This is a genomic window from Amycolatopsis sp. NPDC045836 (assembly GCF_056431745.1).
Genome location: NZ_JBWKKF010000016.1, coordinates 162,182 through 209,160 on the forward strand (window position 1 = coordinate 162,182; position 46,979 = coordinate 209,160).

The window sequence follows — 46,979 nt, forward strand, 5'->3', positions numbered from 1 at the left end:
AAGGCATCTACGACATGGTCGGCAACAACACGCCGGTCTTCTTCGTCAAGGACCCGATGAAGTTCCAGCACTTCATCCGCTCGCAGAAACGGCGGGCCGACAACAACCTGCGCGACCACGACATGCAGTGGGACTTCTGGACGCTGTCCCCCGAGTCGGCGCACCAGGTCACCTGGCTGATGGGCGACCGCGGCATCCCGCGCACCTGGCGCCACATGAACGGCTACAGCTCGCACACCTACCTGTGGGTCAACGCCGCCGGGGAACGCTTCTGGGTCAAGTACCACTTCAAGACCGACCAGGGCATCGAGAACTTCACCCAGCACGAGGCCGACCAGATGGCCGCGGCGGACACCGACTACCACACCCGCGACCTGTTCGAGGCCATCGAGCGCGGCGACCACCCGAGCTGGACGCTGCACGTGCAGGTGATGCCGTTCGACGAGGCGAAGGACTACCGGTTCAACCCGTTCGACCTGACCAAGGTGTGGCCGCACGGCGACTACCCGCTGCTCGAGGTCGGCCGGATGACCCTGGACCGCAACCCGACCGACCACCACACCGAGATCGAGCAGGCCGCGTTCGAGCCGAACAACCTGGTGCCCGGCATCGGGCCCAGCCCGGACCGCATGCTGCTGGGCAGGCTGTTCGCCTACGCCGACGCGCACCGCTACCGGATCGGCGCGAACTACAAGCAGCTGCCGGTCAACGCCCCCACGTCGCCGGTGCACAGCTACAGCAAGGACGGCGCCATGCGGTACACCAAGGTCGCCGACCCGGTGTACGCGCCGAACTCCAAGGGCGGTCCGCGGGCGGACCTGGCGCGCTACGGCACCCCGGCGGGGTGGGCCGCCGAAGGCGAAATGGTCCGCGCGGCCTACGCCGACCACGCCGAGGACGACGACTGGGGGCAGGCAGGCACCCTGGTCCGCGAAGTCCTCGACGACGCCGCACGGCAACGCCTGGTCGACAACATCGTCGGGCACCTGCTCAACGGGGTGTCGGAACCGGTGCTGCGGCGGGCCTTCGACTACTGGCGCAACGTGGACAAGGACCTCGGGGACCGCGTCGAATCGGGGGTCCGGGCCAAGCAGGACCAGACGGACCCCAAGGCGGACGAACAGGCCAACCCGGCGAGGGAGAGCATGCAGCGCAAGGCATGAGACTCGGCTGGTTGCCTGCGCCGGTCACGGCGTCGGCAACCAGCCGGTGGTGGGGCCGCGGCCCTCGGTGCTCGTGCCAATGAGCCGGACCGCAAGGCGGGCCCGAGCCAGCTGCCCGGCGAGGAAACAGGCAGCGAGGCGCAAGGTGACTCGGCGAAGCAGAGCAGGTAGCGCAAGGCTCAGCCACTCGGCGAGGAGAGCACGCAGCGCTGACGCAGGTGCTGCGAGGCAACCCGCCAAGGCGGAGTGAGGCGCAAGGCCCAGCCGGGTGCGGATTGCGGGTAGGCGGCGCTGGTCGCTGAAGCAGATGACGCGAGGCTCAGCCCACCCGGAACTCCAGCAGGCAGCGCTGGTCGCTGACATCGGTCACCGCGTCAAGCACCAAGCCATGCGCCGAACCCAAGGCGCGGAACTCGTCGACGTGGCGTTCCCGGCTGCCGAAGATGGCCAGCATGGCGAGGTCGAACTCGGTTTCCGCGCGTCGGTCGCCGACCGGTTCGACGACCAGGACGCGGCCGCCCGGCGCGACGGCCTCGGCGCACCGGGCCAGGATCCGGTGCGCCTGGTCGTCGGGCCAGTCGTGCAGGATGTCGCACAGCAGGTAGGCCTGGGCCCCGGCGGGGAGCGGGTCGAAGAAGCTGCCCGCGGTCACCGTGACCCGGTCGCCGAGCCGGTGCGTGCGGAAGGTCCGCTCGGCCTCGGCGGCGGTGGGTTCCAGGTCGAGCAAGTGACCGCGCACCCCCGGGTGGGCGGCCAGGATCGCCGCCAGCAGGGTGCCGCGCCCACCGCCGACGTCGACGACGGTGGCGAACCGGCCCCAGTCCCACGCGGCGATCTGCGGCACCTGGTCGCGGAACCGGTCGGTCATCTGCTGGTCGAAGGTCTCCCGCAGGTGCGGGTGCGCGGCGAGGTCGCCCCAGAAGTCGCGGCCGTAGCGACGCGGGTAGGCCGCCTGGCCGGTGGTGATGCTGTGCAGCAGTTCGGCGAACGCCAGTTCGGCCCGGCCTCCCGCGGCGTCCAGGTGCAGCAGGTTGGTCAGCCCGTTGCCCGCGTCGGTGCACAACGCCGTGCCGTGGGCCGTGGTGCGGTAGCCGTCCGGGCCGAGGTCGAGCACGCCCAGGGTGACCAGGTGGCGCAGCAGCAGTTCCAGCGCGACCGGAGCCACGTTCAGCTCGGTGGCGAGCCGGGCGGCGGTGACGCCGCCGCCACGCAGCCGGTCCGGCAGGCCGAGCGTGACCGCGACCCGCAGCGCCATCGGCGTGGCGAGCCCGGCCAGCTGCCGGAAGTCACCGGCCGTCATCGCCGCGTGGCCAGGGAACGGGCACGCGGCGGCAGCTGCAGTTCCCGCAGCTGGGCGGCCTGCCCGCCGCGGAAGCCGCGGTAGAACCGGAGCGCGCCGGCCCGCCTGCCGCCGCGGGAGAGCGCCACCACGTACTGCCCGGCGACGCGCTCGTCCAGCGGCCGCTGCGCGGTGAGCAGGGACAGTTCCGGCAGCACCTCGGTGTGCCTGCCGTGCCGCAGCTTCAGGTCGACCGGGCCGGCCTGGGCGGCGGCGCGCCGGAGGTCCACGCCGAGCCGTTCGGCGTGCAGTGCGTACCCGCCGTCGCACCGGGTGATCCGCACCTCCGGCACGGGGGCGAGCACCTTGCGCAGACGGCAGACGTAGGCGTGCAGGGCGGCGTCGTCCGCCCACACCCGGTCGATCAGCGGCCCGGCGGGCACCGGGCGGTTGACCTCGACCAGCAGCACGCTGCGCTGCCGCAGGTGGCCCACGGGCACCCGCCGGTCGCCGAGCCGCAGCTCGACCTGCCCGAACGTGCCGAACCCGACGTCCATCGCCCACCCCCTGTCCCGGTCGTACCCGGCCAGCGTAGGGCGGCGCCCGGCTGCGCGCGGGCGGAATCGCAAGATCGGGTTCAAGGTTCGCTCAGGATCCGGTGGTTGCGCAGCGCCGGGCGAGGTGAACGGGGAGGTCGCGGTCGTGGCAGCGGGATTCGCGGTGAACGCGGACGAAGTGGACCAAGCTGGAGACGGTGGCCGCCGGCGGGGCGCAGGCGATGACGGCCTACCGGCAGCGCGACCGCGAAGCCGCGGACGCGCTGCACCGCGGCTTCACCGACCTGCCGCAGGACCGACCGGAGGGTTCCGCCGAACCGCGGTGACCGCATCACCAGGACTACCTCGAGGGTGCCCAAGGACGGCGGCAACGTGCTGGGCTTCCTGATCACCTACGTCATCGGCGAGGTGAAGCAGAAGGCCGTCGACAAGATCTCGCCCTGGCTCGGCGCGGCGAACCCGCTCGCCGACCTCACCCCGGCGCTGGCGGGTGAGCTCTGGGACAGCGTGTTCGCCAGCGTGCACCCGAAGAAGGAGGAGAGCGGCGAAGGCGGTGACCTGGCGGGCACCGACTGGAGCGAGATCACCGGGCGCTACCTCCAGGGCCAGGCCGACGGGCTCGAACCGGCGCGGCAGAAGATCGAAGCGCTGACCGCGAGCCTGCAGGCCGCGCGGGAGCAACTGCGGAAGGTGCCGATCCCGGTCGGAGGCACGTGAGTCAGCCGTGGGGGCGCCGGGCGCGCAGGGCGGGCCGCCAGGCGGGCAGCCGGTCCGGCCGCAGCCGCTTGCGGGCCACCCCGATCCACAGCAGCACCGCCACCGCCAGGCTCGGCGCCACCATCAGGTAGACCGGCCAGGCCCGGAACCCCGAAAGCCACAGCATCACCGCGACGACGACCGACACCAGCGTCCAGGTCGCGGCGTTGGTGACGCCGTTGCGCCGGCACCGCCTCAGCCAACCTCGTCTGCCCCGCACCACGAACTCCCAGCACTCCTGCGGACACCATCCATGTCCCCGGCCGGAGGAATACCCCGATCCGGCGGTGGCCAACCCCGGTCCGTTCCGTTCAAGACGCCACCCGCGCCGATGGGTCAGGCTGGGCGCCATGACTGCTGATCTCTCGCGTGCCGCGACCTTCCTCGCCGGGCACGGCAGGCTGCTCGACCGGCGCCGGTTCGAACTGCTGCTGGGGCGGACCGGCCCGGACGCCGTACTGGCTGTGCTGGCTGCGGTGGACGCCTACCGCAACGCCGACGGCGGGTACGGCTGGGGCCTCGAACCCGATCTGCGGGCGCCGGAAAGCCAGCCCGGCGGAGCCCTGCACGCCTTCGAGGTGTTCGAGGACATCGCCCCGGCGACCACCCCGCGCGCGGCCGAGCTGTGCGACTGGCTGGCCTCGGTCACCCTGCCGGACGGTGGCCTGCCGTTCGCCCTGCCGGTGGCCGACCCCGGTGCCTGCGCCCCGTTCTGGGTCACCGCGGACCCCGCGACCTCGACCCTGCAGAGCACCGCGTTCACCGCCGGTGCGGCGATGCGCGTGGCCGCGCACGACCCCGCGGTGGCCGCGCACCCCTGGCTGGACCGCGCCGCCCGGTACTGCTTCGACGCGATCGCCGCGCTGGACGCGCAACCGCACGCGATCGCGTTGTCGTTCGCCGTCCGCTTCCTCGACGCCGCCCACGAACGGTATCCGGAGGCGCGGCAGCTGCTCACCCGGCTGGGCCGGTTCGTGCCGGAAACCGGGCTGGTGCCGGTCGAAGGCGGCAGCGAGGGCGAAACGATGCGCGCGCTCAACTTCGCCCCGGTGCCCGGGAGCCCGGCCAGTGCGCTGCTGCGGCCCGGGGTGATCGAGGCCGAACTGGACGCACTGGCCGGGCAGCAGCAGGACGACGGCGGCTGGACCGTCGACTTCGCCAGCTTCTCGCCGATCGCGGCCCTGGAATGGCGGGGTTACGTGACCGTGGGCGCGTTGCTCACCCTGAACCGCGCGGGACGGCTGTGAGGCTCAGAAGGTTCTCGAGGCTCAGGTACCGGCGCAGCGGGCCTGCCCCGGGCAACTGCGCACCAGCTTCACCACCGGCGGTTCGGTGAGCTTGGCCGGGGCGTGCGTCGCCCCGCCGGGCCACTGCACGGAAATGGCGATCGAGGAGGAATTGTTGGTGTAGTCGGTTTCGCGCAGGGTGCGGTCGGCGTTGACGGTGTTGACCACGTCGTAGGTCCCCGACGCGAGCCCGGTGATGTCGAGCCACTGGAAGTCCACGGAGTGCCGGTACTCGTCACCCCGGCCGACGGAGATGCCCTCGGTGACCTCGAGCGCCCCGGGATCGTCCATTCCGCACATGTTCCCGGACAGCTTCCTGGCCAGCTCACCCGCCGGGGAGTTCTCGCGGTCGCCGACCGCACGCGAGAGGTCCGCGGCGTCCGCGGTGGTGTAGCGGTCTCCCAGGCAGAAACCGTTCTTGCGATCGGTCACCAGCGTGCCGCCGCCGGGTGCGCGCACCGCCGAGTGCGCGAACCCCATCAGGTGCCAGTGCCGGTGCGACATCGAGGGTTCGTAGTAGGTCCAGGTGGCGGTCTCCTGCTGCGCGGTGTCGAAGGACTGGGGGATCGCCGCGCTGCGCCCGTCCTGGAAAGCCTGCCGGACCGCCATTTTCGGCTGGTCGCGGCTGGGACGGCGGCCGTAGAGCAGCAGCGGGCCGTCGCCCACGTTGTCCACCGTGGTGGTGAAGCGCAACCGCACCGCGCGCACCGTCCCGGCGCTGAGGCACCAGCTGCCGGGAGCTGCGGCGTCGGCCACCATGCACACGTCCCAGTCGCGGCACAGGGCGGGATCACCGCCGTAGCCGCCGGGGCAGCCGACCGGCGCCTGCCGCAGGTCCGGCAGCAGTTCCGAAGCCGGCGCGGTCGCCATCGCGCTCGGCATGGCCACCACCGCGGCCGCCACCACCAGCGCGGTCGCCGCCCAGCGCCACCGGGTCGCGTTCATCGTGCCTGATTCCCTTCGCGCGAGGTGACCGGAATCGACCGTAGCCCGACATTCACCGGGACCGTCCTTTCTGCATCGGGAAGCACTCGAATGTGCGACCAGCTATCCGCGGGCATCGGTCATTTCGTTACCGCGACCACCGGAGTTCACTCGATCGGGAATTGAGGTTCACGCGTTTCCTCACGTCAGCGCGGGTGCGCCGGAAAAGGCATTCCTCCAATGGGTTCGCCGGTTTCCGCTGCCTACACTTCTGCGGGCAGAACAGCTGAGGAGTGGAATGCTCGGATACCTGGTACTCACGGCGTCCACGGGGATGTACGCACTGGGCGTGGTCGCGCAGGGACTGGCCGCGCGCCGCGCCGGCGACCGGGCGGTCTCGGACCTCGGTTTCCTCACCCGCCTGCTCGCCGACCGGTTGTACCTGCTGGGTTTCGCCGGGCAGGCCGGTGGTTTCGTGCTCGCCTACTTCGCCCGCGCCACCCTGCCGCTCTACCTGGTGCAGGCCGGTTCCTCGGCGGCGGTCGGGGTCGCGGCCGTGTTCGGCGCGGTGGTGCTGGGCTGGCGCGTGCGCCCGGCGGAGGTCACCGCGCTGGCGGTGATGGCCTGCGGCCTGCTGCTGCTCGCCGGTTCCTCGGAAACCTCGCCCGCGAACGAGATCCCCACCGGGCTGGCCCTGTCGCTGCTCGCCGTGCTCGCGGGCGGTGCGGCCGCGGTGGTGGTGCTGGCCAGGTCGGGGGCGGCGCTGCTGCTCGCCGTCCTGGCCGGGGTCGCCTTCGCGCTGGTCGCGGTGACCAGCCGGGCGCTGGCCGGGCTGCCGCTGGCCGAGGTGCCGCTGCACCCGCTGGCGTGGCTGATGGTGCTCGCCGCGGTGGTCGGCCAGGCCGCGCTGGCCTTCGCGCTGCGCACCGGCTCGGTCACCTCGGCGGTGGCCTCGATGGACGCCACCACCGTCGTGCTCGCTTCGGTGACCGGCATCGCCGCGCTCGGCGACCGGGTCGCGGCGGGCAGGCAGTGGTGGGTGGTGGCCGGGCTGACCCTGGTGGTGGCCGGGGTGCTGCTGCTGGGCGCGGTGCGCGAAGCCCGGGCGGAGGTCGCGGCCGGTGCGTGAACTCGCCAGCGTCTCACTCGACCTGGACAACCTGTGGGCGTACCTGAAGACCCACGGCGACCCCGGCTGGGCGGACCGGCCGAGCTACCTGGCCACCGCCGTGCCGCGCCTGCTGGCGCTGTTCGGCGAGCAACGTCTGAGCACCACGGTTTTTGTGGTGGGCGCGGACGCCGAGCGCGAGGACGGTGCCGCCGCGGTGGCCGCCATCGCCGCCGCCGGGCACGAGGTGGCCAACCACTCCTTCTCCCACGAACCCTGGCTGCACCGGTACGACCGCGCTCGGCTGGAAGCGGAACTGGTGCGCACCGAGGACGCCATCGCCGAAGCCGGCGCCCCGCGGCCCCGTGGTTTCCGCGGTCCCGGGTACAGCCTCACGCGGGACCTGGTGGAACTGCTCGACGAACGCGGTTACACCTACGACGCGAGCACCCTGCCGACGTGGATCGGCCCGCTCGCCCGCGCCTACCACAACCGCGGGGTCACCGAGACCGACGCGGGCCAGGAGCAGTTGTTCGGCGGTTTCGGCCAGGTCCGGGCGCCGGTGGGGGCCTACCGCTGGCGCGTCGGCGGGCACGCGAGGCTGGTGGAACTGCCGGTCACCACGATGCCGCTGCTGCGCCTGCCGTTCCACGGCACGTACCTGCTGCGCCTGCACGAGGCGTCACCCCGGCTGGCCAGGCGGTACTTCACCACCGCGCTGCGGCTGTGCCGCCTGCGCGGGGTCACCCCGTCGCTGCTGCTGCACCCGACGGACGTGCTCGACCGCGCCGAAGCGCCGGGGCTGGAGTTCTTCCCCGGCATGGCGTTGCCCGGCACGCGCAAGGTCGAGCTGCTGCACTGGCTGCTCGCCGAACTGCGGCGGCACTTCGACCTGGCCGGGGTGGGCGCGCACGTGGCGCGGTTGCAGGAGGCCGGGGTCCCGCGCGTCCGTGACGCCGGGCTGCTGGCGGCGGGCGGGTGATGCGGACCGGCGCGGGCGCCGGGCTGCTGCGCGCCCTGGCCTGCCTGACGGTGGCCTCCGCCCCGGTGGAGGGTTACCTGATCGCCCTGCACCCGCACCTGGCGAAGCTGCCCGTGGTGCTGCTCGCGCTGACCTGGGCGGTGGTGCGGGCCCGGCGGCGGCAGCTCCCGGTGCCGCACCCGGTGCACCTGGTCCTGCTGGTGCTCGCCGCGGCGGTGCTGGCGACCGCGGCCGTGCACGTGACCGAGCCGTTCGCGCTGGCCTACACCGTGCGCTGGCTGCCGTTCCTGCTGACCACGGTCATCCTGCTCGACGTGGCGGCCCGCGAGGTGCCGATCCGGGCGCTGTTCGCCGCGGCCGTGGCCGGGGCGGTGGTGGCCGGGGCCGGGGCGCTGTACAGCCTGGTCGTCGAAGGCCGTTCGCGGGCCAGCGGGCCGCTGACCGATCCGAACGACCTCGCCTACGTGCTGGTGGCCGCCGTGCCGCTGCTGGCGGCGCTGACGGCGGACCGGTGGCGCGGCCGGGTCGTCACCGGGCTCGCGGCCGTGGTGCTGGTCGCCGGTGCCGCCGCCACCTTCTCGCGGGGCGGCGGGCTGGCGCTGCTCGCCGCGGGCGCCTGGCTGGTGGCCCGCCGCGCCGTGCCGGTGCGGGTGGTGGCCGGGGTGGGCGTCTTCGTGGCCGGGCTGGGCCTGGCCGCGGTCGCGTTCGCCGGACCCGAGCTGGCCAGGGCGAGCAGCGAGAAGGCGTTCATCGCCCAGTCCAATGTGGACACCAGGGAGCTGCGCTGGCAGGTGGCCGCGCGGATGCTGGCCGAGCACCCGGTCACCGGGGTCGGGCCGGGTGGTTTCCGCAGCGAGTACACGCCTGCCTCCCGGCTGGCCGAGGTCGCCGAGCAGACGCCGGTGGCGCACAACATGTACCTCGAGGTCGGCGCGGAACTCGGGGTGCCGGGCCTGCTCGCCTTCTTCGGCGTGCTCGCGGTGGCCTGGTTCGCCGGTGAACGGGCGCTGCGCGGTGGCGCCGACCGCCGGCTCGTGGTGTCGCTGCAGGCGAGCCTGCTCGCCGTGCTGGTGGCCTCGCTCTTCCTGTCCCAGCAGTACTACCTGCCGCTGTGGTTCCTGGTCGCGCTGGCGTGCGCGGCCGAGGTGGCCACCCGCCGAGGAGAAACGGATGACGACGATGCGCGTGCTGCACGTGATCAGTGAAATGGGTACCGGGGGAGCCGAAGCGCTCGTCGGGGAGATGGTGCACCGCGGACCCGGCTTCGGCTGGGTGTCCGGGGTGGCCAGCGGCGGCGGGCACCGCGCCGAGGCGCTGGGGGCGCAGGGCGTGCCGCTGTTCACCGTGCCGGTGGCGCGGCGCACGGCGGCCGGGGTGCTCCGGGCGGCCGGGTCGGCCCGCGCCGCCGTCCGGGCGTTCCGGCCGGACGTGGTGATCGCGCACAACGTCTCGGCGAGCGTCTCGGCGAAGTGGGCGGTGCTGGGGCGCGGGGTGCCGGTGCTGACCGTGTTCCACGGGGTGGCCGAAGCCGACTACCCGGCCGCGGCCCGCGTGCTGCGGCACACCTCGGACGTGGTGGTGGCGGTGGCCTCGGTGATCGCCGGGCGGCTGCGTGCGGCCGGGCTGGCCAGACCGGAGGTGATCCGCAACGCCGTCACCCTGCCGTCCGAAGTGGACTCCCGGGCGGCCGTGCGGGCGTCGCTCGACCTGCCTGCCGACGCCCCCGTGGCGCTCTGCCTGGCCCGGCTCGAACCGCAGAAGCGGCACGACGTGCTGCTGGACGCCTGGGCCAAGGTCGACGGGGACGCGATCCTGCTCATCGCCGGGGACGGCAGCCTGCGCGAGGAACTGATCGAGCGCGGTGCCGAACTCGGCCTGTCGGAGCGCATCCGGTTCCTCGGCGACCGCACCGACGGCCCCGCCCTGCTCGCCGCGGCCGACGTCACCGTGCTGACCAGCGACTGGGAGGGGCTGCCGATCGCGGTGCTCGAATCGCTGGCCGCCGAACGGCCGGTGGTGGCCACCGACGTAGACGGCGTGCGCGAGGTGCTCGGCCGGGGCGGCGGTGTGCTGGTCCCGCCGGACGACCCCGGCGCGACCGCGGACGCCCTGCGTGAGCTGCTGGCCGACCCGCTGGCCCGGCAGTCCGCCGCCGCCGCGGGACTGGCCACCATCCGCCGGGAGTACCACCCCGACGGGCTGATGAGCGCCTACGACGACCTGCTGCGCACGCACCTGCTGGGAGCCCGCAAGTGATCCCCGGCCGCGAAGCCCTGCGGGTGGTCGCCGTCGGCGTCGGGGTGGCGTTGCTGGCCGGGACCGCCGTGCTGCTCGGCACCGGGTTCCGGGGCACCGCCTACGAAGGCCGGGTCGCGTTGCTGTCCGGGCCCAGCACCGCGGACGTGCCCGCCGGTGGCGCCCAGTACGGCGAGGTGGTCTCGCTCTCCCTGCCCGCGCTGGCGCAGTTCGCCCGCAGCCCGTCGGTGCTGCGGGACGCCGCGGCGAAGGTGCCCGGCGCCCCCGCCCCGGACGAACTGGCCCAGCACGTGTCGGTCGAACTGGTGCCGGCCTCCGGCCTGGCCCGGCTGACCGTGCGGGCCCCGGACGAGGCCGTGGCGGCCGGGCTGACCACGGCCGTGGCGGCGGCGATGATCGACGCCGAGTTGCTGGCCCCGGTCGGCCGCCTGCGCCTGCTGGACACCCAGCCCGAGGTCGCGCTCGTGCGGCCCGACTGGCCGGTGGCGATCGGCCTGGCGCTGGCGGCGGCCGCGGCGGCCGGGCTGGCGGCGGCGCTGGCGTGGCGCCTGCTGCACCGGCGCGCCGGGGCGCCCGCCGTCCGCGACGCGCTGGCGGCCGCGGGCATCCAGCGTCCGGTGCCGGTGCTCCGCGACGACGACCCGTCGCTCACCGACCGCCTCGCCGTGCTCGCCGAAGCCGCCGAACGCCCGGTCCGGGTGCTCGCCGTGCACCCCGACCTGACCATCCGCGCCAAGGAACTGCACGGCGAACTGGACGCCGGGCGGACCACGGCGGGGGCCGCGGTGATCGCGCTGGTCCCCGGCGGGCGCCGGCGGCAGCCGGAACTGACCGCCGCGGCGGGTGTGCTGCCCGGGGATTCGGTGCTGGTCGCCGTGGTGCTGGCATGAGGACCCGCCACCGCGTGCTCACCGTGCTGGCTGTGGCCGCCGGGGTGCTCGGTGCCTGGCGCGCGCTGCGCCCGGCGCAGGAGGTCCCGCTGCCGACGCCGGAGAACCGCGCCGAGGAACGCCTGCAGGACTTCCGCGACGCGCTGTACTTCCCGATCCGGGAGTTCCTCGACGGCGGCAATCCGTACCACCCGGCCGAGATGTTCGCGCAGTGGCCGGTCCGCCAGGACTTCAACCTGTACCAGCCGTACCACCTGGTGGCGCACCTGCCGTTCGCGCTGCCCGGGTACCGGGCGGGCGCGGTGGCCTTCGCCGTGGTGTCGCTGCTGTTGCTGCTCCTGCTCGCCTACCTGACCGCCGTGCGCCTGCGCCCGTACCCGCCGCTGGCCGTGGGCACCGCCGTGGTGGCGGCGCTGCTGGTGAGCAGCCAGGTCGGCAAGGCCCAGCTCTACGTCGGGCAGGTCAACCCGCTGGTCGCCGCCGGGGCGGCGGGCGCGCTCCTGCTGCGTGAGCGCAGTCCGCGCTGGGCGGCGGTGGCGCTCGCGTTCGCCTGGCTCAAACCGCAGTTCGGCTTTCCGCTGGCGGTGCTGCTGTGCTGCCGCGGCTCCCGGAAGGCAGCCGGGTACGGCACGCTCGCCGCGGCCGTGGCCAGCCTGCCCGTGCTGGTGGTGCTGGTGGTCAACGCGGGCGGGATCGGGCCGTTCGCCGGGACCATCCTGGCGAACCTGGAGCACGCGCGCGGCACCACCTACGGTGCGGTGGATTCCCTGACCTCCCAGCGCATCGACCTCCCGGCGGTGCTCTTCCGCAGCACCGGCTGGCTGCTGCCCGGCGCGGAGGTGCTGGCACTGGTGGGCGTGCTCGCCGTCAGCGCGGTGCTGGTGCGGCGGCTGGACCGGCTGGGGGACCCGGACGCCGCCGCGGCCGCCGATCTGCTCGTCTGCCTGGCGGTGGTGGTCTGCGTGGTGCACCAGCCGGGCGACGTGCTGATCGCGGTGCCCGCGCTGGCGGCGGCCGCGGTGGTGTGGTGGCGACGGCGGCGTGAAGCGGGCTGGGCCGCGCTCGGCCTCGCGGTGGCGGCGGCCCTGGTGCCGTTCGCCCACCTCCACGCGGTCGACGTGGTGCTCACCTCGGTGCTCGGGGAACGCGCGGCGGTCACCGCGGACGGGCTCGCCGTGGGCTGCGCCTGGGTCGCGCTGGCGGTGTTCGGCACGCGGGTGACCCGGCGTGCCCGCGTCCCCGAGCCGGGTGCGGTCGCCGCGTGAGCGACCGGCTGGCCGCCGCGGCGGTGCGCGGGTCGCTGTGGCTCGGGCTGGTGAACCTGCTGAGCAAGTCCAGCCAGGTCCTGGTCACCCTGGTGCTGGCGGCCTTCCTCAGCGAGGGCGAACTGGGCGTGGTGACCCTGGTGGTGGCCGTGGTCAACATCGGCCAGGTGGTCCAGTCCATGGGCGTCTACGACCTGATCAGCCGGACCGGGCGCGAACCCCGGCGCATGGCGGGCACCGTGCTGACGCTGAGCGTGGGCGTGGCCGCCGGGCTCGCCGTCGTGGTGCTGCTGGTGGCGGAACCGGCCGCCACCGCGCTCGGGGCACCCGCCGCCGCGCCGCTGCTCGCGCTCGCCGGGCTGAGCCTGCCGTTCTCGGCGGCCGGTGGAGTCCAGATGGGACTGATGCACCGCGACCTGGACTTCCGGCGGCGGCTGCTGCCGGACGCCGGGGCCGCGGTGCTCGGCGCGGGCGTGACCATCGCGCTGGCCGCGCTCGGCGACGGACCCCGCGCGCTGGTGCTCGGCCTGCTCTGCACCGCGATCGCGCAGCCGGTGCTGGGCCTGCTGGCGGGCGGCTGGATCCGCCCGCGCTGGGAACCGGCGGCGGTGACCGAGGCGGTGCGCTGGATCGCCGTGGTCGGCCCGGCGGCGATCGTGGCGATCCTGCTGGTCAACGTGGACTACCTGCTGGTCGGGCACCTGCTCGGCGCGGACGCGGTCGGGTTGTACTCACTGGCCTACCGGATCGCCTGGGTGCCCTACATCACCGTGGCCATCGTGCTCGGCGCGGTCGCCTTCCCGGTCTACAGCAGGCTGATCCGCACCGGCCACCGCGGTGAACTGCCCACCGCCGTCTCCCGGTTCACCCGCGCGGCACTGGTGCTCACCGGCGGGCTGTACCTGCTCATCGGCGTGCTCGGCGACCGGGTGGTGCTGCTGGGGCAGCGGTGGGCCCCGGCGGCCGGGGTGCTGGTGGCGCTGTGCGCCTACGGGGTGGCGATCAGCCTGCTGCACGGCTGGTACGAGGCGATCAGGGCGGCCGGGCGGGCGCGGCTGTACCTGGCGCTGCAGGCCGGGCACCTGGTCGTGCTGGTGCTGATGCTGCTGCTGTGGACCCGCCACGGCGTGCTCGCCACCGCCGTCACCCAGGCCGCCACGGCGTGGCTGCTGGTGCCCGTCACCTGGACGCTGCTGCGGCGGCTGGGCCTGGTGAACCCGTTGCCGGAACTGGTGGCGCTGCTCGCCCGCGTGGCCGGTGCCGGGCTGGCCGCCGGCGGCGGGGTCTGGCTGCTGGACCGGCTGGGCTGGTTCGGCCCGCCGTCCTCGCTCGCCGGTTCCGCCACCGCGGCCGCGGTGCTGCTGCTCGGTTACACCGGCGCCACGCTGATCGCCCAGCGCGGTGCCGTTCGCGAACTCGCCGGCCTGCGCCGGCGCCCTCGGAAGATCCCTGGAGAACAACGGTGAAAATCACGCACGTGACCCAGCCGGTGGACGCCGGCGTGGCCGGGGTCGTCCTCGACCTGGTCACCGACCAGCGCGACCGCGGCTGGCGGGTCGACCTGGTCTGCCCGCCCGCCGGTCCGCTGGTGGACCAGGCCGCGGCCCGCGGTGTCCAGGTGCACGCCTGGCCGTCGACCCGCGCACCCGGGCCGGGGCTGGCCGCGGAGGCGCTGCGGCTGCGCCGGATCCTCACCCGGCTCGGGCCGGACGTGGTGCACCTGCACAGTTCGAAGGCCGGTCTCGCGGGCAGGCTGGCGCTGCGCGGCACCACGCCGACGATCTTCCAGCCGCACATGTGGTCGTTCCAGAGCGCCGACGGCCTCCTGCACCGGGCGTGCCGCCGCTGGGAAGCCCTGGCTTCGCGGTGGACGCACCAGCTGGTGTGCGTCAGCGAGGACGAGCTCGCGGCCGGGCGGGCGGCCGGGGTCCGCGCGCCCGCCGAGGTGGTGTGCAACGGGGTGGACACCGAGCGGCTGCACCCGGCGGGCCGGACCGCGGCCCGCCGCCGGCTCGGCCTGCCGCCCGGTGCGCCGACCGCGGTGTGCGTGGGCAGGCTGGCGCCGCTCAAGGGGCAGGACCAGCTGCTCGCGGCGTGGCCGTCGGTGCTGGCCCAGGTGCCGGGCGCCCGGCTCGTGCTGGTCGGCGCGGGACCGATGGGCGAGGTGTGGCGGGCCAGCCACCCGGTGGCGCGGGACGCGTCGGTGGTGTGGTGGGGCCACGGCGACCACGCGGCCGACTTCTACGCCGCCGCCGATGTGGTGGTGCTGCCGTCCCGTGCCGAGGGCATGGCGCTGGTGCCGCTGGAGGCCATGGCCTGCGGCCGCCCGGTCGTCGCGTTCGACGTCGGCGGGGTGCGGGAGAGCGTGGGGGACACCGGCCAGGTCGTCGAGCCGGAGGACATCGCCGGGCTGGCCGAGGGGATCGTCGCCCGGCTGGCCGATCCCGCCGCCGCCGCGGACGAGGGCAACCGGGCCAGGGAACGGGCGGTGGACCTGTTCGACCACCGGCGCATGAACGGGCAGCTGGCGACGCTGGCGGAGAAGCTGGCCGGAACGGTGGCGGCCCGGTGAACCGCCGTCCGCGCATCGCCTACCTGCTGACCCAGGACCGGGGCGGCCCGGTCGACCTCACCGTGCGGCTGGCCGCCGCGCTGATCGACTCCGGGAGCGCCGACGTGCGGGTCTTCGGCCCGCGCCCGGCGCGGTCGGCGCACCTGCTGGACGGGCACTTCGCGGAGATCTCCGTGGCGCGCAAGGGGGACCTGGCGGCGGGCGGCCGGGCACGCGCGGCGCTGCGGGCCTGGCGGCCCGACGTGGTGCACGCCCAGGACCGGCGCGCCGGCCTGGTCAGCGCGGGGCTGCGGCGCACGGCGGTCGTGCAGACCTACCACGGTGTCCCGGACGACGTCTCCGACGCGTGGTTCCGGGGCCTGCCTTCGGCGAGCGCGCCCTCGCGCTACACCAGAACGGTGCTCGCGGCGGACGCCGTGGTCGCCAGGGCGGTCCGGCACACGCTGGTGCCCGCGGCGGACATGGGCGAGTTCCTCCGCACCCGGCTGCGGGTGCCGCGGCGGCGGTTGCTGCGGATCGACAACTGCGTGGAGCCGCTGCCGAGCCGTCCGCCGTCCGGGCCGGTGCGGCACCTGTTGTTCGCCGGGGTGCTGGTGGACCGCAAGGGGGTGCTGGACCTGCTGCGGGCGCTGGAGGAGCCGGGCACCATGCCGCCGGACGCCCGCCTCACCATCGTCGGCGACGGCCCGCAACGCCCCGAGGTGGAACACGCGGCGGCGCGGCTGGGCGGCCGGGTGCACCTGACCGGGTTCCGCACCGATGTCCCCGCCTGGCTCACCCGCGCCGACGCACTGGTGCTGCCGTCCACCATGGAGCAGCAACCACTGGTGGTGGCCGAGGCGATGATGGCGGGCAAGCCGGTGCTGGCCACCGACACCGGTGGCGTGGCGGACATGCTGACCGTGCCCGGCGCGGCGCGCTACCTGGCCGCCCCGGGTGACGTCCCCGGCTTGGCGGCGCAGCTGCGCGCCCTGTTCGCCGACCCGGACCCGGGGCGGACGGGGGAGCTGCTGGCACGGGCTGCGCGGGCGCGGTTCGATCCGGCGGTTTGCGCGGAGAAGCACCTGGCGCTGTACCACTCCCTGCTGGACACCTGACCGAGCGGTGGCGCCACCCGGCACGGTGATGCTCCCCTGCCGAACCTGACCGGAGGCAGCGCTCGATGGCGCCGACTTGGTTGCAGAGCGCTTGGCCGAACGGGTGGTGGTGTGCTCGGATCACGGGCGGCAGCGGGAGAGGAGTGCCGGGCTCGGCCAACCGGGCGGTGGCGTGCTGTTCGAGATGGAAGGCGGCAGTGGAGGTGCCGATTGGCCGGGAGAGCGCGGGGCTCGGCTAGCCCGGAGGTGGCGGGGCGCTGCTCGTAACCGAAGGCAGCAGTGGAGGTGCCGAACTCGCCGGGGAAGGTGCCGGACCAGAAGACGGCGCCGGGCTCGAGGGAGCTGGGCTCGACGGGGCCGGGCTCGAAGAGGGTGGCGCCGCCGCGCGCAGGAGGACCACGCCATCCGCGGCGGGCAGGTCCAGTTGGCTGACCGGGACACCGTCGAGCCGGGCCATGCCGGCCGGAGGGGTCAGAGCCACCGTTTTCGAAGTGGGGTTGACCGCGACCCAGCCGTTGGTGAACTCCCGCGCCCACACCCCGCTCGACAGGCGCGTGGCCGCGTCGACGGCCTCCCCGAGCGGGGTGTCGTGCAGCTTCGAGTATTCCGGCTGGTGGTAGTCCTTGGTGTTCGCCGGCATCCAGCAGCTCTTCGGCCCGGCCAGCATGGCGGCGCTCGCGTAACCCGCGCGTTCCTCCCGCGCCTCGGTGACCCTGGTGACCAGCAGCAGCCACGACTCGCCCAGTGCCGCCTGCGCTCGCAGTTCCTGCCACTCGTTGCCCTGGAACGTCAGCAGCTCCCCGGAACCGCCGTCGTCGCGGAAACCGAAGTTCTCTTCCATGGCCCCGCCGAACCGCGAGTGCGCGGTCCACCGGCCCGGGATGAGGTGCGTCTCGGACACGTTCGGCACCAGCGTCTTCCCGGCCTTCGCCAGCGCTTCCCCCGCCACCGACATCAGCGCGTCGAGGCCCTCGCGGAGCAGTTCGTCGGTGGCCTTCGCGTCCGCGGTGCCCTTCAGCACGGCGGAGGAGTAGTGGCTGAGGGAGTTGAAGTCGTTGTCCGCCAGCACCCCGTCCCAGCCTTCGCGAACCACCTCGGCGCTCACCGCGGCCGCCCACGCCTTCTGGTACTCGGGGTTCCAGACGGTCATCTGCCAGTGCCGGGGATAACCGCGCCACTCGATCCGCCTGCCCGCGGTGTCCAGGGCGAACCACTCCGGGTGTTCGCGTTCGGCGGCGTAGAAGCCGATGCCGGAGGGCAGGTAGGCGGCGTCCTTGCCGTCCTCGACCGCACCGCGGTAGTCGCGGGTGCTGGACAGGTCCTTGTAGACCAGCACCGTCAGCTGCGGGTTGAGCCCCTTGAGCCGCCGCATCGCCGCGGTTTCCGTGGCGTTGAGCACCACCACCTTGTACCGCTTCGCCGCGGTCACCAGTTCCGCGTCGGTCGGCCGGTCACCGATGGCGTACCACCACGCGCAGGGGGGCACGGCCTTGGGCGGCGCCGCCCGGCGCGGCAGGTCACCGGTCCCCGGCAGCGGATCCGGTGCCGGGGCGGGCACCGCGGCGGGGAACGGCGTCGGGGTCTCGAACACGTCGTGGCCGGCCCAGCCGAACAGCAGGCCGAGGGCCAGGAGTGCCACGGCTCGCCACAGCGTGCCCCGCTTGGACCGGCCTGCGTTCACTGCTTCCTCCGCCTGAACAGTTCACCCACCGTCAGCAGCACGATCTTGAGATCCAGCCACAACGACCAGTTCGCGATGTAGTAGTTGTCGTACCGGGCGCGGTCGGCGATCGAGGTGTCCCCGCGCAGGCCCTGCGCCTGCGCGAACCCGGTCAACCCGGCCGGAACCCGGTGCCGTGCCCAGTAGAGGTCGTGGATCGCGGAGAACTCCCGCACGAAACCCGGCCGTTCCGGGCGCGGCCCCACGATGGACATGTCCCCGCGGAGGATGTTCCACAGCTGGGGCAGCTCGTCCAACGAGGTGCGCCGGAGGAACCCGCCCACCGGGCCCACCCGGCTGTCGCCGGCCACCGACCACCGCGTCTGCGAGTCATCCTCACCACCCGGCCGGACGGTGCGCAACTTGAACAGCACGAACGTGCGGCCCCCCAGGCCGACGCGGGTCTGGCGGAAGAACGCCGGGCGCCCGCTCTCGGCCAGCACCAGCACCGCGCAGGCGGCGATCACCGGTGCCAGCACCACCAGCGCCGCCCCGGCCAGCACGATGTCGGTCAGCCGCTTGAGCCACCAGCTCGGCTGCACGGTGGGCGCGGTGCTCAGCCGCATCAGCGGGTAGGTGCGCAGCCGCTCGACGTCCCGGCCGTCCTGGTACAGCTCGAACATCCGGGGCACCACCAGGGTGGTGCAGCCCTGCTGGTGCGCGGCGATGGCCACGTCGACGATGGGCGGGTCCTGCGCGTGGGAGAAGGCGATCACCACGGTGCCCACCCGCAGCCGGTTGATCAGCTCGGGCAGGTCGCCGTCGAGCAGTTCGACCGGCAGGCGGTCGCGGTCGATGCCCGGCTCGGCGTCCACGATGCCGACCGGTTTCAGGCCGAACTCGGGGTGTTCCAGCATGGTCCGGACCAAATCGGCACCCACCTTCCCGGCCCCGACCACCAGCGTGCGGTCGCACCGGCCGAAGCGGCGGCGGCCCCAGCGGCCCACGGCGAGCACGCACAACCGCGCCGGTTCGCCGATGACGGCGAACAGCAGCACCAGCCACTGCGCGGCGACTAGCCCGCCACCGCCGTGCCCGGTGCCCAGCGCGAGCACCGTGACCAGGCCGAGGGTGACGGCCGTGGCGGCGGCGGACCGCGGCACGTCGTGCAGCCAGGACAACCACAGCCGCTTGCGGTACAGCCCGCCGCAGGCGCGGATGCCCAGCAGCGCCAGCGCGGTGACCGCACCCCAGCGCGGGCCCGGCGCGACCACGCCGAGGGCCACCAGCACCGCGGCCACGTCGGTGACCAGCAGCAGCACGGCGACCGCGTTGACGCGCTCGGCCAGTCTCTGCCACCACGGCAGCTCACGGGGCGGGCGCGGGGCGGTCACCAGCAACGGTGGCCGCACCGGGCTGAGCCGGGTCACCGCGGATCACCCCCGGGCGAGTTCCCGGTGGCGGCGGGGTGCCGCGGTTCCACAGGTGCCACCGCTTCGAAGCGGTGCCGGGCGAACGGCATTCCGGCGGGTCCTTTCCGTGGTGATGCGAAAACATGCGGATCGCCGAGTTCGAAAATTATTCCCGGTGACGGCGAAGCAGGGTACGGGTTGCACATTCTGCCGGAAAAGCAAAGGTCCTGTGGACGGTAATTCACCCGTTCTGATGTATGCGATTTTTCGGAATTGCAGGTGATCGGGCACCCGGGGTCCACTTTCCAGTGGTGGCGATCAAGTGGTGCCGCCGGACGACCGAAAAAACGCCTACGTAGGCGGTCGTCCGGCCGACGAGGAACCGAGGAGTGAGGACCAGCGTGCGCATCCGTTCGAAAACTGTGCCGGCACCGGGCGGAATGGCGGGTGCGGCGGTCGGCGGCACCGCGCACGTGGTTTTGCCGGCGTACAACGAAGCCGCTTCCCTGCCCGCGCTGCTGGACCGGCTGGCCGGGGTGGCGGAGGACGAAGAACTGGTCGCCTGGGTGGTCGACGACGGCTCCGCCGACACCACCGCGGCGGTGGCGGAGGCCGGGGTGCCCGGCCTCGACGTGCGGCTGGTGCGCCACCCGGTCAACCTCGGCCTCGGCCAGGCCGTCCACTCCGGACTGCGCGCGGTGCTGGAGGTCGCGCGGCCGGACGATTTCGTGGTGGTGATGGACGCCGACGACACCCACGACCCGGCGCTGGTCCCGGTGCTGCGCTCGGCCCTGTCCGCCGGCGCCGACCTCGCCATCTGCTCGCGGTTCACCGGCGGTGGCGACGACACCACCGCGCCGCCGTTCCGGCGGGCGCTCTCCCGCGGCGCGGCGGTGCTGTTCCGGCGCGTGCTGAACGTGCCCGGGGTGCAGGACTTCACCAGCGGCTTCCGCGCCTACCGCGTCGGACTGCTCGAACGCGCCAGCAAGCACTGGGGTGAACGGCTGATCGAGGAACGCGGTTTCGCCTGCATGGTGGAACTGCTGATCAAACTGCGCTACTGCCGCCCGGTGATCAGCGAGGTGCCGCTGCACCTGCGCTACGACCGCAAACAGGGCGCGAGCAAGCTCAAGATCGGGCGCACGGTGGTGCAGTACCTCCGGTTGCTGACCCGCGACCGGCTCGCCCCGCCGCCCTACCGCACCCTCTGAACCCGATGCACGACACCAACAGCGAAGTCGTGGTGATCGGCGGCGGCATCGCCGGGCTGGCCACCGCCCACCGGCTCACCCGCTCCGGCGTTCCGGTGACCCTGCTCGAGAGCAGCGACCAGCTCGGCGGGCTCGGCACCTTCTTCCCGCTCGGCGAGCAGTGGGTGGAACGCTTCTACCACTGCGTCATGCCCACCGACGAGCACCTGCTCGGCCTGCTCGCGCAACTCGGCCTCGCCGACGACGTGCGCTGGCGGCGGACCAGCATGGGCATGGTCGTGGGCACCGACCGGTACCCGTTCAACTCGGCGGCGGACCTGCTGCGGTTCCGGCCGCTGACCCCGGCGCAGCGCGTCCGCTTCGGCGTGGTCTCCCTGCTCCTCCGCCGTCTCGGGCGGGGGAAGGACCTCGACCGCATCCGCACCGAGGACTGGCTGCGCGGGCTGTACGGCGATGTCATCTGGGAGAAGCTCTTCCTGCCGATGTTCGGCTCGAAGTTCGGCCCCGCCTTCGCCGACGTGCCCGCCCTCTACCTCTGGCAGCGCCTCGGCCGGGAACGCAACGTGGCCGTGCGCGGTTATCCCGATGCGGGTTACAAGTCGATCATCGACCGGCTGCGGTCGGCCATCGAATCCGGCGGCGGGCGGGTCCGCACCGCCACCCCGGTGCACGGTGTTTCCGGGACCGGCGGCCCGATGCGGGTCCTGCTCGGCGACGGGGAAGTGCTCGACTGCGACCGGGTGGTCTCCACCGTGCCGCTGCCGCTGCTGCGGCGGCTGGCCGAGCCGGACCTCGCCGCCCGCCTGCCCGAGCACGACCTGGCCTACCAGGGCGTGGTCAACGTGCTGTTCTTCCTGAAGCGGCCGCTGGAACGGCGCTACTGGACACCGGTGCTGCACTCGGCGGCGGAATTCGACGGCGTCGTGGAGATGACCGAGCTGACCGGCACCGAGCGCTACGGCGGCCGCCACCTCGTCTACGCCATGCGGTACACCGACCGCGGTTCCGCGTTGTACCGGCAGGACGAAGCGGCCATCGCCGAGCGCTGGACCAGCCAGCTGGTGCGGCTCTACGCTGACCTGCCCCTGACCCCGGCGGACGTCGACGAGGTCAGGGTGTTCAAGGCACCGTTCGTGGAGCCGGTCTACCCGCTCGGTTACGCCGATCGGCAGCCGCCGGTGGAAGTACCCGGGACCCACCTGCTGCTGGCCACCACCGCACACGTCTACCCCGAAGTCACCAGCTGGAACTCCAGCGTCGGCCTCGCCAACGCGGTGGCCGCCCGGGTGCTGGCGGCCCGGCGGCACAGCAGGACGCCGAACGAGGTGTGAGCCACCGTGGACACGAGTGAACCCGAAGTCCAGTTCGTCATCGGCACCCGGCCGGAGGCGCTGAAGATCGCCCCGGTCGCCGCGGCCATGCGCCGCCGCGGCAGGCTCCGGCCGCGGGTGGTGGCCAGCGGGCAGCACCCGGCGATGGTGCGCCAGGCGCTGGCCGTGTTCGGCCTGACCCCGGACGAGGAACTCCCGGTGCGGCGGAGGATCGGCAGCCAGCCGGAGTTCTTCGCCAGCCTGCTGCCCGAACTGGACGCGCTGTGGCAGCGGCGGCCACCGGCCGCGGTGGTGGTGCAGGGCGACACCACCACCACCTTCGCGGCCGCGCTGGTCGCGTTCTGGCACCGGTTCCCGGTGGTGCACCTGGAAGCCGGCCTGCGCTCGCACGACCTGTCCGCGCCGTTCCCGGAAGAAGCCAACCGGCGGTTCGTCAGCATCGCCACCTCGCTGCACCTGGCGCCGACCCCGGTCGCCGCCCGGCACCTGGACAGCGAGGGCGTGCCGCGGGCCAGGGTGCTGGTCACCGGCAACACCGCGGTGGACGCGGTGCAGTCGATCTCCGCCCGCCACCGGGAGTTCGCCGAGCCAAGACTGTCCGATGTGGAGTGCCGGGCCCTGGCCGGGCGGCGGCGCGTGGTGCTGGTCACGGTGCACCGCCGCGAATCGTGGGGCCGGCCGATGGACCGGGTGCTGCGGGCGGTGCGCGCGCTGGTGCAGGCGCACGACGACCTCGAGGTGGTGCTGCCCGCCCACCCCAATCCGGCGGTGCGCGCCCAGGTGGAACGGAGCCTTGGCGGCTGCGAACGGGTGCTGGTCACCGGGCCGCTGGAGTACCCCGACCTGGTGCGGGTGCTGGCGATGAGCACGCTGGTGCTGTCGGACTCCGGTGGCATCCAGGAGGAGGCGCCCACGTTCTCGGTGCCGGTGCTGGTGCTGCGCGACGTCACCGAACGGCTCGAAGCCGTGGAGGCGGGCTGCGCGGCGCTGGTGGGCACCGACGAGGCCCGCATCCTGGCCGCCGCCGGAACCCTGCTCACCGATCCGTCGGCCGCGGCGGCGATGGCCGCCAGGGGCAATCCCTTCGGCGACGGGCTGGCGGCGGAACGGGCGGAGGGCGCGGTGGCGCACCTGCTCGGGCTGACCGACGCCCGGCCCCGGCCGTTCGAGGGGCGGGCGCGGCCCCGGCTGCGGCTGGTGCCCGGGCCGCGCGGGGCCGGCCGGTGACCACGGCCGCCGATCCGGCCCGCGGCCGCCGCGGAACCGGAAAACCAACTCCACCCGGTTGGGCGACACAATTACCGGTCACGGGCTCGGAAGCCTACCCGATAGGTGTAATCGAATAACTACAGGCCGAGATAGTCGGTATGTTCCCGGTGTGCCAAATCCGCCGCGCCTCCGTGTGCGGAATCCACTGCTCAACAGTTGAGGAGAACGCTGTGCTGAAAAAGATCGGCCTCGCGCTGTTGACCGCGGCCGCGGGCACGATGGCCCTCGGCGGGGTCGCCTCCGCGCAGGGCCCCGAGGACGACGACCAGGTGGGCCTGGTCAACCTCAACAACGTCGACGTGCTCCACAACGTCGACGCCACGATCGGCTTCTGCGACAACGACGTCAACGTGCTCGGTGTCCAGGTGCCGGTTCGCGATGTGCTCAACGGGGTCGGCGTGCCGATCCTGTCCCCCGGCGAAAACGAGGCCGAAGGGCAGAGCCCGGACAACTGCGCCAGCAGCGGCGTGGTCGACGGCGGCTCGGTCCAGGACGGCTGACCCCCAGAACTCGCGGCACCGGTTCCGGCGACCGGGTGCGGCGATCGCGGCGGTGCCGCCGGAGTCCACCGGGCCCGGCGCCGCCGCACTTTTTCCCATCCCAACAAGGAGTTCCTTGATGATCAAGAAGATCGGAGCCGTCGTCGGCTCTGTCGCTGTCGGCGTTCTCATGTGCGGTGGCATCGCCTCCGCGGGCGACGAGCGCCCCCACGGCTGGCAGGACGGCGTCGAGCACGACGACCAGGTCGGCCTGGCCAACCTGAACAACGTCGACGTGCTGCACAACGTCAACGCCGCGCTGGGCGTGTGCGACAACAACATCAACGTGCTCGGCGTCCAGGTCGTGGTGGAGGACGTCGCCAACGGCATCGGTGTGCCGATCCTGTCGCCGGGTGAGAACGAGGCCGAGGGCCAGACCCCGGAGAACTGCGCCAGCGGTGGCGTGCTCGACGGCGGCAGCGTGCAGGACAACTGATCCGTCCGCATTGCCGGGAAAAGGGTCCCCAGCGTGTGCTGGGGGCCCTTTTTTCCGTGGATCGGCGAGTGCGCGCGGGGTGGTGAATTGCGGGTATCGCCGCTGTGTACCATTCGCTCGACGCCTTTTTCTCGCGGCGTGCGCACCCGGTGTTTCCACCCATTTCCCCGAGGAGTATTCGAGTGTCTTCCGCTGATCAAAGCCTGCACGAATTCGTGCAGCACCTGCTCACCGACGAGACCGCGCGGGCGGCCTTCGACCTCGACCCGGCGACCGCGCTGGCCGACGCCGGCCTGCCGGAGGTCAGCGGGCTGGACGTCCAGGAGGTCATCCCGCTGGTGCTGGACCAGAACCCGCCGGGCGCGGTGTCCGAGCCCGACCTGGACTCGATCTTCGACCTGGCCGGCTCGGCGGGCACCGACGGCGCCATCCAGCAGCTCAAGGGCCTGAGCGCGCTGGCGGGCGACGGCGTGCTCGGCTCGGTGGCCGGGACGGACCTGCGGGAATCGGTCGAAGACCCGCTCAGCGAGATCTCGGTGGCCCGTGAGGTCACCGGGGACAACATCTCCCTCGACGGCATCTCCCTCGACGGGCTGCGCACCCCCGACCTGGCCGATGGCGACGCCCCCGGCCCGGTGGCGGTGCCCGCCCCGCCCGAGCCCCCGGTGGACAGCGCGGAGGCGAACCCCTTCGGCAGCGGGTACACCGTGCCGGACGGCCTCGCCGGCTCGGTGGACGTGGCGGGCCAGGGCTATGACTTCAGTGACTTCGATGACTTCGATGAATTCGGTGACTTCGGCCAGCACTACCCCGGTGAGGAGGCGTCGCACCTCGGCGCGCCCCGGGCGATGGACGACGACCCGCTGGCGGACGGCCTCCCCGACGCGGTCCCGGCGGACCTGCCGGCTCCGGAACTGTCCGGTTTGGACCAGTCCACCGCGCTGGTCAGCGACAGCCCGCTCGGTGCGGTGACCAGCGGGGTCGACCTGCCGGACGTCGGCGGCATCTCCGGCGACCTGGCGGACCTGTAGCCCACCCCCGGATGCCCCCTCGGTGCCGGGGGAATGTCGGAACGCACGGCACCGAGGGGAATGCACCGGGCCAAGGCGGTGCATGCGGCTCAGGTTAACCGGGCGGAACGGGGTTACCGGCGGGCAACAAGCTTTCGGGCGACGGGCCCGGGCGGTCTCGCGGTGGTTGAGACCTCGATCGGGTCAACTCCGGTGCGCGAGCACCTCACGTTCCCGCTCGGTCAGCGCGCTGAGCCCCCGGCGGGTGAGCGCCGCGGGGCCGGGAGTGGGAGGATGCCCGCCATGGACATCATCGGCAGGAACAACGTGGTCGTCAACGGGCCCGAGGACGCGCCGGTGGTGGTGCTGGCGCACGGGTTCGGCTGCGACCAGCACATGTGGCGGCTGGTGGCGCCGACGCTGGCCAGGACGCACCGCGTGGTCCTGTTCGACTACGTGGGTTCGGGCCGCTCGGAGCTGTCGGCGTGGGACGAGCGGCGGTACTCCTCCCTGGACGGGTACGCCCAGGACGTGCTCGACATCTGCGAGGAACTCGACCTGCACGACGTCACCTTCGTCGGGCATTCGGTGAGCGCGATGGTGGGCGTGCTGGCGGCCAAGGCCGCACCCGGGCGGTTCGGCGGGCTGGTCCTGCTGGTGCCGTCACCGCGGTACATCGACGACGAGGGTTACCGCGGCGGGTTCAGCGCCGAGGACATCGAGGAGCTGCTGGCGTCGCTGGAGTCCAACTACCTCGGCTGGTCCTCGGCCATGGCGCCGGTGATCATGGGCAATCCCGACCGGCCGGAGCTGGGCGAGGAGCTGACGGCCAGCTTCTGCGCCACCGACCCGGAGATCGCCGGGGTGTTCGCCCGCACCACCTTCCTCTCCGACAGCCGTGCCGACCTGCCGGGCGTGCGGACGCCGACGCTGGTGCTGGACTGCACCCAGGACGTGATCGCGCCGCCGGAGGTGGGGGCGTACGTGCACGCGTCGATCCCGGGCAGCACGCTGCGCACCCTGGCCGCGGTGGGGCACTGCCCGCAGCTGAGCGCGCCGGAGGCGACCACCGCCGCGATCCTGGACTTCCTCGGAAGCCGGCGTTGATGTCCCACCACGGGCGCTGCCCGGCCCAGCCCGACGACGCGAGCACGAACGCGACCTTCACCGCACTGCTGGAGGACAGCGCCGAGGAGCTCTACGAGCTGGCGCCGTGCGGTTACCTGTCCACGCTGATGGACGGCACGATCGCGAAGATCAACGGCACGCTGCTGGACTGGCTGGGGTACCAGCGCGAAGAGGTCGTCGGGCGGATGCGGTTCGCCGACCTGCTCACCGTCGGCGGCAAGCTCTACCACGAAACGCACTTCGCGCCGATCCTGCACATGCACGGCGAGGCGAACGGCATCGCACTGGAACTGCGGACGGCGTCGCGCGGCAAGCTGCCGGTGCTGGTCACCTCGGTGGTCAAGCGCGCCACCGGGGGTGAGCCGCTGCTCATCCGCACCACGGTGTTCGACGCCAGGGAACGGCGGGCCTACGAACAGGAGCTGCTGCGGCGCAAGCAGCTCGCCGACGAGGCCCGCAGGCAGGCCGACGAGGACCGGGCCAGGTTGCAGCACGCGCTGGCCGTGCTGCAGAAGAGCCTGCTGCCCGAGACGCTGCCGGAGGTGCCGGGCCTGCGGTCGGCCGCCTACTACCACGCGGCGTCGCCGGACCAGCTCGGCGGCGACTTCTACGACCTGTTCCCGCTGGCGGGCGACCGGTGGGCGTTCTTCCTCGGCGACGTCTGCGGCAAGGGGCCCGAGGCCGCCGCGGTGACCTCGCTGACCCGGTACACCCTGCGCACCGCCGCGATGCACGACCCCGACCCGGTCACCACGCTGAAAACCCTCAACGCCGTGCTGCACCAGCGGTACACCGGCGGGGACAACCGGTTCTGCACCGCGGTGTTCGGCACGCTGGAACCCGAGGGCGACGGCATGCGGGTCCGGCTCGCGGCCGGTGGGCACCCGCCGCCGTTGCTCACGCGCGCGGACGGCGGTGCCGAGTACCTGCGCACACCCGGCGGCATGCTCGTCGGGGTCCTGCCCACGCCGGTGTTCACCCCGGCGGAGACGCTGCTGCGCCCGGGGGACACCCTGCTGCTCTACACCGACGGCCTCACCGAAGCCCGCATCGGGCGGGAACGGCACCTCTACGGGGAGGAGTCCCTGCTGGCCCTCGCCGGTGAACTGGCTCCCACCTCACCCGCCACGCTGGTCTCGGCGCTGACGGAGCTGCTGAGCGGTTTTGGTGACGGTCTCAACGACGACGCGGCCCTGCTCGCCCTCGGGGTCCGCCCGTGAACACGCTGACCGCCACCACCCGGACCAGACCGGACGGCGCCCTGCTGACGGTCACCGGTGATCTCGACTTCGCCAGCGCGCCGCTGTTGCGCGAGGCGGCCGAGGCCGTGGTGCTGGTCTCGGGCCAGTGCCTGGTGCTGGACCTGTCCGGGATGACCTTCTGCGATTCGGGCGGGCTCACCGCGTTGGTCGCCGCCCACCGCCACGCCACCGGGGCCGGGGCCGGCATCGTGCTGGCCGGGGTGCCCGACAGCACCCTGCGCATCCTCCGCGTCGTCGGCCTCCTGCCGCTGTTCGAGCTCCGTCCCAGCGCCTGATTTTCCCGGTATCGTGGGATGGGGGTGAGCCATGCCGATGCCGGGAACCGTGGTCGGGCACTGCCGGGCGCTGCTCGGACCGGGAACGAACATCGAATACGCGCTGCCGGGCACGGCGATCGAGGCGCACGGCACCGGTGGCTTCGCCATCAACGTGCTGCTGGCGATCACCACCGACGAAATCGTGGTGTTCCGGGTCGCCCTGCTCAGCCGGTACCGGCCCGCGAAGATCTGGGCGCGCCACCCGCGCCGCCGCGGCCGGGCCACCATCGAGCAGCCGGGCTCGCTGTCGGCCACCTGCACCGTCGGCGGCCTCGTCGTCGAGATCGAGGACGAGTACGTGCCGGTCGTCCGGGCCGCCGGTCTGGACCACATCGGCGGTGAGCCCCCGCTGGACCCGCACCCCCACCTCTGACCTTCCCGGCTCCGGCGGGCAAGGCGAACGCCGGCGGTGAAACCAGGCAGGCGGCCGGCGGCGCGCCGCCACCCACCCGGGCACCCGTCTCGCCGACCCGGCCTCAACCGCCCTCCACGAGGATGCGTGCCGCGCCGGTGAGCCCTGGCGCTCGTGCCGCTTCCTCGCGGAGGGCGGCGGCACGCGTGCGGTAGCGGGGATCGCGCAGCACCTCGCCGACGGCCCGGCCGATGGTGCGCGGTGCCGGTTCCTGTTTCCGCAGGCCGATTCCGAGGCCGCTCCACCGCACCCGCGCGGCGACCTCCGCCTTGTCCTGCGACCGGCCCGCGGTCACCACGGGAACCCCGTGCCGGATGGCGAAACCCAGGCCACCGTATCCACCGTTGGTGACAAAAGCCGACAACGACGGGAAGATCTCGTCGTAGGGGAGCGAGCGAGCGAGGAAAGCGTTGGCGGGCAGGGAAAGTTCGTGCTCGGTGGAGAGCCCGCCCAGTGAAACGAGGACGTTCACCTCCCGGCCGGCGAGCGCGGTGAGCGTCGGCTGGACCAGCTGGGACAGGTCGGGTTCGGCGGAGCCCTGGGTGACCAGCACGGCCGGGCGGCGCCGGTCGAGCCGGTCCCACCACTCCGGCAGCGGGTGCCGGTCGGCGTCGCTGACCGAAAGCGGGCCGACGAAGTGCACCCGGGCACCCGGACGCGGGTATTCGAACCCCGGCACGGTGAGCTGGACGATGTCGTCCACCAGCTCCAGCCAGTCGAACAAGGCCACCGGAAGCCCGGGCACCAGGGCCCGCAGCGAGTCGGTGAGCAACTTCCGCAGCGCGAACGCCGCCGCCCGGTTGCGCAGCCCGCCGAGCGGGCCGGTGGCCGGGGTCCAGCCCAGGCCCGCCGGTGCCACGCCGTCGCCGGGCAGGTTCAGCGGATTGCTGCCCCACGCCACGATCCGGGGGCGCCGCGAGCGCAGGGCCAGCGGTATGGCGCCGAAGAACATCGTCTCCACCACCACGGTGCCGGCGGGCTCCTCGGCGAGCAGTTCGTCGATCCGGGCCGCCTGCACGGGCACCGGGCGCAGGAACACGTGCTCCAGCTCGAACTTCCCCAGCGCGAGGCCCCGCAGTTCCCGCCGCGCCGGGAAGGCCCCGTCGATGTCGGTTTCGTCGAAGTCGGCCTCCGGCGGCAGCGGCACCCACCGGGCCCCGCTCGCCGTCACGGCGTCGCGGTACCGCACCCCGGTCAGCACCCGCACCCGGTGCCCCCGGTCCACCAGGTGCCGGGCCACCGGCAGCATCGGCTGGACGTGGCCCTGGAACGGGCCCGCGCACATCAGCACCGAAGCCATCACACCCTCCTCAATTCGCTACACTCTGAGTGTAGTGAAAGGAGGCCGGGTGGCGAAGGAAACCCGGGCGTACCGATCGCCGGTCCGGGCCGAAGCGGCTCGCCGCACCCGGCTGGCGATCGTGGAGGCCGCCGCGGAGCTGTTCACCGCCGAGGGCTACGCCCCGACCACGATGCGGGCCATCGCCCAGCGGGCCGGGACCAGCGTGGAGACGGTCAACGCCCACGGGCCGAAGTCGGCGTTGCTGCGGGCGGCGTTCGAGGTCCGCTTCCTCGGGCCGGACGGCGGGCCGCCCCGCTTCGAGTTCAGCGGTGACCTGGACTTCGCGACGGTCGACGAGGCGCTGCGCCCGGTGGTGCGGCGGTTCGCCGCGTCAGCCGGGATCTACCGCGCACTGGTGACGGCCGCCGACAGCGATCCGGAGGTGCGGGAGGTGGTTTCGGCACTCCGGGCGGCCCAGCGCCGCGAGATCGGCGAACTGGCGCCGGGGCACGCCGACGCGCTGGCGTTCATCGTTTCCCATACCGCGTTCGAGCACTTCGTGACCCACTGCGGCTGGTCGGCGGCTCGATATCGGGCGTGGGCGGCCCGGGCCGTGCTCGCCGAACTCGCCGGCGCAGACCCGCCCAGGTGAGCGCGGCGACCACGGCCACCAGCAGGTATTCGAGGACCGGGATGCGGACGATCTCGCCGAGGTCCCCGGGCGACCGGGTGGCGTGGACGGCGACCGCACCCGCCAGGTAGGCCAGCGCGACCGCCCAGCGCGTGCGGGTGCCGAGCCCGAGCCCGTGCAGCTGCGTGACGACGAAGACGCCGAGGAAGCCGAACAGGAACATCGGCCACTTGCCGTCCGGCCCGGAGTTCATCACCGCGACCAGCGTGCCGTGCACGGCCACCATCAGCTCCAGCGTCAGCGTCCACCAGCGGTTCGTGTGCGCGCGGGTGAGGAACACGCTGCCCTGGAACAGCAGCAGGAACAGGTAGCAGAAACCGATCAGGTGCCCGCTGGTGGTTTCCATCGGGTGGTACCAGAAGGTGTAGATCGCCGCCCAGCTGAACAGGTAACCGTGGTACTCGCGGGCGAACCGCACCACCTCGGCCGAGATCGGCGCCGGGCGGCCGAAGAACAGCCCGCGCCGCCGGTTCTCCATCAGCAGCACCACGACCAGCAGCAACACCACCGAACCCTGCGAGCTGAAGATCGACACGTCCTGCGCCAGGCCGTCGTAGAACACCGCCGACTGCACCTCGTGCAGTGCGATGAAACCGAGGTTCGCCAGCAGGGCGACCACGTTCACCGGGTGCAGGCCGCTGGTGTAGCGCCGCACGTGCCGCTGGGCGTGGTGGATGAGCCCCCAGGAGACCAGCTGGTGGCAGGCGTAGCCCAGCCAGGCGGACGCCCTGGTCCAGAAGGTGGGGTCGGGCAGCTGCCAGAAGTACCAGGACGCACCCTGGTCCGGCGCGAGCGCGACGTCGCCGAGCAGCGGTCCGGCCAGCCAGACCAGCGCGGTCAGCGCCAGGCTGCCGAGCAGCCCCAAGGTGATGACCCGCCCCGGATTGTTCAGCATGCTGAGCATTCTGCCTGTTGTTCAGCAGGCTGAGCAAGTGCCATGCTGGGGCGGTTCCCCGCCCGCTGCCTTCGACAGGAGCTGTGCCGGTGTATCGACTGCAGGTCAACGGAACCGAGCACGAGGTGGACGTGCCGCCGGACACCCCGCTGCTGTGGGCCCTGCGTGACGAACTGGGCCTGACCGGACCCAAGTACGGCTGCGGCATCGGCGCCTGCGGGGCCTGCGTGTCCCTGGTGGACGGCAAGGCGGCGCGCCCGTGCGTGCTGCCGGTCGGTGCGGTCGGGGCCAGGGCGATCACCACCATCGAAGGGCTCTCCGGCCACCCGGTGCAACGGGCGTGGATCGCCGGTGACGTGGCGCAGTGCGGTTACTGCCAGGCGGGCCAGATCATGAGCGCGGTGGCCCTGCTGGGCGAACGGCCGGAGCCGGCCGACGAGGACATCGACGAAGCCCTGCGGGACAACGTCTGCCGCTGCGGCACGTATTCGCGCATCCGGCAGGCCGTGCACGCGGCAGCCGAGCTGGCCCGGGAGGAGCAGCCGTGATCAGCCGCCGGGGTTTCCTGGTCTCCGCCGGAGCCGCGACCCTGCTGATCGCCGTGCCGCTGCCGGGCTCGGCGGCGGACGGCGACCTGGCGCCCAACGTTTTCGTCCGCGTCACCGCCGACGGCCGGATCGTGGTCACCGTGCCGCGGCCGGAAACCGGGCAGGGGGTGCGCACCGTCGTGGTGCTGCTCGCCGCCGAGGAGCTTTCCGTGCCACCGCACGGCATCGAGGTGGAGCAGGCGCCTGGCGACACCGCGCGGTACGGCCCGCAGATGGTGGCCGATTCGTTCTCCGTGCGCCAGCTGTTCGAGCCGATGCGCACGGCCGCCGCCACCGTTCGCTGCCTGCTCGTGGCCGCGGCTGCCGGGCGCTGGCAGGTGCCGATGGAGCAGTGCGCAGCCCGCGACGGTTCTGTGTCGCACCCCGCGCACGGCCGGTTGCCCTACGGCGAACTCGTCGCCGGCGCGGCGGCGCTCGATCCGGCGGGCGTGCCGGTCACGCTGACGCCGCGGCACGAATGGCGTTTCCTCGGCAAGGAAGCCACCAGGGTGGACGCGGCAGGCATCGCCACCGGGCGGGCGCGGTTCGGCATCGACGTGCGGGAGCCGGGCGGGCTGGTCGCCGTGGTGCGCCGGCCCGGCTGGCTGGGTGCCGCACTGTCCGAAGTGGACGATACGGCGGCGCGGGCGGTGCCCCGGGTGGTGGACGTGGTCCGGCTGCCCGCGGGCCGGGGGATGGCGGGCGGCGTGGCGGTGGTGGCCGAATCGACCTCCGCCGCGCTGGCCGGGCGCGCGGCACTGGAGGTGAGCTGGACCGGCGGCACCCCCGGCGCGGACAGCCGCCGGTGGCTGGCCGACCTGGCCACCGCCGTGCCCGCGCCACCCGCCGCACCGGGACCGGTCGGCCTCGACCGCACCTACCGGTTGCCGATGCTGGCGCACGCGCCGATGGAACCGCTCAACGCGACCGCGCGGTTCACCGGCGACGGCGGGCTGGTCGTGCAGGTGCCCACGCAGGACCCCGGCGGGCTCCGCGGTCTGCTGGCGCAGCTCCTCCAGCTCGACCCGGCCGCGGTGACCGTGCTGCCGACGCTGGCCGGTGGTGCGTTCGGCAGGCGGTTCGAAGTGGACTTCGTGCTCGAAGCGGTGTTCTGCGCCCGCGCCACCGCCCGGCCGGTCCAAGTGCTGTGGACGCGGGACGACGACACGCGCCACGATTCGTACCGGCCGATGTCGGTGCACCGGCTCACCGCGGTGCTCGCGCGCGACGGCGTTCCGCGCTGGCGGTCCCACGGGGTGGCCACCTGGCCGCTCAGTTCGGTGCCCGCGTTCGGCAACCCCGACCTGGTGCTGGCCAGCGGTGACCACTTCCCGTACCGGGTACCGGGGAAACCGGCGGTGGTCCTGCGGCCGCCGCCGTTGCGCACCGGGTTCTGGCGGTCGGTCTACGCCGGGCAGTTCGTCTTCGCCGAGGAGTGCTTCCTGTCCGCGGCCGGGCAGCGCGCCGGGCTGGACCAGGTCGAGCTGCGGCGGCGCCTGCTGCCGGTCGATTCGCGGGTGCGGCGGGTGCTCGACGCCGCCGCCTCGCGGGCACCCCGGCCGGACGGTGCGGGCCGGGGCGTCGCCTGCCACCTGGACTACGACTCCGCCATCGCGGTGATCGCCGACGTCCGGCTGCGCGACGGCGAACCGGTGGTGCGCCGGGTGACCGCCGCGGTCGACGTCGGCGCGGCACTGCACCCGTCCGGTGTCCGCGCGCAGGTCGAAGGCGGGGTGCTCGACGCGGTGTCCACTGTGCTCGCGCGCAGATCACCGTGCGGGACGGGCGGGTGGTGCAGTCCTCCTTCGCCGACTACGCCTGGGCGCGGATCGACCGGTCCCCGGAGATCGACGTGACCATCGTGCCGTCCGAGCTGCCGCCCGGGGGGCTGGGCGAACTCGCCTACCCGCCCGCGTCGGCGGCGATCGCGTCGGCGGTGGCGGCGGCGACCGGCTCGCCGGTCACCGGGATGCCGGTGACCGCCGAGACCGGGTGAGAAGATGGGGGCGTGCCCAGGAAGTCCAGCCCGCAGGTGCCCGGCGACGAACCCGACGTCGCCTCGTGGCCGACCGGCCGCCTGCTCTCGGTCGCCGCGCGGGTGGTCGAATCGCGGTTCGACGACGTGCTGGCCCGGCACCAGCTCACCCACGCCGGGCTGATCGTGCTGCACCACCTCGACGCCGGGCCGCACACCCAGCGCGAGCTGGCCACGCTGTGCCGGGTCACCGACCAGACCATGAGCCGGACGGTGGAACGGTTGCGGCGCACCGACTTCGTCGGCACCGACGCCGACCCGGCGGACCGGCGGCGCACCATCGTCCGGCTCACCGCGGCGGGCAGGCGGGTGCTCACCAAGGCCCGCCGCGAGGAGCGGGAATCCGAACTGCTGCTCGGCGCGGTCGACGACTACGAGCACTTCCGCGGTCAGCTGCTCAAGCTCATCCGGCACGCCGCCGGGAAGTAACTCGCCACGGGGAGTACGCCATGCACCACGTCATCCGCCAGATCCACCCGCCGGAGGGCCCGCGCAACGCCCAGTTCACCGGGCAGCCCTACGGCGCCGAGATCTCCTTCTTCCTGGTCGACGCCGAGCCGGGACAGGGGCCGCGCCCGCACCGGCACCCGTACCCGGAGACCTGGATCGTGCGGTCCGGGCGGGGCACCTTCTACGCCGAGGGCGAGGTGACCGAGGCCGGTCCGGGGGACGTCGTGGTGGTCGGCGCGCACACCCCGCACACCTTCCGCAACAACGGCACCGAACGCCTGGAACTGGTGTGCATCCACGCCGCCGGCGAGATGAGCACCGAATGGCTGGACAGCACCGACCCGAGCTGAGTGGATCACCGAAAGTGACCGTCGCTGATCACGGTGCGTGGTAACCGCGGCTGGCGGGTGGTGGGCCCGGAGTCCGGGCCGCCCAAGGGAAAGCGGGTGTCGGGTGGCCTAGTAAGGTCAGCGCCGATGATGACCGAGCCGGTGGGGCAGTTCGTGGTGGTGCCGGGCCTGACCGGCCGCAAGGTGCGCCTGCGCGCGATCACCCCGGCCGACCGCCGGACGCTGACCGGGTTCGACCGGGAGGCCGCCGCGCGCACCGCGGTGGGCGGCTACCGGCACTGGGCGGCGCACCGCACCGGGGACAACCTGCAGTTCGCCATCGAATCGCTGCACAGCGGCCTGCTGGTCGGCTCGATGGCGGCCACCCAGGCCGACGGCGGCGCCGGGCGGTTCAGCTACGGCATCGGCATCGGCTCCTCCTACCGCCGCTGCGGGTACGCCGCCGACGCGATCACGCTGCTGCTGAGCCACATGTTCTTCGACCGCGGCTACCGCAGGTGCGAGGTCGGCATCTACGGCGGGAACATCGCTTCGCTGTCCCTGCACGGGGTGCTCGGCTTCCGCGAAGAACGCCGGATCCGGGACACCGAACTGCACCGCGGTGGCATCAAGTACCTGGTCATGATGGCCATCACCGCCCCGGAGTTCGCCGCCTACCGCCGGCCACCGGAGCCGCAGCGCGGCCGCCACCACCGCATCCGCCGCGGACGGCACTGGTACAACGACAAATCCGCCTGACGCCGAGGCCGGCGGTTTGGGCCTTTGCCGCAGTTCAGCAAGTGCGGGCTGACCGCCCGCACTTGTCCCAGGCGATCAGGAAACCGGACAACGTCGATTTCCGCGGCGACGAAAAATGGGCAGCGCAGGCCGACGCGCTGATCGACGAGTCCGCCGGAACGGCGAAATGGCAGGCGGTCCGGCAGCAGTGAGTCAGGGCGAGGATCCGCGCCACCTCAGGACCTCCAAAGCGGCGGCCACGCTCAGTGCGTTGTCCGCCAGGGGCTGGGGCAGCAGTTCGTCCGCGCGTGCCAGGCGCCGTAGGACGGTGTTGCGGTGGGTGTACAGCCGGGCCGCGGTGCGCGTGGTGTTCCCCAGCTCCCGCACGTAGGTCAGCACGGTGTCCCGCGTGTCGGCGTCGGCGGTGAGCAGGGCGCCCAGGGTGTCGTGCAGGAACTCGTCGGCTTGCGCGGGCTGGGCGGTGAGCAGCGCGGCCAGCTGCACGTCCTGGTACCGGGCGAACTGCCGGGATGAGGTGAGCATGCGCTGGGTGGTGGCGGCGTCGAGGTGGCTGCCCCGGAAACCGTCGACGTCCGTGCCCGGTCTGCCGACGGCCACGCGGACGTCCGGGTAGGGCGCCAGGTCCGGTTGCCCGGTGGCACCGACCGGCAGCCACACCCACAACGCCGCCGCGCTCGCCACCACGGTGAGCCGGTGCGGGGCGTCGGCCGCCCGCATGACCGCTTCGGCCGCCGCTTCCAGCTGGTCCGAAGCGGTGCCCGAGCCGCTCCAGATGATCACCGCGGTGTGCTGGCCGGTGAGGCCGTAACCGAGCCGCGCCTCGGCCCTGGCCCGGCTGATCGGCGCGCCCTCCAGCAGCAGCGACACCACGGCCCGCCGTTCGGCGTGCGCGCCGCGGGTCAGTTCGGCCCGCTCGGCCCGCATCTGCTCGGACACCGCGGCGATGGTGTCGTCGATGAACGTGCCGATGGACAACGCCGAGACGTCGAGCAGTTCACGCAGCCGCGCCGGGTCGCCGGTCAGGTCGAAGCAGATGTCCATCCACCGCCGCCACGCCACGCTCTGCGCCGTGCGGTACGCCTCGAGCGCCGTCTCGTCGAGGCCCCGGCGCACCAGGTCGCGAGCCGATTCGAGCAGGTCGGGCTCGGTGTTGGCGGGCACGCGACGGCCGGGGTGCGCGACGTTCGCGGCCGCCCAGTGCCGCAGGTTCGCCAGGTTGGCCCGCCGGGTCGCCGCGGCCAGCACCGGGTCCTCGGCCACCGGCCGCATCCGCTGCCCGCTCAGCGAGGCCGCGTGCAGCTCCTCCAGCCAGTCCGGCCGGAGCGCCAGCACGGTCTCGGCACCCCGCCGGAACAACTGGCGCCCGGCCGCCGACAACCGCGGCCACCCCGCAGCGTTCTGCACCATCCACGCAGCATGCTGGTGCGTGTTGCACTGGCGCAAGACCCCGCCGCCAGCGCAGAGTGGGACGATGACCACCTCGCAGACGCCGGTCGAGCACCTCGACGTGCTCGTGGTCGGGGCCGGGATCTCGGGCATCGGCGCCGGGCGCTACCTCAAGGCCGAGCACCCGGCGAAGCGCTTCGCCATCCTGGAGGCCCGCGGTGCCCCGGGCGGCACCTGGGACCTGTTCCGCTACCCGGGCATCCGCTCGGACTCCGACCTGCACACCTTCGGCTACGAGTTCAAGCCGTGGCTGGACCGCCAGTCCATCGCCGACGCCCCGCGCATCCTGGACTACCTGCGGGAAACCGTCACCGAGAACGGGCTGGACGCGCACCTCCGCTACCACCACCGGCTGATCGCCGCGGCGTGGTCCAGCGAGACGGCGCGCTGGACGGCCGAGGTCGAGCGCACCGACACCGGCGAGCGGTTCCGGTTGAGCGCGAACTGGCTGTTCTGCGCCGGTGGTTACTTCCGCTACGACGAGGGGTTCACCCCGCACTTCGAGGGCCGCGACCGGTTCCGCGGTCCGGTCGTGCACCCGCAGCACTGGCCGGAGGACCTCGACCACGCCGGCCAGCGCGTGCTGGTGATCGGCAGCGGCGCCACCGCGGTCACCCTGGTGCCGGCGATGGCGGACACCGCCGCCCACGTGACCATGCTCCAGCGCACGCCCACCTACGTGATGCCGGTGCCGCGGGAGGACAAGCTGGCCAACCTCGCGCGGAAGGTGCTGGGGGACGAGCGCGGTTACGCGCTGGCGCGGCGCAAGAACATCGTCAAGCAGATCGCGGTGTGGAAGTTCTGCCGGCGCTTCCCGAAGGCGGCCCGGCGGCTGATCCGCTGGGTCAACACGAAGCAGCTGCCCGCCGGGTTCCCGGTCGACGAGCACTTCAACCCGCCCTACGACCCGTGGGACCAGCGGTTGTGCGCGGTGCCCGACGGCGACCTGTTCCGCGCCATCCGCCGCGGCACGGCGTCCGTGGTGACCGGCCGGATCGACACCTTCACCGAAGGCGGGGTGCGGCTCGAATCCGGCGCCGAACTCGAAGCCGACGTCATCATCACCGCCACCGGGCTGAACGTGCAGGCTTTCGGCGGGGTCGCCCTGACCGTCGACGGCGAACCGGTGCGCCTGCCGGACACCTTGGCGTACAAGGGGATGATGCTGTCCGGGGTGCCGAACTTCGCCTTCGCCATCGGTTACACGAACTCGTCGTGGACGCTGAAGGTGGGGCTGCTGTGCGAGCACTTCTGCCGCCTGCTGTCCCACATGGACGAACACGGGTACGACACCTGCCGCCCGGAACCGGCCGATCCGTCGATGCCGACCCGGCCGCTGCTGGACTTCGCCGCCGGGTACGTCCAGCGCGCGGTGGACCAGCTGCCCCGCCAGGGCGACCGCCTGCCGTGGCGGATGTCGATGAGCTACCACGCCGACGTGAAGCTGCTGCGCGTGGACAGCGTGACCGATCCGGAACTGCGCTTCTCCCGCGCCGAGGTGCTCGTCTGAGCCGCCTCCGGGTCACGGACCGGTGGCTGCCCGGATCGGCTCGTCCGGGGGCAGCCACTGGGTGCCCGGGTCGAACGGCCGCACCCCGGCGGCGACGTGCTCGGCGAGCACCGGCAGCGCCGGGTGGCGGTTGCGCCGGTGCCACAGCATCGACCACGGGTAGAGCGGGGTCGGGTCGACGATGGGGAGCTGGACGATCCCGGCGTGCCACGGCACGCGCATGCGCTCACCGCCGAAGGTGTAGCGGTCGCGCGATCCGGCGATCTCGTCGAGCAGGTGGTCCAGGCCGAAGTTCGGGCCCCCGGTGCGGATCGTGAGGCCGAACTCCCGCCGCAGGTCTGCGTAGTAGTCGGCCCATTCACTGCCCGGTTCGTTGCCGGGCATGGTGGCGATCGACCCGGCGAGTTCGGTCATCCGCACCCGGCGCCGCCCGGCCAGCGGGTGCTCGCGGCCGAGCAGCGCGTGGTGCGGTTCGAGGTAGGCGGGCTGGTGCGCGATGGCCGGGTCGAGCGGACCGGAGATGCGGGCGAACGCCACGTCGATGGCGCCGCCGAGCAGGGCGGGCTGCCCGCTGCGGAGGCCGCGCGAGGTGACGATGTCGATCTCCACCTCGGGATGGGCCTCGTGGAAGGACCGGATCAGCTCGGTCGGCGCGAGCCGGGTGCCGAGCACGTCGACCCGCAGCCGCCGGTCGCGCCCGCGCACCGAGCGCACGGCCTGGTCGGCCAGTGCGACCAGGGCACGGGCGTCCGGGAGGAAGGCGGCGCCCTCGCCGGTGAGGTCGGTGCCGTTGCGGGCGCGGTGGAACAGGGTGGTGCCCAGACCGGCTTCGAGCTTGGCGATCCGCTTCGAGACCGCCTGCTGGGTCAGGCCGAGCCGGTCGGCGGCGGCGCCGAAGTGCCCCTCGTCCGCGACGGCGACAAAAGCCCGGACCGCACCGAGGTCCAGTTCCATGCCGCCGACCCTATCCGGCCGAATCCGACGCGATCGCGCACGCCCGTGGCCAGTCCGGTGAACCGGGAGATCGCTGACCGTGTTCGGCGGTGAAGCAGGCGATGGCCTTGTCGATCCAGTCCCGGCCCCGCCAGTCCGGCCGCCGGGCGATCAGCAGCTCGCGCACCTCGGCGGCGAAGTCCTCCGCGCCCGCGTCGAGGCGGCGCCGGGTTTCGTCCCGCAGCAGGTGCAGGTAGTCGCGGACCTCCGTGAGCAGTTCCGGGCCGCCGAGCTCACCGTGCCCCGGCACGACCCGCTCCGGCGCCTCCTCGAGCAGCCGCTCCACCACGGTGATCCAGCGGGTGCCGGACACGTCGGTGTCGTGCGGCGGGAACCACGGGAAGATGGCGAACTGCCCGGATTCGACCAGGTCGCCGGTGAACACGGTGTTCGCGTCCGGCACGGTGACCACCTGGTCGCCGGCGCTGTGCGCGCGGCCGGTCGCCCGCAGCCGCACCTCGCGCCCGCCGAGGTCGAGGGTGTGGCTCTCCTCGTAGACCAGGTCCGGCACGGGGATCTCCACGTCGTCGAGCTGGGCGGCGATCTCCGGGCCGAGCCCGCGGAACATCTCCAGGTAACCGGGACCCCGGTGCGCCAGGTCGTCGGCCTGGGCGCGGTTGACCAGGTAGGTGGCGTGCCCGCGGAACACCTGCGCCCCGAACGCGTGCTCCGGGTGGAAGTGCGTGGTGGTCAGGAGCAGTTCCCGGCCGCGGGCGTGTTCGGTGGCGAGTTCGAGCACGGGCCGGGCGTTGCGCGGGCCCAGGCCGGTGTCCACCACGAGCACCGCCTCCCGGCCGCCGATGAGGCCGATGTTCGGCACGAGTTCGACGTTGTGGTCCGGCAGCACGAACAGGTCTTCGGCGATTTCCTCCATGCGGCCAGTGCACTGCGCGCGGCTGCCCGGCGTCCAAGTCCGATCCGGTGTCCGCGATACCGGCGAAGTATCGTTCCCGCTCATGGACCTGCGGACGCTGCGGTACTTCGTCACCGTGGCCGAGGAGCGCCACTTCGGCCGCGCGGCGGCGCGGTTGCACATGACCCAGCCGCCGCTGAGCCGGGCGATCCGCGCGCTGGAAGCCGATCTCGGGGTGGACCTGTTCGACCGGACGGCGCAGGGGGTCGCGCTGACCCGGGCCGGAAGCGAACTGCTGACCCGGGCGCGGCAGTTGCTCGACCACGCCGACCAGGTGCGTGACCGGGTTCGGGCCGGCTCCACGCTGGTCGTCGGCACGCTCGCGGACAGCGCCGAGCGGCTCGGACCGCGGCTGGTGGCCGCCTTCCGCGAACGGCACCCCGAAGCCGGGGTGCGGGTGCGCGAAGCCGACTTCAGCGATCCGGGCTGCGGGATCCGAAGTGGACTCGCCGACGTCGCGGTGACCCGGGGTCCGTTCGACACCACCGGGATCGGCACGCACGTGCTGCGCACCGATCCGGTTTCCGTGCTGCTCCGCGCCGACGATCCGCTTGCGGCACACGGAATCCTGCGACTGCGTGAGCTCGAAGACCGGCCGTGGTTCCGCCTGGCCGGCGTCACCGATCCGGTGTGGGCCGCCTACTGGAACGGCGGGCGGGAACGCACGGGCCCGGCCGTGCGCACGGCGCAGGAGTGCTTCCAGGCCGTCCGCTGGAACTCCTCGATCGGGCTGCTGCCGGGTGGTTCCCCGGTGCCGGACGGCCTGGTCACCGTGCCGCTGGCCGATCTGCCGCCGAGTGAACTGGTGCTCGCGTGGCCGTCGGCGGAGCCGGACCCGCTCGTCCGGTCGTTCGTGCGGATCGCCGTGGCGCTGGCTTGACCTCGAGCGCGCTGGAAGTTCTAGCTTCGGTGGCATGACCGGAACGACCGTCGCCACCGCACGGCGAACGCCGACCCCGCTGCTGGCGACGCTGCTCGGCGTCAGCACGATGACCATCATGGCCAGCGCCACGATCACCCCGGCGCTGCCCGGGATGGAGCAGCACTTCGCCGGTGAAGCACACGCCCAGGTGCTGGTGCGCCTGGTGCTCACCCTGCCGGGACTGGCGATCATGCTGGCGGCGCCGCTGCTCGGGTACGCCGGCGTCCGGGTCGGCCGGGTCCGGGTGCTCGTCGCGGGCCTGGTGCTCTACACCGCCGGCGGCGGCTCCGGCCTGCTGCTCGACTCGCTGCCCGCGCTGCTGGCCGGGCGGGCGCTGCTCGGGGTCGGCATCGCCGCGATCATGACCACCTCGACCGCGCTGCTGGCCGACCACCACCCGCCCGCCCAGCACGGCCGGGTGCTCGGCCTGCAGGGTGCGGCGATGGGCTTCGGCGGTGTGGTGGCGATGCTGCTCGGCGGTGCGCTGGCGGAACTGAGCTGGCGCGGGCCGTTCGCGGTGTACCTGCTGGCGGTGCCGGTGCTGTTCCTGGTGCTGCGGAACGTGCCGGAAGCCCCGGTGGTGGCACCAGATCCCGGGGCGCGGCCCACCGGCGGCAGCCCGTGGACCCCGGGGGTGCTCGGGCTGTACGCGCTGACCTTCCTCAGCGTGGTGGTCTTCTACACCGTGCCGACGCAGGCGCCGTTCTGGCTCGCCGAGGTCGGCGGGGCCTCGCCGGTGGTGGCCGGGGCGATGATCGCCGGGGTGAACCTGGTGATGACCGTGGTCGGGCTGAACTTCGGCGGGCTGCGGGCGCGGTTCGGCTTCCGGCTGCTGGCCGCGGTGATGTTCGGTGCCTACGCCGCGGGGCTGGCGCTGGTCGGCACGGCGGGGAACCTGTGGGTGGCCACCGCGGGCATGCTGGTGGTCGGCCTCGGGGTCGGCCTGAGCAATCCGACGCTGAACGGGTGGACGGTGGCCTCGGTGGACCCGGCCGCCCGCACGCGGGCCCTCGGCCTGCTCACCTCGGTGCTCTTCCTCGGGCAGTTCTCCTCGCCGCTGCTCGCCCAGCCGGTGATCGGCGCGGCGGGGCTCGGCGGCACCTTCGTGCTGGCCGCGGCGCTGGGCGCGGTGGTCGCCGCGGTGCTCGCCGTGCTGGCGCTGACCGGCCGGGGACGGCGGCGCGCTGACCGTCCACTGTAGAGCAAAAGTGCGGAATTCCTCCTGGTTCGACCACTTGGCCGTGGGCAATCGGCCGAGAGCAAGTTACTGTCGCGTACGTAGTGACTTGATCATCGACGCAAGTATAACTTGTTCTCATATGTCGAGAGTGAGGAACGTCACATGAGCGGTAACTCCCTGTCCGGCAACGGTTCTCCAGGTCTATCCCGACGCGCGTTCGTCGCTGGAACTGGTTCTATCCTCGGGCTGGCGGCTCTCGGCGGCCGGGCGGCGGCGCAGCACTCGCGGGCATCGCAGCCCTTCGCGCCGCCGCCGGCCCCCATCCCGGACGGGGCGCAGGTGTCCGCACTGGTGATCGGCACCGGCTACGGCGGCTCGGTCACCGCGCTGCGGCTCGCCCAGGCCGGGGTGGACGTGCACATGGTGGAGATGGGCATGGCCTGGGACACCCCCGGCCCGGACGGCAACATCTTCGCCAACACCACCAGCCCCGACCACCGCTCGTACTGGCTGCGGACCAGGACCAAGCAGCCGCTGAGCAACTTCCTCGGCTTCCCGATCGACCGCGACGTGCCGCTGCACACCGGCATCCTCGACGCCGAGGACTTCAGCGGCATCAGCGTCTACCAGGGCCGCGGCGTCGGTGGCGGCTCGCTGGTCAACGGCGGCATGGCGGTCACGCCGAAGCGGGAGAACTTCGGCGGTGTGCTGCCCTCGGTCGACCCCGACGAGATGTACAACGTGTACTACCCGCGTGCCAACGCCGGGCTCGGCGTGACCGAGGTGGACCCGGCGTGGTGGGAGAGCGCGGAGTGCTACCAGTACGCCCGCGTCGGCCGCAAGCACGCCGAGCGCTCCGGCTTCCCGTTCGTCTTCGTGCCCAACGTCTACGACTGGGACTACATGGAGCAGGAGCAGGCGGGGACCGTGCCGAAGTCGGCGCTGCGCGGTGAGGTGCTCTACGGCAACAACCACGGCAAGAAGTCGCTGCAGAAGACCTACCTGGCGCAGGCGCGGGCCACCGGCCGGGTGGCCATCTCGCCGCTGCACCGGGTCACCTCGGTGACCCCGGCCACCGGCGGCCGCTACACCGTGGTGATCGAGCAGATCGACACCACCGGCGTCACCACCGCGACCAAGTCCGTCACCGCCGACCGGGTGTTCTTCGCCGCGGGCAGCGTCGGCACCAGCAAGCTGCTGACCGAGCTCAAGGCCACCGGTGCGCTACCGGGGCTCAACGGCGAGATCGGCAAGGGCTGGGGCGACAACGGCAACGTGATGTGCGGCCGCGCCAACCACGTGTGGGACGCCACCGGCGCCCTGCAGTCGTCCATGCCCACCGCCGGCATCGACAACTGGGCCGCGGGCGGCGCGTTCGCCGAGGTCGCGCCGCTGCCCACGGGCATCGAGACCTTCGCGTCGTTCTACCTGTCGATCACCAAGAACCCGCACCGCGCGCAGTTCACCTACAACCCCGCCACCGGCAAGGTGGAGCTGAACTGGCAGACCGCGTGGAAGCAGCCCTCCATCGACATGGCCAAGACGATCTTCGACAAGATCAACGCCAAGGAGGGCACCATCTACCGGACGGACCTGTTCGGCGTCTACAAGATCTGGGGCGACCACCTGACCTACCACCCGCTCGGCGGGGTGGTGCTGAACAAGGCCACCGACAACTACGGCCGCCTGCACGGCCACCCCGGCCTGTACGTGACCGACGGTTCGCTGGTGCCGGGCAACGCCAGCGTGAACCCGTTCGTCACGATCACCGCGCTCGCCGAGCGCAACATCGAGCGGGTGATCGCCGAGGATCTCTAGAACTTCGGCACCACGCACACCGCGTCGATGCCCAGCACGTGGTTCAGCCTGCCGAAGGCCAGCCAGGAACCGATGCTCATGCTCAGTTCCACGATCTCGGCCTGGCTGTAGTGCTCGGTCATCCGCGCGAAGAACTCCTCGCCGAGGCCGTGGTGGTCCAGTGCGTACCGCTCGGCGTATTCGGCGGCCAGCCGCGTGCGGTCGTCGAAGGCGCCGGTGGTGCGCCACTGGGTCACCGCGTCGGCGAACTCCGGCTCGACCTTCTCGCCGTCGCGTTCGGTGCGCCAGTCGAGGCAGAACACGCAGCCGTTGATCTGCGCGATGCGCAACCGCGCGGCCTCGAACTCGCGCAGGCCCAGCGTGGTGTGGCTGTACACGGCCAGCGAGAACTGCGAGGCGGCGGCGCCGATGCCGGGCACCATCTCGCCCCACACGTAACCGATCGGATCCTTGCCCTCGGGGATGTCGATGATCATCGTGCGCTCCTTCCGAGCCGTCCCGCGGCCGGGCGCAGCGGGACGTCGAGTGCGTCGTAGAGACCGGGGCCGGCTTCGGTGAGCCAGTCGATGGCGTTGACCAGCCTGCCGACCGCGGTGGCGTTGCCGCCCGCGGAGGCGTTTTCGCCTTCGTCACGGGCTTCCACGGTGACTTCCAGGCGCGGGCGGCCCTCGATGATCACCCGGTGCGCCCCGGCCGGGTTCGGCGGCTGCGGCCAGTCCGGGGCGCACGACGGGTGGATGCGCGTGACGTGCTCGACCACGATCCGGGGTTCGCCGCCGACGATGCCCTGCACCTCGAACCGCACCGCCCCCTGCGTGCCGGCTTCGAACTCACCCATGGTGCGGGTGCCGACGGTGGTCTCGAGTGGACGGCGTTCCAGCGTTTCGCGGATTTCCTCGACTTCGGCGCCGAGCGCCCTGGCGATCAGCCGCACCTGCCCGCCCCACACCATCGCCGGCACCGACGGCGCCAGCATCGGCGGCTGGTAGTCCATCGGCTGGCCCATGCCCACCAGGTAGCGCACCGAATCCGGCTGCTCGTAGGTGGAGTAGTCGAAGATCTCCTGGCAGCGGACCGCGTCCACAGTGGTGCCGAGGCCGCTGAGCAGGGCGGGCAGCACGTCGTTGCCCCAGCCGGGGTCGACACCGGAGACGAACAGCGAGCCACCGCCGTCGGCGATCGCGGCGAGCACCGGCTCCCGCAGCGCTTCCGGGGCGTTGCGCTGGTCGTAGAGCGCGTAGAGGGCGGGCGTGACCACCACCGCCCCGGCCCGGATGGCGGCGGTGATGTCCGCCAGCGCCGCGTCGGGCCGGGTGTCGCCGGAGGCGGCGTAGACCACCGCACGCGGGCGGCCGGCCAGCACGGCGGCCGGGTCGCCGCTGGCGGCCACGCCCAGCTCGTGGTCCAGACCAGCCAGCTCGCCGGCGTCGCGGCCGAGCTTGCCCGGGTGGTGCACCAGCACCGCGGTCAGGTCGAGCGACGGGTGGGCGGTGACCGCGCGGATGGCCGCGCGGCCGATGTTGCCTGTGCCCCAGACAACTGTGGGAATCATGTCCAGGAGGCTAACCGGGGAAACGTGGTGTGCCTAGCGGCCGTCGGGTGCATTCGGTGAGCGGCGTTGACAGCCCACTTGCCGCGTGTGATCCTGGGAAGGCTCTCCCTTGTATCCGGAAGCGCACGGTCCCCGCCATTAACACGCCTTCCGGTGCATTCTATTTCGCTCGGCGTGGCTATTCCTGTCTGAGGAGGAGAATGCGCATGTCCTGGTCCAGAAAGCTGCTGGCGCTCGGCGCCGCCCTGGTCACCGCGGCCGGGTCGGCCGTGGCGGCCCCGGCCGCCCTCGCCGTACCCGCCACCATCCCGCTCGTGCTGACGAACGACTCCGGCCGCACCGAGCCGGTCTACGTCTACAACCTGGGCACCGAGCTGAGCACCGGCCGTCAGGGCTGGGCCGACGCGAACGGCACCTTCCACCCGTGGCCGGCCGGTGGCAACCCGCCGACCCCGGCGCCCGACGCGGCCATCCCCGGGCCGGCGGCCGGGCAGTCGAGCACCATCCGGCTGCCGAAGTTCTCCGGCCGGGTCTATTTTTCCTACGGCCAGAAACTGGTGTTCAAACTGACCACCGGCGGCCTGGTGCAGCCCGCCGTGCAGAATCCCAGCGATCCCAACCGCAACATTCTGTTCAACTGGACCGAGTACACGCTGAACGACGCCGGGATCTGGCTGAACAGCACCCAGGTCGACATGTTCTCGGCGCCGTACTCGGTCGGTGTGCAAATGGCGGGCGGGGCGGTGAAAACCACCGGCCGGTTGAAACCGGGTGGTTACCACGGTTTCTTCGGCGCGCTGAAGGCGCAGCCGGGCGGCTGGGGCAACCTGGTCCAGGCCAAGCCGGACGGCAGCCCGCTGCGGGCGCTCTCACCGGGGCACGGGGTCGGGTCCGGGGTGCTGAACGCGGGCATCATGAACGACTACGTCAACCGGGTCTGGTCGAAGTACGCCTCGGCCACGCTGACCGTCACCCCGTTCGCCGACCAGCCGGGCACGAAGTACTTCGGGCGGGTTTCCGGGAACACGATGAACTTCACCAACTCCGCCGGGGCGGTGGTCACCTCGTTCCAGAAACCGGACTCCGACAGCATCTTCGGCTGCTACAAACTGCTGGACGCCCCGAACGACCTGGTGCGGGGGCCGATCTCGCGGACGCTGTGCGCCGGGTACAACCGGTCCACGCTGCTGAGCAACCCGAACCAGCCGGACGCCGGCTCGGCGAACTTCTACCAGGACGGGGTGACCAACCACTACTCGCGCCTGATCCACGCCAACATGGTCGACGGCAAGGCCTACGGTTTCGCCTTCGACGACGTCGGCCACCACGAATCCCTGGTGCACGACGGAAATCCGCAGCAGGCCCGCATCACCCTCGACCCGTTCAGCTGAGTGCGGGGTGGGGGGGGGGGGGGGGGGGGGGGGGGGGGGGGGGGGGGGGGGGGGGGGGGGGGGGGGGGGGGGGGGGGGGGGGGGGGGGGGGGGGGGAGGGGGGG

Annotated in this window: 48 protein-coding genes (1 of these 48 cut by a window edge); 36 read left to right on the forward strand and 12 right to left on the reverse strand. The window is 72.9% G+C overall.

What is annotated here, in order from left to right; genetic code table 11:
• Positions 1-1,163: the 3' portion of a catalase gene (locus AC07EG_RS28780; protein ID WP_478256331.1), read on the forward strand. The gene continues 352 nt to the left of window position 1, outside the view; 1,163 of the gene's 1,515 nt are visible here — the last part of the coding sequence; its start codon lies off the left edge, out of view; it ends in the stop codon at positions 1,161-1,163.
• 319 nt (positions 1,164-1,482) lie between these two features.
• Here AC07EG_RS28780 and AC07EG_RS28785 read toward each other — a convergent pair whose 3' ends face one another.
• Together AC07EG_RS28785 and AC07EG_RS28790 are read right to left on the reverse strand one after the other, a co-directional pair.
• The gene (locus AC07EG_RS28785; RefSeq protein WP_478256332.1) at positions 1,483-2,463 is read right to left on the reverse strand and encodes a methyltransferase; all 981 of its coding nucleotides are present in this window, start codon (positions 2,461-2,463) and stop codon (positions 1,483-1,485) included.
• A complete protein-coding gene (locus AC07EG_RS28790; protein WP_478256333.1) occupies positions 2,460-2,999 on the reverse strand; it encodes an AfsR/SARP family transcriptional regulator in 540 nt (179 codons plus the stop codon). The genes AC07EG_RS28785 and AC07EG_RS28790 overlap by 4 nt, the downstream gene beginning before the upstream one ends.
• A 197-nt stretch (positions 3,000-3,196) precedes the next feature.
• Between AC07EG_RS28790 and AC07EG_RS28795 the strand changes: the two genes are divergently transcribed.
• Both AC07EG_RS28795 and AC07EG_RS28800 read left to right on the forward strand, forming a co-directional pair.
• Entirely contained in the window at positions 3,197-3,325 is a 129-nt protein-coding gene (locus AC07EG_RS28795) for a hypothetical protein (RefSeq protein WP_478256334.1), read from the forward strand.
• Between the two features lie 25 nt (positions 3,326-3,350).
• The gene (locus AC07EG_RS28800) at positions 3,351-3,716 is read left to right on the forward strand and encodes a hypothetical protein (RefSeq protein ID WP_478256335.1); all 366 of its coding nucleotides are present in this window, start codon (positions 3,351-3,353) and stop codon (positions 3,714-3,716) included.
• A 1-nt stretch (position 3,717) separates the two neighbouring features.
• Here AC07EG_RS28800 and AC07EG_RS28805 read toward each other — a convergent pair whose 3' ends face one another.
• Entirely contained in the window at positions 3,718-3,975 is a 258-nt protein-coding gene (locus AC07EG_RS28805) for a hypothetical protein (RefSeq protein WP_478256336.1), read from the reverse strand.
• A gap of 130 nt (positions 3,976-4,105) precedes the next feature.
• Between AC07EG_RS28805 and AC07EG_RS28810 the strand changes: the two genes are divergently transcribed.
• Complete coding sequence (locus AC07EG_RS28810) at positions 4,106-5,002, forward strand: hypothetical protein (protein WP_478256337.1); 897 nt, start codon at positions 4,106-4,108, stop codon at positions 5,000-5,002.
• 21 nt (positions 5,003-5,023) lie between these two features.
• Here AC07EG_RS28810 and AC07EG_RS28815 read toward each other — a convergent pair whose 3' ends face one another.
• Positions 5,024-5,986, reverse strand: a complete 963-nt coding sequence (locus AC07EG_RS28815; protein WP_478256338.1) for a lysyl oxidase family protein — start codon at positions 5,984-5,986, stop codon at positions 5,024-5,026.
• Between the two features lie 277 nt (positions 5,987-6,263).
• Here AC07EG_RS28815 and AC07EG_RS28820 point away from each other — a divergent pair, with 277 nt between their 5' ends.
• From AC07EG_RS28820 to AC07EG_RS28860, 9 genes are read left to right on the forward strand one after another with little or no spacing between them, the layout of a single operon-like run.
• The gene (locus AC07EG_RS28820) at positions 6,264-7,094 is read left to right on the forward strand and encodes a hypothetical protein (protein WP_478256339.1); all 831 of its coding nucleotides are present in this window, start codon (positions 6,264-6,266) and stop codon (positions 7,092-7,094) included.
• On the forward strand, positions 7,087-8,055 hold the full coding sequence (locus AC07EG_RS28825) for a polysaccharide deacetylase family protein (RefSeq protein WP_478256340.1): 969 nt from the start codon (positions 7,087-7,089) through the stop codon (positions 8,053-8,055). Before AC07EG_RS28820 ends, AC07EG_RS28825 begins: the two co-directional genes overlap by 8 nt.
• Positions 8,055-9,260, forward strand: a complete 1,206-nt coding sequence (locus AC07EG_RS28830) for an O-antigen ligase family protein (protein ID WP_478256341.1) — start codon at positions 8,055-8,057, stop codon at positions 9,258-9,260. Before AC07EG_RS28825 ends, AC07EG_RS28830 begins: the two co-directional genes overlap by 1 nt.
• Positions 9,226-10,311 carry a glycosyltransferase gene (locus AC07EG_RS28835; protein ID WP_478256342.1) on the forward strand — a complete coding sequence of 362 codons (1,086 nt, stop codon included), beginning with the start codon at positions 9,226-9,228 and terminating at the stop codon, positions 10,309-10,311. Before AC07EG_RS28830 ends, AC07EG_RS28835 begins: the two co-directional genes overlap by 35 nt.
• Positions 10,308-11,201: a hypothetical protein gene (locus AC07EG_RS28840; RefSeq protein WP_478256343.1), complete on the forward strand. Its 894-nt coding sequence runs from the start codon at positions 10,308-10,310 to the stop codon at positions 11,199-11,201. Before AC07EG_RS28835 ends, AC07EG_RS28840 begins: the two co-directional genes overlap by 4 nt.
• A complete protein-coding gene (locus AC07EG_RS28845; RefSeq protein ID WP_478256344.1) occupies positions 11,198-12,466 on the forward strand; it encodes a glycosyltransferase family 87 protein in 1,269 nt (422 codons plus the stop codon). Before AC07EG_RS28840 ends, AC07EG_RS28845 begins: the two co-directional genes overlap by 4 nt.
• Positions 12,463-13,932, forward strand: a complete 1,470-nt coding sequence (locus AC07EG_RS28850; protein WP_478256345.1) for an oligosaccharide flippase family protein — start codon at positions 12,463-12,465, stop codon at positions 13,930-13,932. Before AC07EG_RS28845 ends, AC07EG_RS28850 begins: the two co-directional genes overlap by 4 nt.
• Positions 13,929-15,038, forward strand: a complete 1,110-nt coding sequence (locus tag AC07EG_RS28855) for a glycosyltransferase (protein ID WP_478256346.1) — start codon at positions 13,929-13,931, stop codon at positions 15,036-15,038. Before AC07EG_RS28850 ends, AC07EG_RS28855 begins: the two co-directional genes overlap by 4 nt.
• The gene (locus AC07EG_RS28860) at positions 15,035-16,135 is read left to right on the forward strand and encodes a glycosyltransferase family 4 protein (RefSeq protein WP_478256347.1); all 1,101 of its coding nucleotides are present in this window, start codon (positions 15,035-15,037) and stop codon (positions 16,133-16,135) included. Before AC07EG_RS28855 ends, AC07EG_RS28860 begins: the two co-directional genes overlap by 4 nt.
• Positions 16,136-16,370: 235 nt before the next feature.
• On the opposite strand, the gene AC07EG_RS28865 is transcribed toward AC07EG_RS28860, so the two are convergent.
• Positions 16,371-17,816: a putative glycoside hydrolase family 15 protein gene (locus AC07EG_RS28865; RefSeq protein ID WP_478256348.1), complete on the reverse strand. Its 1,446-nt coding sequence runs from the start codon at positions 17,814-17,816 to the stop codon at positions 16,371-16,373.
• Positions 17,813-19,225, reverse strand: a complete 1,413-nt coding sequence (locus tag AC07EG_RS28870) for a sugar transferase (RefSeq protein ID WP_478256349.1) — start codon at positions 19,223-19,225, stop codon at positions 17,813-17,815. The genes AC07EG_RS28865 and AC07EG_RS28870 overlap by 4 nt, the downstream gene beginning before the upstream one ends.
• 383 nt (positions 19,226-19,608) lie before the next feature.
• Between AC07EG_RS28870 and AC07EG_RS28875 the strand changes: the two genes are divergently transcribed.
• From AC07EG_RS28875 to AC07EG_RS28920, 10 genes are all read left to right on the forward strand, one after another.
• Positions 19,609-20,418 (forward strand): glycosyltransferase, encoded by an 810-nt coding sequence (locus tag AC07EG_RS28875; RefSeq protein ID WP_478256350.1) that lies wholly within the window; start codon positions 19,609-19,611, stop codon positions 20,416-20,418.
• 5 nt (positions 20,419-20,423) lie between these two features.
• Positions 20,424-21,749, forward strand: a complete 1,326-nt coding sequence (locus tag AC07EG_RS28880; RefSeq protein ID WP_478256351.1) for an FAD-dependent oxidoreductase — start codon at positions 20,424-20,426, stop codon at positions 21,747-21,749.
• 6 nt (positions 21,750-21,755) lie between these two features.
• The gene (gene wecB, locus AC07EG_RS28885; RefSeq protein ID WP_478256352.1) at positions 21,756-22,976 is read left to right on the forward strand and encodes a non-hydrolyzing UDP-N-acetylglucosamine 2-epimerase; all 1,221 of its coding nucleotides are present in this window, start codon (positions 21,756-21,758) and stop codon (positions 22,974-22,976) included.
• Between the two features lie 212 nt (positions 22,977-23,188).
• Positions 23,189-23,518: a hypothetical protein gene (locus AC07EG_RS28890; protein ID WP_478256353.1), complete on the forward strand. Its 330-nt coding sequence runs from the start codon at positions 23,189-23,191 to the stop codon at positions 23,516-23,518.
• Positions 23,519-23,636: 118 nt separating this feature from the next.
• Positions 23,637-23,993 (forward strand): hypothetical protein, encoded by a 357-nt coding sequence (locus AC07EG_RS28895; protein WP_478256354.1) that lies wholly within the window; start codon positions 23,637-23,639, stop codon positions 23,991-23,993.
• Positions 23,994-24,175: 182 nt separating this feature from the next.
• Complete coding sequence (locus AC07EG_RS28900; RefSeq protein ID WP_478256355.1) at positions 24,176-25,024, forward strand: IniB N-terminal domain-containing protein; 849 nt, start codon at positions 24,176-24,178, stop codon at positions 25,022-25,024.
• Between the two features lie 282 nt (positions 25,025-25,306).
• Positions 25,307-26,110 (forward strand): alpha/beta fold hydrolase, encoded by an 804-nt coding sequence (locus AC07EG_RS28905; protein WP_478256356.1) that lies wholly within the window; start codon positions 25,307-25,309, stop codon positions 26,108-26,110.
• Entirely contained in the window at positions 26,110-27,351 is a 1,242-nt protein-coding gene (locus AC07EG_RS28910; protein WP_478256357.1) for a PP2C family protein-serine/threonine phosphatase, read from the forward strand. Before AC07EG_RS28905 ends, AC07EG_RS28910 begins: the two co-directional genes overlap by 1 nt.
• On the forward strand, positions 27,348-27,668 hold the full coding sequence (locus tag AC07EG_RS28915) for an STAS domain-containing protein (RefSeq protein ID WP_478256358.1): 321 nt from the start codon (positions 27,348-27,350) through the stop codon (positions 27,666-27,668). The genes AC07EG_RS28910 and AC07EG_RS28915 overlap by 4 nt, the downstream gene beginning before the upstream one ends.
• A gap of 31 nt (positions 27,669-27,699) precedes the next feature.
• A complete protein-coding gene (locus AC07EG_RS28920; protein ID WP_478256359.1) occupies positions 27,700-28,083 on the forward strand; it encodes a hypothetical protein in 384 nt (127 codons plus the stop codon).
• Between the two features lie 103 nt (positions 28,084-28,186).
• Here the strand turns inward: AC07EG_RS28920 and AC07EG_RS28925 are convergent, their stop codons facing one another.
• Positions 28,187-29,422: a glycosyltransferase gene (locus AC07EG_RS28925; RefSeq protein WP_478256360.1), complete on the reverse strand. Its 1,236-nt coding sequence runs from the start codon at positions 29,420-29,422 to the stop codon at positions 28,187-28,189.
• A 49-nt stretch (positions 29,423-29,471) separates the two neighbouring features.
• On the opposite strand from AC07EG_RS28925, the gene AC07EG_RS28930 reads away from it, so the two are divergent.
• The 8 genes from AC07EG_RS28930 to AC07EG_RS28965 all read left to right on the forward strand — a co-directional run bounded on the left by AC07EG_RS28930 (position 29,472) and on the right by AC07EG_RS28965 (position 35,341).
• Positions 29,472-30,056 (forward strand): TetR/AcrR family transcriptional regulator, encoded by a 585-nt coding sequence (locus tag AC07EG_RS28930; protein ID WP_478256361.1) that lies wholly within the window; start codon positions 29,472-29,474, stop codon positions 30,054-30,056.
• A gap of 1,017 nt (positions 30,057-31,073) precedes the next feature.
• A complete protein-coding gene (locus AC07EG_RS28935; RefSeq protein ID WP_478256362.1) occupies positions 31,074-31,538 on the forward strand; it encodes a (2Fe-2S)-binding protein in 465 nt (154 codons plus the stop codon).
• Complete coding sequence (locus AC07EG_RS28940) at positions 31,535-33,433, forward strand: xanthine dehydrogenase family protein molybdopterin-binding subunit (RefSeq protein WP_478256363.1); 1,899 nt, start codon at positions 31,535-31,537, stop codon at positions 33,431-33,433. The genes AC07EG_RS28935 and AC07EG_RS28940 overlap by 4 nt, the downstream gene beginning before the upstream one ends.
• Positions 33,367-33,573, forward strand: coding sequence for a hypothetical protein (locus AC07EG_RS28945; protein WP_478256364.1), 207 nt, complete (start codon positions 33,367-33,369; stop codon positions 33,571-33,573). Before AC07EG_RS28940 ends, AC07EG_RS28945 begins: the two co-directional genes overlap by 67 nt.
• Positions 33,574-33,585: 12 nt before the next feature.
• Positions 33,586-34,041, forward strand: a complete 456-nt coding sequence (locus tag AC07EG_RS28950) for a MarR family winged helix-turn-helix transcriptional regulator (protein WP_478256365.1) — start codon at positions 33,586-33,588, stop codon at positions 34,039-34,041.
• Positions 34,042-34,061: 20 nt separating this feature from the next.
• On the forward strand, positions 34,062-34,412 hold the full coding sequence (locus AC07EG_RS28955) for a cupin domain-containing protein (RefSeq protein WP_478256366.1): 351 nt from the start codon (positions 34,062-34,064) through the stop codon (positions 34,410-34,412).
• 126 nt (positions 34,413-34,538) lie between these two features.
• On the forward strand, positions 34,539-35,150 hold the full coding sequence (locus tag AC07EG_RS28960) for a GNAT family N-acetyltransferase (protein WP_478256367.1): 612 nt from the start codon (positions 34,539-34,541) through the stop codon (positions 35,148-35,150).
• A 62-nt stretch (positions 35,151-35,212) separates the two neighbouring features.
• Positions 35,213-35,341: a hypothetical protein gene (locus AC07EG_RS28965; RefSeq protein ID WP_478256368.1), complete on the forward strand. Its 129-nt coding sequence runs from the start codon at positions 35,213-35,215 to the stop codon at positions 35,339-35,341.
• Position 35,342: 1 nt separating this feature from the next.
• On the opposite strand, the gene AC07EG_RS28970 is transcribed toward AC07EG_RS28965, so the two are convergent.
• The gene (locus AC07EG_RS28970; RefSeq protein WP_478256369.1) at positions 35,343-36,557 is read right to left on the reverse strand and encodes a PucR family transcriptional regulator; all 1,215 of its coding nucleotides are present in this window, start codon (positions 36,555-36,557) and stop codon (positions 35,343-35,345) included.
• 64 nt (positions 36,558-36,621) lie between these two features.
• Here AC07EG_RS28970 and AC07EG_RS28975 point away from each other — a divergent pair, with 64 nt between their 5' ends.
• A complete protein-coding gene (locus AC07EG_RS28975) occupies positions 36,622-38,106 on the forward strand; it encodes a flavin-containing monooxygenase (RefSeq protein WP_478256370.1) in 1,485 nt (494 codons plus the stop codon).
• 12 nt (positions 38,107-38,118) lie between these two features.
• Here AC07EG_RS28975 and AC07EG_RS28980 read toward each other — a convergent pair whose 3' ends face one another.
• A complete protein-coding gene (locus tag AC07EG_RS28980) occupies positions 38,119-39,060 on the reverse strand; it encodes a LysR family transcriptional regulator (RefSeq protein WP_478256371.1) in 942 nt (313 codons plus the stop codon).
• Between the two features lie 10 nt (positions 39,061-39,070).
• On the reverse strand, positions 39,071-39,973 hold the full coding sequence (locus AC07EG_RS28985) for an MBL fold metallo-hydrolase (RefSeq protein WP_478256372.1): 903 nt from the start codon (positions 39,971-39,973) through the stop codon (positions 39,071-39,073).
• Between the two features lie 82 nt (positions 39,974-40,055).
• Here AC07EG_RS28985 and AC07EG_RS28990 point away from each other — a divergent pair, with 82 nt between their 5' ends.
• The 3 genes from AC07EG_RS28990 to AC07EG_RS29000 all read left to right on the forward strand — a co-directional run bounded on the left by AC07EG_RS28990 (position 40,056) and on the right by AC07EG_RS29000 (position 43,932).
• Positions 40,056-40,892: a LysR family transcriptional regulator gene (locus tag AC07EG_RS28990; RefSeq protein ID WP_478256373.1), complete on the forward strand. Its 837-nt coding sequence runs from the start codon at positions 40,056-40,058 to the stop codon at positions 40,890-40,892.
• 34 nt (positions 40,893-40,926) lie between these two features.
• Positions 40,927-42,135, forward strand: coding sequence for an MFS transporter (locus AC07EG_RS28995; protein WP_478256374.1), 1,209 nt, complete (start codon positions 40,927-40,929; stop codon positions 42,133-42,135).
• Between the two features lie 318 nt (positions 42,136-42,453).
• Positions 42,454-43,932 (forward strand): GMC oxidoreductase, encoded by a 1,479-nt coding sequence (locus AC07EG_RS29000; RefSeq protein WP_478256375.1) that lies wholly within the window; start codon positions 42,454-42,456, stop codon positions 43,930-43,932.
• Here AC07EG_RS29000 and AC07EG_RS29005 read toward each other — a convergent pair.
• Positions 43,929-44,408 carry a carboxymuconolactone decarboxylase family protein gene (locus AC07EG_RS29005; protein ID WP_478256376.1) on the reverse strand — a complete coding sequence of 160 codons (480 nt, stop codon included), beginning with the start codon at positions 44,406-44,408 and terminating at the stop codon, positions 43,929-43,931. The two genes, AC07EG_RS29000 and AC07EG_RS29005, sit on opposite strands and share 4 nt — an antisense overlap.
• The gene (locus AC07EG_RS29010; protein WP_478256377.1) at positions 44,405-45,484 is read right to left on the reverse strand and encodes an NAD(P)H-dependent amine dehydrogenase family protein; all 1,080 of its coding nucleotides are present in this window, start codon (positions 45,482-45,484) and stop codon (positions 44,405-44,407) included. The genes AC07EG_RS29005 and AC07EG_RS29010 overlap by 4 nt, the downstream gene beginning before the upstream one ends.
• Positions 45,485-45,690: 206 nt before the next feature.
• Here AC07EG_RS29010 and AC07EG_RS29015 point away from each other — a divergent pair, with 206 nt between their 5' ends.
• The gene (locus AC07EG_RS29015; RefSeq protein ID WP_478256378.1) at positions 45,691-46,875 is read left to right on the forward strand and encodes a glycoside hydrolase family 64 protein; all 1,185 of its coding nucleotides are present in this window, start codon (positions 45,691-45,693) and stop codon (positions 46,873-46,875) included.
• The last annotated feature ends 104 nt before the right edge of the window (positions 46,876-46,979 follow it).

Excerpts from the sequence above, each read along its gene's own strand:
- AC07EG_RS28785 (WP_478256332.1), bottom strand. The coding sequence starts at position 2,463 with ATGACGGCCGGTGACTTCCGGCAGCTGGCCGGGCTCGCCACGCCGATG.
- AC07EG_RS28790 (WP_478256333.1), bottom strand. The coding sequence starts at position 2,999 with ATGGACGTCGGGTTCGGCACGTTCGGGCAGGTCGAGCTGCGGCTCGGC.
- AC07EG_RS28810 (WP_478256337.1), top strand. The coding sequence starts at position 4,106 with ATGACTGCTGATCTCTCGCGTGCCGCGACCTTCCTCGCCGGGCACGGC.
- AC07EG_RS28815 (WP_478256338.1), bottom strand. The coding sequence starts at position 5,986 with ATGAACGCGACCCGGTGGCGCTGGGCGGCGACCGCGCTGGTGGTGGCG.
- AC07EG_RS28820 (WP_478256339.1), top strand. The coding sequence starts at position 6,264 with ATGCTCGGATACCTGGTACTCACGGCGTCCACGGGGATGTACGCACTG.
- AC07EG_RS28830 (WP_478256341.1), top strand. The coding sequence starts at position 8,055 with ATGCGGACCGGCGCGGGCGCCGGGCTGCTGCGCGCCCTGGCCTGCCTG.
- AC07EG_RS28835 (WP_478256342.1), top strand. The coding sequence starts at position 9,226 with ATGACGACGATGCGCGTGCTGCACGTGATCAGTGAAATGGGTACCGGG.
- AC07EG_RS28845 (WP_478256344.1), top strand. The coding sequence starts at position 11,198 with ATGAGGACCCGCCACCGCGTGCTCACCGTGCTGGCTGTGGCCGCCGGG.
- AC07EG_RS28880 (WP_478256351.1), top strand. The coding sequence starts at position 20,424 with ATGCACGACACCAACAGCGAAGTCGTGGTGATCGGCGGCGGCATCGCC.
- AC07EG_RS28895 (WP_478256354.1), top strand. The coding sequence starts at position 23,637 with ATGATCAAGAAGATCGGAGCCGTCGTCGGCTCTGTCGCTGTCGGCGTT.
- AC07EG_RS28905 (WP_478256356.1), top strand. The coding sequence starts at position 25,307 with ATGGACATCATCGGCAGGAACAACGTGGTCGTCAACGGGCCCGAGGAC.
- AC07EG_RS28910 (WP_478256357.1), top strand. The coding sequence starts at position 26,110 with ATGTCCCACCACGGGCGCTGCCCGGCCCAGCCCGACGACGCGAGCACG.
- AC07EG_RS28920 (WP_478256359.1), top strand. The coding sequence starts at position 27,700 with ATGCCGATGCCGGGAACCGTGGTCGGGCACTGCCGGGCGCTGCTCGGA.
- AC07EG_RS28925 (WP_478256360.1), bottom strand. The coding sequence starts at position 29,422 with ATGGCTTCGGTGCTGATGTGCGCGGGCCCGTTCCAGGGCCACGTCCAG.
- AC07EG_RS28955 (WP_478256366.1), top strand. The coding sequence starts at position 34,062 with ATGCACCACGTCATCCGCCAGATCCACCCGCCGGAGGGCCCGCGCAAC.
- AC07EG_RS28960 (WP_478256367.1), top strand. The coding sequence starts at position 34,539 with ATGATGACCGAGCCGGTGGGGCAGTTCGTGGTGGTGCCGGGCCTGACC.
- AC07EG_RS28970 (WP_478256369.1), bottom strand. The coding sequence starts at position 36,557 with ATGGTGCAGAACGCTGCGGGGTGGCCGCGGTTGTCGGCGGCCGGGCGC.
- AC07EG_RS28975 (WP_478256370.1), top strand. The coding sequence starts at position 36,622 with ATGACCACCTCGCAGACGCCGGTCGAGCACCTCGACGTGCTCGTGGTC.
- AC07EG_RS28980 (WP_478256371.1), bottom strand. The coding sequence starts at position 39,060 with ATGGAACTGGACCTCGGTGCGGTCCGGGCTTTTGTCGCCGTCGCGGAC.
- AC07EG_RS28985 (WP_478256372.1), bottom strand. The coding sequence starts at position 39,973 with ATGGAGGAAATCGCCGAAGACCTGTTCGTGCTGCCGGACCACAACGTC.
- AC07EG_RS28990 (WP_478256373.1), top strand. The coding sequence starts at position 40,056 with ATGGACCTGCGGACGCTGCGGTACTTCGTCACCGTGGCCGAGGAGCGC.
- AC07EG_RS28995 (WP_478256374.1), top strand. The coding sequence starts at position 40,927 with ATGACCGGAACGACCGTCGCCACCGCACGGCGAACGCCGACCCCGCTG.
- AC07EG_RS29005 (WP_478256376.1), bottom strand. The coding sequence starts at position 44,408 with ATGATCATCGACATCCCCGAGGGCAAGGATCCGATCGGTTACGTGTGG.
- AC07EG_RS29010 (WP_478256377.1), bottom strand. The coding sequence starts at position 45,484 with ATGATTCCCACAGTTGTCTGGGGCACAGGCAACATCGGCCGCGCGGCC.
- AC07EG_RS29015 (WP_478256378.1), top strand. The coding sequence starts at position 45,691 with ATGTCCTGGTCCAGAAAGCTGCTGGCGCTCGGCGCCGCCCTGGTCACC.